The organism is Bacillus sp. Bvel1 (genome assembly GCF_014872755.1).
GTDB lineage: Bacteria > Bacillota > Bacilli > Bacillales > Bacillaceae > Bacillus > Bacillus velezensis.
This window is the reverse complement of the sequence record NZ_JAAOBZ010000008.1, coordinates 1-57308: the sequence shown is the minus strand read 5'-3', so window position 1 is coordinate 57308 and position 57308 is coordinate 1. Positions and strand designations below refer to the sequence as shown.

The window sequence follows — 57308 nt, the reverse complement described above, 5'->3', positions numbered from 1 at the left end:
AGGCTTGCCAGTTCATCTTGATCCGTATGTGCGACATCAAGTGTTGTAATGCCTTTTCCTTTCCGGATGATGGTGACACGGTCGCAGACTTCCATAATCTCTTTTAATTTGTGGGTGATGAGGATAATTGATTTTCCTTCATTGACAAGATTTTTCATAATCTGAATCAGTTCTTGAATTTCGTGCGGAGTCAGCACCGCGGTCGGCTCGTCAAAAATGAGAATGTCGGCGCCCCGGTAGAGGGTCTTTAATATTTCCGCCCGCTGCTGCATACCGACGGAGATATCGGCAACTTTGGCTTCAGGATCAATGTGCAGGCCGTAACGGTCGGAAATATCACGCACGTCCCGGTCGGCGCGCTGTCTGTCAATTCGGCCGAAAGTTTTCGGCTCTTTTCCGAGAATGATATTTTCTGAGACGGTGAAGGTATCCACAAGCATAAAATGCTGGTGCACCATCCCGATGCCGAGATCGTTGGCTTTGTTCGGACTGTTGATGTGAACGCGTTCGCCACGCACCCGGATCTCGCCTTTTTCCGGCTGATACAGGCCGAATAAAACGTTCATGAGTGTCGATTTTCCGGCGCCGTTTTCACCGAGAAGGGCGTGTATTTCGCCTTTTTTCACTTGAAGCGTGACGTCATCATTGGCGACGATTCCGGGAAATTCCTTGCGTATATTAAGCATTTCAATGATATAATCCACCGATTTGTCGCTCCTTTTCAGAGATACTTTGATGAGAAAGAGCTTGGCAAAAGAAAAGCTGCAAGAGATGCAGCTTTTCCTTCACCGCTCTTTTCAAAAAAGAGAGGGGATAAGCACGAAAGTCTCCTTATCCCCTGGTTCTTACTCAGCCTTGAAGGATTTCAATTCTTTTTCAGTTGAAGGGATCACGAGTCCGTCCGCGATTTTCTTCTTCCAATCGTCTGTTGCTTTGATGACATCGTCAGAAAGGTTCTCCTTGTGATCCGAGATGCCGACTGCATCTTGCGCCAAACCGTATGTTAATGTTTTGCCGCCCGGGAATTTACCGTCACTCGCTTTTTTCGTTAAGTCCTCCACGGCAGTATCCACTTTTTTGACCATTGATGTGAGAGTGACATTGTCTTTTGTTCCTTTGACTTGGCCTTCCGCATACTGGTCTTTATCGACACCGATAACCCATACGTTCCGCTTCGGATCTTCTTTTTTCAGATTTTTCGCTTCTGTGAAGACGCCCGTTCCCGTTGCGCCGGCCGCGTGATAAATGACGTCAACGCCTGATTTGTACATGCTTTCAGCCGTCGCCTTGCCGACATCGGCTTTGTCAAACCCGCCCGCATATTTCACTTCGACGGTCGCTTTCGGATTTGCGGCTTGTACACCCGCGCGGAAGCCGATTTCAAATTTTTTGATCAATTCGGACTCCATTCCGCCCACGAATCCGACTTTTCCCGTTTTGCTCGATAGCGCAGCGGCCGCTCCCACGAGGAATGAACCTTCCTGTTCCTTAAATGTAAGGCTCGCCACGTTGTCTTTTTTGACAACGGCGTCAATGATCGCAAAATGTGTGTCTTTGCGCTGATCGGCGATTTCGCTGATGGAATCCTGCATCAGATACCCGACGCCGTAAATCAGGTCAAAGTGTTCCCGCGCTAATTTATTTAAGTTCGTTGTATAATCTGCATCTGATTTTGATTGAAGATAGTCAAAACCGCTTTTGCCTTTTTTAAGCCCGTTGTCTTTTCCGAATGCCTGGATGCCTTCCCAGGCGGACTGGTTAAATGATTTGTCATCAACACCGCCGATATCCGTTACCATGCCGACGGTAAAGTTTTTGCTGCCGGAGCCGTTTGCTTTGTCACTTGAACCGCATGCGCTTAATATGGTTCCGGCCGCTGCGATGAGCGCCATCGCCATTCCGATTTTGCGTTTTTTCAAAGATATAACCCCCCTGTAAAATATGGCTGTGCCGTTCAATTCAGACTTGAGTCCCCGTGCCGGATGCAGAATCGAAAAAACTTTCTGATAATAATGATGAGACGTCTCTCTTTTTCCCGCCTTGAGCGGCTGTCTCTTCCGGGTTCGGGACTTATGACTTATCTGAAAAGATCTGCTAACCAATCATAATTTATCATTTTACCCGCCATAAATAAATAGAAATTTGCTTATTTTTTAAAAAATATCAATTTTATGAATCGGCTTCCTCATCTGGTTAAAACAGAGGAGGATCAGCCGGGTCATTATCCTTATATAGCATATCAAAAAGGAATCTCAAGCCTTTTGTCACGGGATATGACAGTAAAAAAGCACCGTTCACAGCGAAACGGCGCTTTTTGACATTATAAATATTGTTTGATGCTGCTGACATTGCCGGTGTTGATATGATATTGAAAGACGGGTCTGCCGATCGTGCCGTACGCCATCTCTACATTCAGCACTTGTATGTCTTCCAGAAATTTAAGGTATTTCCGGATGGAGACTTGCGAGATTTCAGTATGCTTGGCGAGATCTTCCGTGGTAAAAGAGCCGTCGCCGAAAGACTCAATGCTCGCCCAGATGAGTTTAAGCGTGCTCTTTGTCAATCCCTTCGGAAGGTGAACCTTTTCCGCCGCTTCTTTCTTTTGAAAAAGCTCGGCATCCAATTCTTTCTGTGTCATGCTTCTGTGTGATTGATAAACTTTCTGCTTGCGTCTGTAGTCGGAAAGAGCGGTTTGAAAGCGGTCAAATTCAAATGGTTTGATTAAATAATCGACGGCGCCGTACCGAAGCGTTTTTTTAATGACGTCCAGCTCGCTTGCGGCCGAAATGACGATGACATCAACCGATTCATTCTGCTTGCGGATTTCCGTTAAAAGCTCAAGCCCGTTTTTTCCCGGCATGTAAATGTCAAGAAGGATGAGATCGATATGATGCTCGCTCAGCACGTGCAGCGCGCTTTGAAAGGATGATGCGATCCCTTTCAGCTGAAATCCTTCAATCTGACTGAGATAGCGCTTATTTAATTCACCCACCATGGGGTCGTCTTCAACTATGAGTACATTAATCATCATTTTCCTCCTTCGGTTCATACGGAATGCGAAGACTGAAAGTCGTTCCTTCATTCTTTTCACTTGTCACAATCATATGGCCTTTTAAATTTTCTGTTGCCTGCTGGGTGAAATAGAGGCCGAACCCCCGGTTTGTCCCTTTCGTGGAATAACCTTGTTCAAAAATACGGGCTTGGTCTGCCGCAGACATTCCGGCTCCCGTATCCGTAATCTCTATGTCAAGCTGGCGATCCTGAAACCGCATCGAGCACGTGATGTTTTTTTTCGGCATCTGCGCCACCGCGTCGAGCGCGTTGTTTAACAGGTTTCCGATAATCGTAATGAGCTCATGGATGACGGCCGGATCCGCCGCATTCGGAATCAGGCTGCCGAGCTGAATGTCCAGATCAGCGCCCTGCTCGCGTATGTAGCTTTGTTTTCCCAGAAGAAACCCTGCGAGAACCGGACTTTTGACATCACTTATAATCTCGCTTGTTTCCGTCTTCTGCTGAATGGCAATGTCTTTAATGTAAGTGCCGAGATCATCGTATTCTTTTAACTGGACAAGCCCTAAAATGACATGAAGCTTATTCATGAATTCGTGAGACTGGGCTCTTAATGCGTTTGCATACATTTTAACACCGGACAGCTGTTCTGCTAAATGTTTGACCTCCGTTTTGTCCCTGAACGTGGCGATCGCTCCGACGGTTTGTCCTTTCAGATGAATCGGAACTTCATTAAAGACCAGCTCAAGTCCGTTAATGCGGATATCTCTGTCCTGAAGCGGTTTTTTCGTTTCAATCACCTGTTTCAGCCGGCTTTTCGGGAGAATATCGTTCACATCTTGATCGACCGGATTAGTCGGAATACCCATTTTAATAAAAAGCCGTTTCGCTTCCGCATTGGCAAGCTTTATTTTTCCCCGCGCGTCAACCGCCAGGATGCCTTCCTTCGTTGATTCGAGCATGGCGCTCCGCTCTTCCAGGAGGGTGGCGATTTCATAAGGCTCAAGACCGTACATAATGTTTTTGACGGTGCGGGCGACAATGACGGCTCCGATGACGCCGACAAAAATACTTACGCAGATAATGAAATAAAGCGGTCTCAAACTGTGGCTGACGACATCCTGTATTTTGTTAAGCGAAATTCCGACCGAAACGACGCCGACTTGTTTTTTATCTTTTCCATAGATCGGTACGAAGGCTCTCATGGATTTTCCGAGAGTTCCCGCTGATGTGCTCGTTTTGATATGGCCGTGCAACGCCGGCTGTTCGTCTCCGCCGGTGAATTTCTTCCCGATTTTATTTGCGTCGGGGTGGGTGAGGCGGATGCTGTTCATATCCATCACCACGACAAATTCGGTTCCTGTCGTATGCTGGACATCCAGTGTATAATTTCGGAGCTCTTTCAGCCCTTTTCTTGTTTGCAATGCCTGCGCGACACTCGGTGTTTCCGCGACCAGCTTTGCGGTGCGCAGCGCGGTTGTCCGTTCTTCTTCTTTCACGCGGTCCGCGGTCTGGACGCTGATCGTGAAAAAGGTGATACAAAGTGCGATAAGGACGACAATACAGACGAATATCGTTAACCGGGTTTGCAATTTTAATGTTTTTTTCATAACAGCCTTCCTTACGTTTATCATTCCCGCGTTCTACTTTACTCCGAAAAAGCCGGTTTGTGAAGATCAGGCCCTTATTTCGTAAAAGTGAGGAAAAATGGAATTTTTTATCTTGTCAATGTGTTTTAAGTCCTCCATAATAAGTGAGGTAGATTACAGAAAGGGACTTTTTATATGAAAAATACTTATTGGACGGGTTATTTTCCGCTCGTTGCGATTCTGCTTTTTAGTTCGTCATTATCCATTTCTACCTCGCTTTATGTCATGAAGATACTTCAGACGCTCGGCATGTATCAGGGGATGCTGGATTATTTCTCTGAGAAAGGGATCAGACTGGCGCTTTTTGCAGCGTTCGCCCTTGTGTATTTTATGCTTTTTTCGGCTTTGAAGCTGATTGCAAACACAGTGACAGAGCTGTCTCTTTTGTTTTTCACAAATGACCCTGAGGGGGACAATCTGAAAAAAATCAGATTAGGCTCTTTAATTTATGTAGGCGGAGGAATTCTTTCCTTTGCGCTCGTGCAGAATGGTTTTTGGATTGCGGCGTTATTTGCCGTTGTTACGCTCATTTATTTGATTTTCATGGTGTACAGAATCTATTCGACACTCTCGATCGTTTCGCTGATCGGTTTTATATTGCTTGAGATTCTGTTTTGGTTTACTTTTGTTATCGGTATTTTGTACATCTTTATCAAGCTTTATAATAGCATAATGGCTAGCTTACCTGTGTAAGCTAGCCATTTTTGTTAAGACAGAAATCTGTTTTTGATCTCAGGGGAGGGGAGCATGCATGCTTCCCTTTTTCCGAACCATTTGTAACGGCGCCGGGCGATGAAAGAATAGGCTCTGTCCCTGAGGGGGCGGGGCACTGCGAAAAAAACCGCTGACAGCCGCCAGGCTCCGCGGAGATGACGCGAAACCTTTAACACGGCTGCGGATTTTTTGTATATCCGCCCGTTTTCGATAAAAATCATGCTGTCAAATTGTTCTGTCGGAAGTCCTTCTGATGCCAAAAGCTCCCGGGCGGTATCTGATTGCAATGAAGCAAATGAGATTTTGCCGGCCGGATCGCGTTTAATGATGAATTGAACGGCGCCGCTGCATAAGTTGCAGACGCCGTCAAACAAAAGCACGCGGTCCGGAAGCTGAGCTGGTTTCAAAGCGGATCCCCTCCGTTATCTTTAATAAGCTGCCTGCAGCGTGTTTTTCCAGATCGAAAGCTGAGGGCTTGCGTCATGAAGGTATTCGACGCTTGACGGTGTATCCTTGCCGACCCATACCCCCATCGTATAAGCGTCCGTCAGGCCGACAAACCACATATCGTGATAGTCATTTGACGTTCCTGATTTTCCGCCGACGTACGGAGCTTTAAAGTTCGCTTTTTTTCCTGTTCCGCTTTTGACGACGGCTTTCATCATTTCTTTGATCTGCATGTTGGTCCGCACGCTGAATACCTGCGCCGGCTCATCTTTCCATTTTAATATCGTTTTTCCTTTTAAATCAGTCACTTTTGTAATCGCGTGACTCGGCGTATAAACGCCGTTGTTGCCGAACGTGGTATACGCATTGGTCATTTCAAGCGGCGTCATGCCGTTTGTAAAACCGCCCAGCGCTGCAGGCAGACGGTAATCCGCGCTGACCAGCTTCGCGAAATGAAACGGTTCAAGGTAGCTGAACGCCTTATTGACGCCGACGCGGTCCATGATTCTGATGGCCGGTGTGTTGTACGAGTATTTAAACGCCGTTTCCAGCGTAACCGTGCCGTATGTGCGGTTATTATAGTTCTGCGGGCAGTAATCCGCACTGCAGAATTTGCTTGCGTCAATTTTGCTGTGTGGCGTTGCGCCGGTCTTTTCAATGTAAGGTCCGTAATCAAGCAGCGGCTTAATGGATGAACCGGGCTGTCTGTATGCTTGATAGGCGCGGTTGAAATCATATTTATGATAATCTTTCCCGCCTGAAAGCGCGATAATCTGATGTGTCTGATGATTAATCACGGCCGCTCCGCCCTGGACGCCTGCATACGGCAGATTTTGATTCACTTGGGCGACGACCTGGTTTTGCATATACGGATTCAGCGCCGTATAAATCTTCACACCGTCTTTTAACAATGTGCTGACTCTGTCGGAAAGCTCACCCTGTATTTTTTGTTTCGCCTTTCCGGAAGCTTTTTCAAGACGTTTGTCATAGCCTTCGGATGAGGAAACAAGCTGTGTGAATTCATCATTTACATAGGAAACATAGTCAGGATATTTATTTGTTTTTTCGTTTATATCAAGCTTGATCTTTTCCTTTTCGGCTTTTTTCAGCTGTTTCCCGGATATAACGCCTGCTTTTTTCAATCCGTTAAGCAATCTGACTTGTCGTTTTTTCGTATAATCAAAATGCTTGAGAGGATCATATAATGTAGGGTTATTAGGGATGGCGCAGATAAAGGCCATCTCTCCCAAAGTGAGAGATTTCAGCGGCTTGCTGAAATAAAATTGTGCCGCCGAACCGACACCGTATACACCGTTATTAAAATAAATCGTATTTAAGTAGCCTTCTAAAATCTCATCTTTGCTGTATTTTTTCTCAAGCTGATAGGAATAGGCCAGCTCCGTCAGTTTTCGGCTGAAGGTGCGTTCATGGCTTAAATACACATTCCTTGCCAGCTGCTGGGTGATGGTGCTGGCGCCCTGGTCAATTTTATGATCTTTGAAATTGGAGGCGGCCGCCCTGACCATCCCCATAAAGTCAAACCCTTTATGCTCATAAAAATGACGGTCTTCAGAGGTTAAAAACAGCTGTTTTACCTCATTCGGTATTTTATTAAAGGGCACGATCACGCGGTTCTCATGATCGCTGACAATCTCAGAAACAAGGCTTCCGTCCCTGTCATACATGTAACTGTTTTGAACCAGGTTGATCGCTTTTAAATCAATATGTTTATCGAGCACCTGATCAAAAGGCTTGATTTGTTTTACCTCTTTGCCGGAAGCAATAACTGTAAATGCACACAACGGGATAATGCCGAGCAGCAAAATCCATCCGATTATTTTACGTACCATGGTCACTCTCTTTTCTCCTGATTTCTAGCCATATCGTATCATTCTTTTAAGAATACGAGAAGGTTAAATTTAGAAGAAATCGTGATCGCTGCCGGTCAGCCCGCATTTGACGCTGTATCCTTTTGCAGATGTCCCGCCATCCATAAAAGCCCCGCGCCTATAAAAAAGAGAAAGGCGGTGACGTAGAAAGCAGCCGAAATAGAAAAACCGCTTGAGACCGCACCTCCGAGCAGAGGGCCGAGCACGTTTCCGAGAAAACGAAAGCTGACGTTATAGCCGAGCACCTCTCCCTGGATGCTGCCCGGAGCCCTGACGCGGATCGCGGCCGTAATGCAGGGGAGCGTGCCGCCCATGACCATGCCGAACAGAAATCTGAAGACTAACAGAATGGAGAGGGAGGAGGCGAGCGCCTGCGGAATAAAAAACACCGCTGATGCAATCAAAAGCACGATTAAGATCCGGCTGTGGCCGAAGCGGTCGCCGAAGTCCCCCCATTTCCGGGCAAGCAATAAGCTTCCGAGTCCGGTCGCTGAAAACGCCATTCCGGAGAAAAAGGCTAAATTAACAGGTCCGTGCAGCTCATTGACATATAAAGCGAGCAGCGGCTGGATGCTGAAATTGCCGGTCTGCACGATCATGGTAAGCACCATCATCGCCCAAAGCGCGGGCTGGTGAAAAATATAAGAGAGCACCTGTTTTCTGGAATAGGTTTTCCGCTTGTTTTGTTTCTCGCCGAGCGGCTGCTCATTCACCTGAAATAAAACGAGAAGCACAGATGCGAAAATAACAAAAGACGTAATAAAAAATGTGTACGTAAACCCGAAGCTGTCAGCGAGCAGCCCGCCCAGCATCGGTCCGAATAAAGTGCCTGACACCTGACCCATCTGCAGCGTGCCGAGCGTTTTCCCGGCAGTCTCTTTCGGCGTCTGCGCCGAAATCATGGCAAGCGAAGTCGGAACAAAGCCTGTTACAAGACCCATAAGCAGCCGGAGGACAAACAGCTGATAAACGGATGTCACAAACCCCATCAATAAAATGCTGACGGCAATGCCGGTGCCTGTGATCAAGAGAATTTTTTTGTAGCCGCGCTTATCGCCGAATCTGCCCCAAAACGGGGAAATCACAAACGCCATTAAAAACGTGACGCCGAACACATACCCGCTCCATCTCTGCACATACCCGCCCGAATGGGGGCTGATCGTTTCGATATATAACGAAAGAAACGGAACAATCATGGTCATGCTGGCGGAAATAAAGAAATTTGTAATCCAAATGACGACGAAGTTCTTCTTACGGACAGAAATAACATCACCTTCTTTAATTTTCGTGTGTCTAATCATTAGTATATAGGAATGAATCCGGTATTTGTATTTTCGATGCGGATATAGGAAAATTCATTATTTTTAGAAAATGAAGAAAGTTTCAGAGGGGAAACTGATATACTATCATAAAATATCATTTTTGATCGGAGGAAAGGCAGGTGTAAAAAAGTGGATCAGCGCAGTCTGCTCATTATTGATTTTGAATTTACGATGCCTGACGGAAAATACAGCCCGCAAAATTTCTTTCCCGAGATTATTGAAGCGGGGATTGTCAAGACGGTGAATGATGAAGTGACTGAAACGTTTTCGAGTTATATCAAACCGAAAAAATTTCCAAAGCTGACGAAACGATGCAAAACCTTTCTGAACATCACCCAAAAAGACGTGGACGGCGGAATCACGTTTAATGAATTCATCCGCAAATTAAATGAGCTTGATCCTGATAAAAACTGCACGATCGTCACCTGGGGCAATATGGATATGAAAGTGTTAAAGCAAAATTGCATGTTTAACCACATCCCTTTTCCGTTCAAAGGAGAACTTCGGGATCTGTCCCTAGAATATAAAAACTTCTTTGGCGACAGAACATTGACCGGCCTTTGGAAAGCGGCGGAAGAGTATGGCGATAAAGGGACGGGCACGCATCATAAAGCGCTGGATGATGCGCGGACGACATACAAATTATTCAAGCTTGTCGAGCGGGATAAACAATATCTTGAAAAACCGAAACCTCCGACGATCGGTGATCGCGTCGATCTGACAGAACTGTTTCGCCGGGCCACATAAAAAAACCCAATCATGCCGACTGGGTCAAGTTCTTTTAAAATAGTCACGCTCTAACGCGGCCAAGTTGGCGAGCGAACGTTCCGCCCATTCTGAGCCGTCCGCTGTAAGCTGATCTTTCAGCCGGGCAGACGCCGCTTGTAAGGAAGCCGTATAATCAGGAACTTCGCCATCAAACGGTTTGACCATCTGATGCGGTATGTTTGTCTGTTCCCCGAATGCAAGCGCTCTTCTTTCATGAAAGAACGGAACATCCGCCTGCTTCGGATGATGAAGATCTCCTTGAGCGGGATGCGTCAGAACGGCTTTAATTTTCACTAAATAGTGATTGGGCCTGACGTCTGTCACTTCCCCTATGTATGCTCCTGTTTTATAAAACCCTTTTACGATTGTGCCGATTTCAAACGAATTCATAGCGTTCACCTCTCTCTAGTTATTCTATAAAAGATCAACGCGATTGGCTAGTGAACAGCTGCCGGAAGCCTGACTGAAGCCGTTGTGCCCGAGTGCTCGCCGCTGGTGAAATAGACGGAGCCTTCATGATGCTGAATAATCGAGAATGTCACGGTAAGCCCGAGCCCGGTGCCATTCGTTTTCAGCGTATAATACGGTTTGCCGAGTTTCTGCAGTTCTTCATCGGACATGCCGATTCCGTTATCCGTAATCTGAATGAGAATCATCTCTTCCTGTTTTTGGACGGAGACCTCGATTCGGCCGTTTTCAGAGGGCACGGCTTCAATACTGTTTTTAATCAGATTAATGAAGGCCTGTTTCAGTTTTTTTACATCGCCGAACACATATAAATCAGGCTCGCTTTGAACAGTCACGGTCACCGATTTAAAATTGGCATAAGACTCCATTAAGGAACCTGTTTCCTTTACGAGCAGTGAAATATCAAACTTTTCTTTTTCATAGTCATCCTGCTTCGCCATATCGAGATAATTCGTAATGATCGTCTGAGCCCGGTCGAGTTCGGACAGCACAAGTTTCTGATATCCGGAGTGGGATTTGTCCTGAAGCTGCTCGCCGCTGAACAGCAGCTGCACAAAACCTCTGACGACCGTAAGCGGATTGCGGACTTCATGGGCGACGCTTGCCGCAAGCTCGCTGACGACGGCCATTTTTTCTGAGTGAATCAGTCTTGCCCGCATGGACGCATTCTCATCAATGATCTCAATCAAATAAATGCACAGCAAAAGGGCGCTGACTTGAAAAAAAACGGATACTGCCGCCTCATAATAAACGGAAGATAGATTTTGAAAATTGAAAATATTGGTCGCGGAATAGATGAAGACAGATGCGGTTAATAAGGCGGTTTCAGTGCAGCCGATGAGAAGAGCGAAAAGCAGTTTCTTCCGCTTTGAGAAAAAAGGCCATTTCGTTTGGAGCTGGATAGGGATGATGATTAAAAAAGGAATTAAGGATAAGAAAAAAAGAGCGGAAGGTTCAAACCATATGAGCTGAAAAAAAACGGATGCCGCCCCTGCGGCAAGTCCTGCTGCGGTACCGGAATAAAGCAGGCAGACGATAATGGGAATCAGCTGCAAACCGTAACGGACGGAATGAAGCTCCTGGATGGGAAAAGCCGTACATAATAAGGAAGATGACGCTGCAAATACGGCGACCAGCAGGCGGTTCGCTCTCGGCACAAGCAAATCGGGCTTGCTGAGCCAGAAGACTTGATAGAGAAAAATAGGGAATAAAATAAAAGAGAAGTGAAGCAGGTAATCCTTTACAATCTCCATTTATGCGAAATCCTTTCCTATGTAAATATGAATCTATTATAACATCTTTACCGGCAAAAAAAGTATTTATTTCTCTAAAGCGAACGCCCTTATCTCATCTGATAAAGGCGTTCTTTCCGCTGCTAAGCGAGCGCCGCTTTCATTCTCTTAAGCCCTTCTTTTACGGCGGCGGCTGAACAGCCGACATTAAGTCTCATAAATCCTTCGCCGCCCGGTCCGTATTTCGTTCCCGGCTCTAATATGATTTTCCCTTTTTTGAGCATTCTTTCTTTGAGCTCGGCATCCGAAAATCCGTATCCGCTGAAATCCATCCAGATCAAATAGGAAGCGTCAGGTTTCATCATGCGGACTTTCGGCAATTCTTTTCTTAAAAAGTCCTCAGCCAATTTCATATTCCCTTCAATGTAAGGAATCAGTGCGTCAAGCCCAGGGCCTCCCTTTGTATAAGCCGCTTCGATTGCTGCAACCGCAAATGTGTTGAGGCTGGAAATCCCGTTCTGATGCAATGCGGCGGAGAATTTCGCCCGCTTATAACGGTCGGGAATGATAATGGCGGATGCCTGAATGCCGGCAATATTAAACGTCTTGCTCGGCGCGACACAAGTAATGGAAATCCGCGCAAACTCCTCAGACAGAGAAGCAAAAGGCGTATGCGGCTTTCCGTACAGCATCAAGTCGGAATGTATCTCGTCAGAAACGACGGTGACGTTATGGGCGGCGCACAGCGATCCGAGCTGCATGAGCTCATCCCGGCTCCACGCTCTGCCGGACGGATTGTGGGGATTACAAAGAATCATCAGCTTGACCTCAGAATCGCTCAGCTTTTTCTCAAGATCCTCAAAATCCATGCAGTAGACGCCGTTTTCTTCCCGTAATGGGTTATGTAAAACCTGCCGTTTGTTTTCCTTGATCATCTGATAAAAAGGCGTATACACCGGTGATTGAATCAACACCGGATCGCCCGGTTCGGTAAAGGCTTGTACTGCCATGCTGATTGCCGTGACAACCCCGGGACTGAACGTGATGCTTGCGGGATCGGGCCGGTAGCCGTGCCGTGTCTCAAGCCATGAAGCGACGGCTTCTCTTGTGTTTTCGTCAGGAGACGTATAACCGAATATGCCGTGGTCAAGGCGGGCTTTTAAGGCGTCAGTGACCGCTTCGGGAGCGCGGAAATCCATATCGGCAACCCACATCGGAAGTGCATCCGATACGCCGAATAACGCTTCCGCCTTGTCCCATTTCACCGATTGTGTGCCAAGACGGTTTTCTCGAAGATCAAAGTTCATGTATGTCACTCCTGTAGTATCATTATTTTGCACAGCGTATCTATGATAAAATAGATTTGCAAACTTTATTATAAGCGGTGATGAAAATGGAAGAAAGCCAAGCGGTCATGGAAATGATGAAAATCATTGCCAAGTGGGACCCATTTAAATATGGAGAAGATTTTTATGAGACAGAAGCCGTCGATATCGTTCAGGCCGTCTACAGTGAAGACCGTGCCGACAAGCTGGCAGCAGCCATTCAGGATATCTTTGAAGCTTCATTTGAGCAAAAGCTACCGATCGAAGGCTGCCAAAAGGCCGCCGAGCAGCTTCTGTTCATAAAAGAAAGCAGCTCCTGCACCCCTTAAAAACCGGCGGTTCCGCCGGTTTTTTTTATTGAATAAATTCAAAAATCCGTTCCGAAACAAACTCCGGGCGCTCTTCGGGTACGAGGTGTCCCGTATCCTTGAGTGAATACAGAATGGAATCCGGCAGGTCGTCATGAAGCCGTTTTCCGACTGAGACCGGAACGACCCGGTCTTCTTCTCCCCATATTAAAAGAGCGGGGTTTTGCACTTTCTTCAAATCCTCGGGCTCTAAATCGCCCTCCCTGTGTCTGATGAACCTTGTCATCGCTTTGAAAATCTGGCGGTCTGTAAATGGTTTTTCGTAACCGTCAATCATTTCCTGATCGATAAGCGTCCGGTCGTGAACGACATTTAACAGGTTTTTCAGCACACCGTCTTTTGAAAGCCAATACTTAAGATACAGGTCAAAACAAGGGAGGTGCGTCCCGAATATAATCGACGGGTGCGAGCGCTTTAAATACCCCGAGCTGCACAGCAGGACGATTTTAGAAAAAAGCTCGGGTCTGAGAAGAGACGCGGATAAGGAAATCTGGCCGCCCATCGAATGGCCGATGAGTGCGGCCCGGCTGATACCGAGCTTTTCCAGAAGTCCGATCAGAAGCTTGGCGAGGTTTGCGTAAGTATATACGAAAGTCCGTGACTTTTCCGATTGCCCGAAAGGAGGCAGGTCAACGGCGATAATATCATAATGGTTTCTGAGCAGCGGGATCAGTTTTCTGAAGCTGAATGCCGAAGATAAAAAACCGTGTACGCAGACGAGTGTCTGTCTGCCGGGATTTTCATAATGCTCGTAATACAGTTCAACTCCGTCTATCGCGGCCCGTTTAATCGGTGAAACAGCTTCCATGAGAGCCTTCGCCGTCCTTTCTTTGTTGTAATGTAAAGGCTTTTTTGATTGTCAGATTTTAGTTCTGGTTTCTTTCGGGTTTTTCTTAGCATTTGTCGAAAATCGTGATATAATGTCATGAAGATTTTTGATAATGCAAAGGTGTGAAACGTATGAAGCTGACGGAAAAAGAAACAGAAATATTAGAAATTTTAGACGAAAACAGCCGCGTTGATGCGGAAACGATCGCGAAAATGGCGAACATTCCCGCCGAAGAAGTCAAAAGCATCATTGAAAAGCTTGAAAAGGAAAAAGTCATCATTGATTATGCGGCGATGATCGACTGGCGCAAAGTCGACGGTTTGGAAGGCGTCACGGCGATGATTGACGTAAAAGTCACTCCGAAACGAAATGTCGGCTTTGATGAAGTCGCTGAACGGATATACAGATTCCAGGAAGTTGAATCAGTGTACCTGATGTCAGGGGTGTATGACTTATCTGTCGTTATTCGCGGCAACACGATGTCAGACGTGGCAAGCTTCGTGTCTGAAAAATTGTCCACCCTTGAGTCCGTCGTTTCCACGACGACGCACTTTATCCTGAAAAAATATAAGCATGACGGCAAAGTCTTTGAAAGCGGAGACGATGACAAAAGAATCGTGGTGTCTCCGTAAATGGAAACGAAGACTTCTTATTTATCTGACTACGTGCAGCAGATTAAACCGTCAGGCATCCGCAAATTCTTTGATCTGGCTGCTACGATGGAAGGCGTCATTTCACTGGGAGTGGGAGAGCCTGACTTTGTGACGGCCTGGAACGTGAGGGAAGCGAGTATTCTTTCTTTAGAACAGGGTTATACGGCTTATACGGCAAATGCGGGTCTTTATGAACTGAGAGAAGAAATCAGCCGCTATTTAGATCAGCGGTTCGGCCTGAGTTATTCGCCTGACAGTGAACTGATCGTTACGGTAGGGGCAAGCCAGGCGCTTGATCTCGCTGTCCGCGCCATTATGAATCCCGGAGAGGAAATGTTAATTCCCGAACCGTGTTTTGTCGCATATGAATCACTCGTGACCCTGACGGGGGCGAAGCCGGTGCCGATTCAGACTGTAGCTGCAAAAGGTTTCAAAGCATCAGCAGCCGATTTTGAAGCGGCCCTGACGGACAAAACAAAAGCGCTGCTTCTATGCTCGCCGTCAAATCCGACTGGTTCCGTCTATTCGAAAGAAGAGCTTGAATCCATCGCTTCCTTCGCTGAAAAACATGACTTGATCGTGCTTGCCGATGAAATTTATGCCGAGCTGACGTATGATGAGCCATTCACGAGCATGGGAGCCATCCGCGGCATGAAGGAACGCACGATTTTGATTTCAGGTTTCTCCAAAGCGTTTGCCATGACGGGGTGGAGACTCGGGTTTACGGCGGCGCCTCCCGTGATCAGGGATGCCATGCTCAAAATTCATCAGCACGCGATGATGTGCGCGCCTTCCATGGCTCAGTACGCGGCGCTTGAAGGGCTGAAAAACGGTCAGGAAGACGTCGAAAGAATGAAAAAAAGCTACCGGAGGCGCCGAAACCTGATTGTGGAAACATTGAACGAAATCGGACTCGGCTGCCACCACCCCGGCGGAGCGTTTTACGCCTTTCCTTCCATTCAGTCGACCGGCATGAGTTCAGAAGAATTCGCGGAACAGCTGCTCATTGAAGAAAAAGTAGCCGTCGTTCCGGGGAATGTATTCGGCCCGAGCGGCGAAGGCTACATCAGATGTTCCTATGCGACATCCATTGAGCAGATTCAGGAAGCGCTCGTCAGAATCAAACGGTTTGTTGAAAAAAGGGCATAAAAAAAGATACGAACCCGGTTCGCATCCAAATAAAAGGGGGGGAATACTAGAAAGCCTTCGTAATCATAGTATACCCCCTTTATCTGCGCTTAAACATGATGATGTAAAAAAGTTCTCTTTGCGAAAAACAAACTTGTATGATATAATTTTAAATTGCGTATAATCTGTATTTAATTTAACTTAGGAGTTGTTATGAATGGCAGCAAAATTTGAAGTGGGCAGTGTTTACACTGGTAAAGTAACAGGATTACAAGCGTATGGTGCGTTTGTTGCATTAGATGAAGAAACTCAAGGACTTGTTCACATTTCTGAAGTCACTCACGGTTTCGTAAAAGACATTAATGAACACCTTTCTATCGGTGACGAAGTACAAGTAAAAGTACTTGCGGTTGACGAAGAAAAAGGCAAAATCAGCCTTTCTATCCGTGCGACTCAAGCGGCGCCTGAAAGAAAAGAAAGCAAACCAAGAAAACCGAAAGCGGCACAAGTTTCTGAAGAAACATCTGCTCCGCAAGGTTTCAACACATTGAAAGATAAGCTTGAAGAGTGGATCGAACAGTCCAACCGCAAAGACCTTATCAAAAAATAACCATCAAAAAAAGCACCGGATATGTATGTTCGGTGCTTTTTTTATGTTTATCTGACTTCCGGATTTGCCGCTTCCTCGCGGGATGTTTCTTCGTTCGGCTTAAACAGCAGGCCGAGATTGATCAGACCGGCGATGCCGACAAGACCGTAAATAATCCGCGACAGAGCTGATCCTTGGCCGCCGAAGATGGCTGCTACTAAATCAAATTGGAAAAATCCGATCAGTCCCCAGTTAATAGCGCCGATAATCGTTAATACGAGACAGATACGCTGAATAACACTCATGTAAACAACCTCCTCTATAAATTCGTGAAACAGTTATAGATTGTGACAAAGCAAAGAATCTATGCATACTACATTCTCCGCCGTGTAAATCACACACTGTCTCAAGCTGTACAAGTGCCTTTCCCGGGAAACCGCTGTCTGTAAACCGTGTGATGTGCCGTCAAAAAAGCGGATTGCTTTACATTGAACGTCAACTTTCTGCATAATATAAATCCAAAGGAGGAGATGTCATGCAAAACTTTACATATTGGAATCCGACCAAATTGATTTTCGGAAAGGGAGAGGTCGAAAAACTTCCTGAAGAAATCAAGCCGTACGGAAAGAACGTACTGCTCGTATACGGAGGCGGCAGCATTAAGCGCAGCGGTCTTTATAATCAAGTAACCGACCTGCTGAAAAAAGCAGGAGTTACCGTACATGAATTGGCAGGCGTAGAGCCGAATCCGCGTGTCTCAACGGTGAACAAAGGTGTTGCGATCTGTAAAGAAAACAGCATCGATTTCTTATTGGCCGTCGGCGGCGGAAGTGTCATTGACTGCACGAAAGCCATCGCGGCGGGCGCTAAATATGACGGCGACGCGTGGGATATCGTCACGAAAAAACACCAGCCGAAAGAAGCGCTGCCGTTCGGAACAGTGCTGACACTTGCGGCGACCGGTTCAGAGATGAACTCCGGATCAGTCATCACAAACTGGGAGACACAAGAGAAATACGGATGGGGGAGCCCGCTCGTTTACCCTAAATTCTCTATTCTCGATCCGGTAAACACATTTACCGTTCCGAAAGACCACACCATTTACGGCATGGTCGATATGATGAGCCATGTGTTTGAACAATATTTCCACCACACGTCAAACACGCCGTATCAGGACCGGATGTGTGAATCGCTTCTGCGCACGGTGATTGAAACAGCGCCGAAGCTGATCAACGATCTGGAGAACTACGAGTTTCGTGAGACGATTTTATATACAGGCACGATCGCATTAAACGGAATGCTGTCAATGGGCGCAAGAGGGGATTGGGCCACACACAACATCGAGCATGCGGTATCAGCGGTATACGATATACCGCACGCCGGAGGTTTAGCGATTCTGTTCCCGAACTGGATGAGACATGTGCTCAAAGAAAATCCCGCCCGCTTTAAACAGCTTGCCGTCCGTGTTTTCGATATTGACGAGACAGGCAAATCAGATGAAGAGATCGCACTTGAAGGAATCAGCAGGCTGTCTGAATTCTGGACGAGCCTCGGCGCTCCGAACAGACTCGCTGATTACGATATTTCTGATGAGAAGCTGGATACGATTGCAGATAAAGCGATGGCAAACGGAGCATTCGGACAGTTCAAGTCACTGCAGAAAGAAGATGTGCTTGCGATACTGAAAGCATCATTGTAATAACATAAAGGGGGGCGGCCGGATTGGCAGCTCCTTTTTTTCTGTGTTATAGTAATTCCCTTACGATTTTTTTGGAGGTCATGATAAATGGAGAACTTTACGTACTGCAATCCGACGAAACTGATTTTCGGAAAAGGTCAAATCGACCAATTGAAAAAAGAGCTGAAGCAATACGGGAAAAACGTGCTGCTTGTTTACGGAGGCGGCAGCATTAAGCGAAACGGCCTGTATGACCAAGTAACAGGCATTTTAAAAGAAGAAGGCGCATCCGTTCATGAACTTGCGGGCGTTGAACCGAACCCGCGTCTGGAAACGGTAAATAAAGGAATTGAGCTGTGCAGACAGCATGAGATTGATTTCCTTCTCGCAGTCGGCGGCGGAAGTGTCATCGACTGTACAAAAGCGATTGCGGCCGGTGCGAAATATGATGGCGACGCATGGGACATTTACAGCAAAAAAGTAACGGCGCAGGACGCGCTTCCGTTCGGCACGGTGCTGACGCTTGCGGCGACAGGCTCTGAAATGAACCCTGATTCCGTTATCACAAATTGGGAAACAAACGAAAAATTCGTATGGGGCAGCAATGTCACTCATCCGCGTTTCTCCATTTTAGATCCCGAGAATACTTTCAGCGTTCCGGAAAACCAAACCGTATACGGCATGGTGGATATGATGAGCCACGTATTTGAACAATACTTCCATAATGTTGAAAACACGCCGCTTCAGGACAGAATGTGTTTTGCGGTCCTTCAGACGGTAATTGAAACAGCGCCGAAACTTTTGGAAGACCTTGAGAACTATAAGCACCGCGAAACGATTTTATACGCGGGTACGATCGCATTAAACGGCACGCTGCAAATGGGCTATTTCGGCGATTGGGCTTCCCATACGATGGAGCACGCCGTATCAGCGGTTTATGACATCCCTCACGCGGGAGGACTTGCGATTCTGTTCCCGAACTGGATGAGATACACGCTTGATACAAATGTAGACCGTTTTAAAAACCTCATGCTTAATATGTTTGACATTGATACTGAAGGCAAAACGGATAAAGAAATTGCGCTTGAAGGGATCGATAAATTGTCCGCGTTCTGGACAAGCCTCGGCGCACCGTCCCGCCTTGCGGATTATGACATCGGCGAAGACAAGCTTGAGCTGATCGCAGACATCGCCGCAAAAGAAATGGAATACGGCGGATTCGGCAATTTCCAAAAACTGAACAAAGATGACGTACTTGCCATCTTAAAGGCGTCACTGTAAGATACATTCCCGGCCGGAGTGATTTTCAAGCTGCAGATGTAACCGTTTTGGGAGTCCCTCTTTCCGGATTTTCTATTAGTTCATTAGGAACAAGTGAAACACCCTTTTCCATGAGACAACTATGGAAATCGTTTCATCCGTAAAGGAACAATTAACTTTGCGATTACCTGTCATCTATTTACACGAAATCTAAATCACGAAGATGAAGAGCCGCGAATTTAAAAAAGGGGCGCTGATTCAATCAGCGCTCCTTTTTATGCATTTTGTGTACTAAGGTCCCGCTGCGCCCCCATATAGCTTCCCATTAAGTTTTGATAACCGGGAAGATGACTGGAGATTAATGCGCCAAAACCTTCAACATCGTTGCGCCAATCACGCTGAAGCTCGCATGCTGTGCTGAACCAGTTCATAAGCTGCGCGCCGCCATGAGCCATACGGGTTAATGATGCATCTGCTACTTGCTTATTAAACGTCCCCGAAGCATCTGTCACAACAAACACTTCGTAGCCTGCTTTAATGGCAGAAAGCGCAGGAAAAGCAACGCAGACGTCTGTTACCACCCCCGCGATAATCAGCTGTTTTTTGCCGGTCGCTTCAATGGCTTTAACAAAGTCTTCATTGTCCCATGCATTAATTTGTCCCGGACGGGCTATTTTTGGCGCATCAGGAAAGAGATCAACGAGTTCTTGCATGAGCGGTCCGTTGGGTCCATTTTCAAAGCTGGTTGTTAAAATAACCGGTAAATCAAAGAATTTAGCCGTATCACCGAGAGCCAATACATTGTTTTTAAATTCATCAACGCCATAGTCACGCACGAGACCGGAAATAAGGCCGGTTTGATGGTCAACTAAAAGCACGGCAGCATCATCTTTTGAAAGACGGGAATAAAGATCAGACATTTTATCATCCTCCTTGAATTAAGGCAAGTCAGTTTGTCAATGGAAAACGGTAAATCTATTCATATACTGTATAGGTAGAAAGTTATTTCTGAAGTGACTTTTCGTGAAGGTGATGATCTTTCAATTAATCCGGAACGGGAACCGGAGCATGATCAATCCAATGGATGAACTGTTGTAAATAGCGTTGAAGATAACGTTTTGTTTGTTCATCCGTAAGTATGTGTTGAGCGGAATCAATTTTCTCATGGACTTGCGAAATCAGCATTTTTTGAAAGGGCAGAACATTGACTTGCATAGCTTCGAGTACTTCTCTCATTTGCATTTGACCAAAAGAGGTGCCGAACCCTCCGGGGGTTGCTCCGATTAAGCCAACCGGTTTTCTGTTTAAAACGGAAGAGGTCCGCGGTCTCGATGCCCAGTCCAATGCATTTTTTAATACCCCCGGGATTCCGGAATTGTACTCTGGACTTACAATGATGACGCCGTCAACGTCTCGTATATCAGCTCTAAAGGATGTTACGGAGTCTGGTGCTCCGGCGATTTCTAAATCTTCGTTAAAAAAAGGAAGACTGTCTATTTCAACCCAGCGAAATTGAGCCGCATTATCGAAGTCAATCAATGATTGAGCAATCACTCGATTATACGATTTTTTTCGTAAACTTCCACAAATAAGACCAATGGTTTTAGTCATAAAATCACCTCCCGGTTTAAAATTATTTTCATCTTAACATGATAACCCAAATATAGACACTATTTTTAAAAATGGACATTTATACCTTAATATGACTGATTGGCAGCCTCTCAAGAGGAGTACTATATAAAAAGAACCGTCCCATGGGTATTGGCGATGGATGTCATCCTGCTTCAAAGTAAATGTGATACGTTCCTGGATCACCAACATTCACGGTCTGTTACGGAACCCTAACACACCCGCATAGAAATCGGACATGTTCTTGGATGTCTGCAATTGCAAGTCATTCGATTCGTTATCCCTCTCACCGTTAATACAAATATAACCATCTCGAATATTGTATAAAAAATGAACGCATATTTAGCGCAAATCCCGTATTCATCATGCCTTCTTCATGACTTGATTTAGCGGGTGAGTTCATATAAAGTGAAAGAGAAAACAATTCACCGTGATGGAGGGACAAGCAAATGACGCATGTACGCTTTGATTACTCAAGAGCGTTACCTTTTTTCAATGAACATGAACTTACATACGCACGTGATTTCGTAAAAACGGCACACCATAATATCCATGAAAAAACAGGCGCCGGAAGCGACTTTTTAGGCTGGGTGGACCTCCCTGAAAACTATGATAAAGAAGAATTCGCGCGCATTAAAAAAAGCGCTGAAAAAATCAAATCAGATTCTGACGTGCTTCTCGTCGTGGGTATCGGCGGTTCATACTTAGGCGCCCGCGCGGCGATTGAAGCGCTCAATCATTCTTTCTATAATGTTCTGCCGAAAGATAAGCGCAAAAACCCTCAAGTTATCTTTATCGGCAATAATATCAGCTCAACTTATATGAAAGATGTTATGGATCTTTTGGAAGACGCTGATTTCTCTATCAATGTCATTTCTAAGTCAGGCACGACGACGGAACCTGCAATCGCTTTCCGGATTTTCCGCAAACTTCTTGAAGAAAAATACGGAAAAGAAGAAGCGAAAGCGCGGATTTACGCGACAACAGATAAAGAACGCGGCGCTTTAAAAACGCTTTCTAATGAAGAAGGCTTCGAATCATTCGTTATTCCTGATGATGTCGGCGGACGTTTCTCCGTTCTGACTGCGGTAGGCCTTCTGCCGATTGCGGTAAGCGGGGCTGATATCGATGAAATGATGAAAGGCGCTCTTGATGCAAGCAAAGACTTTTCCAGCTCGGAATTAGAAGAGAACGCGGCTTACCAATACGCCGTCGTCCGCAACGTTCTGTATAATAAAGGCAGAACCATTGAAATGCTCATCAACTATGAGCCTGCGCTGCAATACTTTGCTGAATGGTGGAAGCAGCTCTTCGGCGAAAGTGAAGGAAAAGATGAAAAAGGCATCTATCCTTCTTCCGCTAACTTCTCAACAGACCTTCACTCTCTCGGTCAATACGTGCAGGAAGGCAGACGCGATCTGTTTGAAACCGTATTAAACGTTGAAAAACCGAAGCATGAGCTGACAATTGAAGAAGCGGAAAATGATCTCGACGGCTTAAATTACTTAGCCGGCAAAACGGTCGATTTCGTCAACAAAAAAGCGTTCGAAGGCACGATGCTTGCCCATACAGACGGAAAAGTGCCTAACTTAATTGTCAATGTTCCGGAGCTTAACGCATATACATTTGGATATCTCGTTTATTTCTTTGAAAAAGCGGTGGCGATGAGCGGTTATCTGCTCGGAGTCAACCCGTTTGATCAGCCGGGTGTTGAAGCCTATAAGGTGAATATGTTCGCGCTTCTCGGCAAACCGGGCTTTGAAGAGAAAAAAGCAGAGCTTGAAAAACGCCTTGAAAAATAAAAAGAAGGGCTGGCCCTCAGCATGACGGGTCAGCCTTTTTTAAACCGTGAAAGGTGTGATGATGAATTGATGCGGCTTTTATGTAAGCATGTCTTCATTTCCGTCTGTTCCGCCGCTATCGTCTATTCGGCACTAAAACTGTCTCCCGAATCCCTCTTGCAAACCATCCTGTTTTTCGCTTTCCCTCTCGGCTTGTTTACGGACATGGTCCGGCTGAAACTGAAGATTGGCCGGATGCATACGCTGATCACGAAGTGCTGTCTCTATGCCGCCGTTTTCTATATTTCAACGGAAGCCGCTCTCTCCGCAATTGTGACGTATGTTCTGATTGAATGCGCCGTCACCTCTTTTCAGCGTCTGTCTGCCGCTCCCGATTCTTCCCGGACGCCGTATGAAGATACCGCAGAGCGGGGACGCTAAAGACAAAAAGGAGCATATGCACATGATCAGCATACCATCTTCACTTGAAGGGCAATCGTTTTTACTCCGCGAACTGGAACAGGTGATGAAACCGATCGGTTATACCATCGGAGGCGGCTGGGAGTATGACCGCGGGTTCTTTGATTACAAAATTTCCGATCAGGACGGCTATTTATTTCTCCGTATCCCTGTTGAAGCAAATAAGGGACACCTGGATGAACGGGGGGCCGCCGTTACAATCGGCACACCCTTTTTGCTGAGGCACGTTTATCAGCAGGAAACGGATGATGCAGCAGGCGGCGGTGTTTTTGAGTCATTATTCAACCAATTCTCCGAGCCGAAACGGCGGGATGCGGCAATTGACCGCTCATATACAGATATCGGCATCTCGCTTGTGAAAGAGCTGGAAGACGTCCTGCTGCATTAAAGAGCCAAAAACAGATCAGTATCGAGCACCTGGTATGACAGGGGAGGGGTCAGCATCGGCCCCTCTTCTTTTTGTATGCCGATGATCGTGGTATTCCGTCTGAGATAATAGAGCGCGCAGTCATGATAAGATGAGCCCTTTAGTTCCTCGGGGACGGGAATGATGCGAACCTTTTTCTCCAGCGTCAGATCTGACAGCGTTTGCGGTTTGGCAAGCTGCAGCTTGACCCGGTAATGCTCAAACATCACCCGGCTCGACAGGCGTGATGTGCACAGAATCTTATTGGCTCCTGCGCGCTCGGCGTTTTTGACATACCGTTCCGTTAAAATTTCTACGATACAATAAACAGACGGATGCAGCCCTTTGATGGCGAGAAGCGTTAATACCGACAGCATATCAGCTTCGGATTCATTTTTCTGCTGGTCCGCTGTCAGAATGACGGTATCAGCTTCCGTAATATTCGCCTTATTGAGCGTGCTGTCATCAGCGGCATGTCCGCGGATGAAATGGACGTTTTCAATAAGCGGACCTTCCCTTAATGAATCATCAATCAGGACGACAGTTTTTGACGGTGCGATGTGCTGCAGCTCTTTCAGCAGCATATGCGATTTTTCGTTCCATCCGATAAGAATGACGTGCCCCTTGCCTTTAAAGGCGACCTTCCCTTCGACATAGCGGTGCTGTTTGCTGAACACGGCTGAAGAAAGCGTGGCGAAATAGGCGGTCACAAAACTCGCTCCGCTTAATACAAGCACCATGCCGGCAATCTGCCCGAGCGGCGTCTGCGGAACGTAATCGCCGTAGCCGACTGTGGCCACCGTAATGACCGCCCACCAAACCCCTTCAAACACAGACGTGAATTGCTTCGGTTCGAGCATGTAAATGAGTTGGCCGAACAATAAAATCAAGGCGATAATGATCAGCCCGATCCGAACATATAACGGCCATCTCAGCCAGGAAATAAAAATACGGTTTGATTTCATTCGTCCGGCTCTTCTTTCGACAGAGAGATGGATAAAATCTGCTTAATAATGGTGTTTAGTTTTTCGTCCAGCTGTTCCTGGCCGTATGAGTCACGCGCATGTCTGATTAAATCGGCCGTCTCATCTTCAAACTGAATGAGAGGTTCGTCGTTTTCCGATTCATTATAGAGCTGGATGAAGGCGTCAAGCCCTTCGTTCATTCTGTCTATCGCATTGCTCAGCTGTTCTTTCTCGCCATTTGTCACTTTCATGTCGATCACACCTGTATCTTTTTTTATACAGTATGTCCCAGTTCATTTGATGTCTTTCAAAAATCGCCGAAAACATATTCACCCTTATTTTTTCATATGATAAAGAAAGCGGACCGAAAAAGGGTGAGTCAAATGACAGTCATTCAAAAACTGCTGGCGGCGCTGGCCGGAGCGCAGCTGCTCGCTTCGGCGGCCGTATTGCTTATTTTCGATTTGAATGGATACAATCATATGTCCGGCGGATTTTCATGGCTTGTTTTTGCAAAAGAGACCGCAGGCACGTTTCCGTTTTACATCGGAATGGCCGGGTGTATCCTCATCATGCTCGGAGGGTTGATTCCTGTCAGAAAAAAGAAGCGGATTTCTGTACAGGAAAGCGGGCAATCATTAAAATAATATATAAGCAGATCGTACGATATAAGAGAAAAAGGAAGAGGATAATATGCTGTTTATCTTTTTAACAATTGCTGCATTGGGTTTGTCGTTTTGGGCACAATTTAAAGTGAAAAGCAATTTTCAGAAATACTCAGACGTGGAAGCCTCCAGTCAGCGGACGGGGGCGGAAACGGCAAGACGGATTCTTGATATTAACGGTTTATATGATGTGCCGGTAGAACCGGTAAGAGGCACTTTAACAGACCATTACGACCCGACGGAGCGGGTGGTGCGTTTATCTGAGCCGGTATATTACGGCCGCTCCATTTCCGCCATTTCCGTCGCTTCCCATGAAGTCGGACATGCTTTGCAGCATCAGGAATCATACGGCGCGCTTGTGCTGAGGCACAAAATTTTTCCGGTCGTCAATTTTGCCTCCGGGGTTGCCCCTCTGCTTTTCTTGGGCGGGATGCTCCTGGGCAGCTTGAACTTAATCGGACTCGGCATTATTTTGTTTTCGGCCGCTGTTTTTTTCCAGCTTGTCACACTGCCTGTCGAGTTTAATGCCAGCGCGAGGGCGAAGCGGATTATCGTGTCGGAAGGATTCATTCGCAACAGTGAAGAACACGGCGTGAATAAAGTGCTGAACGCCGCCGCGCTGACGTATGTGGCTGCGGCGCTCGTTTCATTATTCGAGCTGCTTCGTTTTGTGATGATTTTCTTAAATGGTCGTGATGAGAATTAACACGAAGGAGGTGGCCCCTTACCGTTTGCGGTAGGGGTTTTTTTGCTTATATTAAAACTGATTCTCATTATGCTGTTAATCGGATTAACGGCCATCTTTGTCGCTGCGGAATTTGCGATTGTCAAAATCCGCGGTTCAAAAATCGCGGAGCTGGTTGAAACCGGAGACAGCCGGGCGCTCGCGGCGCACAGGGTGATTTCAAATCTCGATGAATATTTATCAGCGTGCCAGCTCGGCATTACGATTACGGCGCTCGGACTCGGCTGGCTCGGTGAACCGACGATTCAGCGGCTTCTTCATCCTGTTTTCAGCCTGATCGGAATGCCGTCATCTATTACGCACGTCGTCACGTTTATTGCGGCGTTTATCGCCGTCACGTATCTGCACGTCGTCATCGGAGAGCTTGCGCCGAAAACGATATCCATTCAAAAAGCCGAAGCTGTCAGTCTGTGGACGGCGAAACCGCTCATTCTGTTTTATAAAGTGATGTATCCGTTTATTAAGCTGTTAAACGGCTCAGCCGGATTTTTGGTCAAGCTGTTCGGTTTTCATTCGGTGAAAGAACATGAGGTCGTGGTCAGTGAAGAAGAATTGCGGCTGATTTTGTCCGAAAGCTATAAAAAAGGTCAAATCAATCAATCTGAATTCCGTTACGTCAATAAAATATTTGAATTCGATAACCGGGTCGCCAGAGAAATCATGGTGCCGCGCACCGAAATCGCCGTCATCTCGCTTGAACAGTCAGTTGATGAAGCCATACATTTGATCATCAACGAACGGTATACGCGATATCCGGTTATTAAGGAAGACAAAGATCACATTCTCGGCATTATTAACAATAAGGATTTATTTAAAGCGTATTTTCTCGGCCGCTCCATTGAATTAAAAGAAATGATGCGTCCGGTCATCAGAGTCATTGAAAGCATCCCCGTTCAGGAGCTTTTGATCCGCATGCAGAAGGAGCGGATTCATATGGCGATTCTCGTTGACGAATACGGCGGCACGGCGGGACTTGTGACCGTCGAAGACATATTGGAGGAAATCGTCGGGGAAATCCGTGATGAATATGACCAGGATGAAATGCCCCACATCGTCAAAAAAGGCGAACACCATTATGTGATGGACGGCAAGGCGCTCATAGAAGAGGTGAATGATCTCCTTGATATCGCCATCGAAAATGAAGACATTGACACGATTGCCGGCTGGCTCTTAACACAAAAAATGGAGCTGAAAAATGGTGATGTGTTTCATGCCGAAGGGTGTGAATTTAAGGTGCTGGAAGCGGAAGACCATCATATCCGCTTCGTTGAGATTAAAAAAACTGATTTCTGAGCCTCCTGCTTTTGCAATGAGGCTTTTTTTATGGAAAAAATGCTTCTTCGTCCCGCTCCTTCATATGCTGTAAAGAAAGGAGTGTCGGTATGAAAACGGATTGGTGGAAAACGGCGGCCGTCTATCAAATTTATCCCCGAAGCTTTATGGATTCGAACGGGGACGGAATCGGCGATATTAACGGCATCAGAGCAAAGCTTCATTACATAAAAGAGTTGGGGGCGGATGTGATCTGGCTTTGTCCCGTTTTTGACTCGCCGGGCGCGGACAACGGCTACGATATTCGGAATTATAAACAAATTGCCGGCGAATTCGGGACGATGGAGGATTTTGACCGGCTCCTTGCGGATGTCCATGCGCTCGGCATGAAGCTGATTATAGACCTCGTCATCAACCATACAAGCGATGAGCACCCTTGGTTTATCGAATCACGCTCAGCGAAAGATTCCGAAAAACGGGACTGGTACATCTGGAGAGACGGAAAAAACGGCAAAGAGCCGAATAATTGGGAAAGCATTTTCGGCGGATCGGCGTGGGAATATGATCAAGAGACCGGCCAGTATTACCTGCACCTGTTTGACAAAAAACAGCCTGATTTAAATTGGGAAAACGAAGCGATGAGGCAGTCCGTTTATGAGATGGTTCGCTGGTGGCTTGATAAAGGCATAGACGGCTTCCGGGTGGATGCCATTTCTCACATTAAGAAAAAAGAAGGACTCCCTGACATGCCGAACCCGGACGGTCTCCCGTACGTCCCGTCTTTCCCGTATCATATGAATGGGGAAGGCATAATGGATCACTTAAAAGAGCTGAAGCGGGAAACATTTTCGCGCTATCCGATCATGACGGTCGGCGAGGCGAACGGAGTGGCGGCTTGGGAGGCGGCTGATTGGGCCGGTGAAGAAAACGGCGTCTTTCAAATGATTTTTCAATTTGAACATCTCGGCCTCTGGGATACGGAAGATGATCAAAGCATTTCCATTCCGGCGCTTAAGCGCGTCTTGTCCGGCTGGCAGTACAGCCTTGAAGGAAAGGGCTGGAATGCGTTATTTATGGAAAATCACGACCAGCCCCGATCCGTTTCGGTATGGGGTGACGAACGGTTTTTGACAGAAAGCGCCAAGGCACTCGCCGTGATGTATATGCTGATGAAAGGCACGCCGTTTATTTACCAGGGACAGGAGCTCGGCATGACCAATGTTTCGTTCCCATCCATTGAAGATTATGATGACGCCGCAATTAAATATCTGTATGAAAAAGAGACGTCCCGCGGCGTTCCGCATGAACAAGTGATGAAGATCATCTGGAAGAAGGGCCGGGATAATTCACGGACACCGATGCAATGGAGCGGTGAGGCGAACGGCGGGTTTTCTGATGCTTCTCCGTGGCTCGGAGTGAATTCGAATCACACATGGCTGAACGCTGCATCACAATTGCAGGATGAAACATCCGTATACCATTTCTACAAACGGCTGCTCGCCCTCAGAAAAGAACACGGCGTATTGATCAGCGGCACATATGAATTGCTGCTTCCGAATGACCGGCAGATTTATGCCTATCTAAGAAAAAACGGAACAAAATCCGCCCTGATCATCACAAATCTGTCCCGAACCCCCGCTTTATACAGGCATCCCGGTTATCCGCTTGACTCCGATTCTCTCGTGCTTGCAAACGCGGAAACAGAAGCGCACCGCCATGTGACATCCTTCCTCTTAAAGCCTTATGAGGCCCGCGTATATATATGGTGAAAAACTTCAGTCCCGAGGCTGAAGTTTTTTGTGATCTGCGTTTATCATCGCGATCCGACAGGAAAAGACAAATACAGAAACGAATATGGGAAAGGAAGAGAAAAAGAAAGGAGGCATTCATATGCTGAAAAAATTGCAGATTCAAACAAACAAAAGGGATGAAATGATCGACATCACACATGAAGCCGAATTGTTTCTCCGCGAAACAGGCGTAAAAAACGGTTTGGCGCTCATATACTGTCCCCATACCACCGCCGGCATTACCATCAATGAAAAAGCCGACCCGGATGTGAAGAGGGATATGCTCAGAAGGTTTGATGAAATATATCCGTGGGAGCACGAACTGGACCGGCATATGGAGGGAAATACGGCGGCACATATGAAAGCGAGTACAACCGGCGCCTCTCAGCATGTCATCATAGAAGACGGGCGCCTGATACTCGGAACATGGCAGGGCGTTTATTTTTGCGAATTTGACGGTCCGCGAAACAGAACATGTTATATCAAAATACTGGCTGAAACGGAGGAAAACAAATGAGTGAGTGGATGAGTCCGTTATCATTAACAAAGCCCGTCATTCAGGCCCCGATGGCCGGCGGGCTGGTCACGCCGCGTCTGGCTTCGGCGGTATCAAATGAAGGGGCGCTCGGAAGCCTCGCTTCAGGATACGTCAGCCCGCAAGCGCTTGAAAAACAGCTTATCGAGATGAAAGAGCTGACGGACCGCTCCTTTCAAGTAAATCTTTTCGTCCCGGAAGAAAGACAGATGCCTGAGGCGGAACTTGTTGAAAAATGGAAAGCCCGCATTCCGAGGGCAAAAGACGCCAAGCCGTTCTCTGATCTGAAAGAAGAATGGAATGATTTCGAGGAAAAAGCGGAGCTTCTGATCCGTTACGGAGTCAAAGCGTGTTCATTCACCTTCGGCCTGCCGCCGGAAAAAACGGCGGAAAAGCTGAAGGAAAGCGGTTGTTTCCTTTTCGGCACGGCGACAACGCCGGAGGAAGCGAAGGCTTTTGAAGAACGGGGAATGGACGCCGTTATCCTTCAGGGAATAGAAGCCGGCGGGCATCGCGGGTCGTTTCTGCCGGTTAAAGGAGAACCGGCTCTCGGCCTTATGGCGCTGATTCCGCAGGCTAAAGACACGCTGAATATCCCGGTGATTGCGGCAGGCGGCATTTTTGACCGCCGCGGGGTGCAGGCGGCCCGATGTTTGGGTGCGGACGGCGTTCAAGTAGGAACACCGTTTCTCCTTTGTGAAGAAAGCAGCGCCTCACCGGCATATCAAAAAGCCATTGCCGAATCAAAAGGAGCCGATACGCGGCTGACCACCCTGTTTTCAGGAAAACAGGCGCGGGGAATCGTGAATCAGTTCATGAAAACATATGAAGCTGACGAGGGAAAAACGCTGCCTTATCCGCTGCATAATACGCTGACAAAGCCGATGCGCGGGCACGCGGCTCAATCAGGAGACGCGGAGCATATGTCTTTATGGGCCGGCCAGTCCGCCGCGAAACTTGAGGGGCCGACAGACGTGAAAACCGTTTTGGACAGATTGTGCGAATCATAATCCAGAAATCGTGAGGTGATGGATGATGAAGATTCTTCAAATGTCCTATAAAAAAAGAGGGACTATTGAGTTTGTCTTTGAAGATTTTCCGCATTCCAAAGTCACCATGGCGCCGATTAAAGGGTATTACTTTGTCCGCGCCATTAAATGGAGCAGACGGGACAGAGCCGTCACCCGCCATGATTTAGAGAAGTTTGAATGGGCTGCAAACCAAGCGCTCGGCACGACGGCTTTTTACCGGAAAAGAAAAGCATTTCACATCCCATCGTCACAATGACAGACGATGGGATTGTTTTAATGCATGATCTGATAAAGCGCGGGTGCATCAAGCCTTGTTGCCTGGTTAAGCAGATAAGCCGGCTGCACGGCATTTTTTTTTCTTAAAGAATTCAATCTCTGGATGATTTGTTCAGCGGTCAGAATCCCGAGACCGTGGGCGAAATATTGATCATTCCCCATCACAATGACATTTTCTCCCCGCCACTGAGCCTTTGCAGGGTTAAAATCAGGATTTTTAAAATATAAACAGTCTCCCCGTAAAAAGTGGCTGCCGGTTTCCGTGTAGATCGGCAGATGCTCATAGTGCCAGTCATACAAAGTGATATCCCGGAAGCGCCGGTTAAACCGTTCTTCACCGATTGTCTTTAAGACGGCCAGATAATAAATCACAACAATGGCGGTAGCGCATTCAAATGCGTAAAACGCCCCGTTTTCAATAATATCCCGAATCGCTTTTGAAGCGGGAATCCTGTACTTCAGCTCCAGGGCTCCTTCCGGCGTCAGTCTCCAATAAGCCGTATTTCCGTATGTTTTGGCGAAAGTTGCAAATTTCACACCTGATCCGTGCAGTTCTCTTGCGGCTTCCACAATATGGCGGCGCAGCCGCACCTCGAACATCAGTTCAGCAATCGACCCGTAATCGAATTGTACGGGAGAATTGAGCAGTTCATTTATATACGGAACAAGGCTTTCTTCCGTCTGCCAGTTCGCGATGTCCTGAGGCCGAAGCACTTGGCCGGATATGATAATCATCTGCGCGCCCCCTATCTTTTTTTATAAGGTATGCAGGAAGCTTGGGCAATGAAAATCAAGTGATAAAAAAGGAGGAAATGTTAACAAAATGTGAAGACTGAGCCGATATATAAGGTATCACACTTGAGGGAGCAGCTTAATATGAAAAAATTCATTAATTGGTGCACAAAGGCATCGATTTCACGGAAATTAATCATTTCATTTATCGTGATCTTAATCATACCGATTCTCGTGTTAGAATTCAGTTCATACCATACGGCGAGCAATTCGCTGGATGATCAGATTTCAGGCAACGCGAAAAATAACATCGAATCTTTTAACACAACGATTACAAATGATATCGGCGCAAAAGCAAAGGCGATTGAATTTTTCAGTGAAACGTTAAAAGGATCATCCTTCTCAAAGAAAAACATGTCTGCTCTTGAAGAAAAGTTCGGGCAATACACGTCTATTCATAAGGACGTAGCCCGCATTTACGGAGGTACGGAAGACGGCAGCTACGCACAGGCGCCGAAAGAAAATACTCCGGCTGATTACGATCCGAGAACACGCACTTGGTATAAAGACGCTGTGAAGGCCGGCGGCACGCTCGTTGTCACCGACCCTTACACCGCGGCAAGCGACGGCAGCATGGTCATTACCGTGGCAAAGCAGATGCAGGACGGAACAGGCGTAGTGGCCATGGATATTACGATTGACCAGCTGCTGAAGCAGATGCAGGGAATCAAAATCGGGCAAAAAGGATTCGTGTTTATCACGTCCAAAAATAAAACCTATGTCGCGCATAAAGACCACAAACCGGGCGATAAAGTTTCAACCCCGTGGCTGAATGAGGTATACAGCAAAGACAGCGGCATTATTTCATACAAGCTCGATGATCAAAATAAAAAAATGGCATTTACGACAAATAAACTGACCGGGTGGAAAATAGAGGGGAGCATGGAGCTCAACGAAATTAAAGACGCCTCACAACCGGTGCTGACGATGGGGATGATTGTCCTTGCAGCATCCATTATCATCGGGGGAATTTTAATTCTGTTGATTGTCAGATCCATTACGTCACCGCTGAAACGGCTTGTCCGCTCTTCTAAACAAATCAGCGGCGGAGACTTGACTGAAACCATTGATATCCGCTCGAAAGATGAATTGGGCGAACTCGGCGCGAGCTTTAATGAAATGGGAGAATCTCTGCGCGGACTGATCAGCGCGATCCAAAACTCTGTCGATAACGTGGCCGCGTCATCGGAAGAGCTGACCGCTTCAGCTTCTCAGACAAGCAAAGCGACGGAACATATTACAATGGCGATTGAGCAGTTTTCAAACGGGAACGAAGAGCAAAGCGAAAAAGTCGATTCAAGCTCAGCCAAGCTGAATCATATAAATGACGGACTCGCCGCCGTTTCCCGCACATCATCATCCATTACGGAGGCATCTAAACAATCGAAGGAAGCTGCCGGCACCGGGGAAGAATATGTGCAGCAAACCGTCGGGCAGATGAATCTCATCAATCAATCGGTCCAGCAGGCGGAAGCGGTTGTAAAAGGCCTTGAGGCCAAATCAAAAGACATTACTCATATTTTAAGAGTCATCAACGGTATTGCCGATCAGACAAACCTGCTTGCATTAAATGCAGCCATTGAAGCGGCAAGAGCCGGTGAATACGGGCGGGGCTTCTCAGTAGTAGCCGAAGAAGTGAGAAAGCTTGCCGTCCAATCCGCCGGTTCTGCCAAAGAGATTGAAAAACTCATTCAGGAAATCACGGCTGAAATTAATACTTCGCTTCACATGTTTACATCCGTTAATGAAGAAGTGCAATCAGGACTTGCCGTAACGGATCGCACGAAAGAAAGCTTCCAGAATATCTTCGGCATGACGAACGACATCGCCGAAAAACTGCAATCAATGAACGGCACGGTTGAACAGCTGTCAGACAGCTCTCAGCACGTTTCAGCCGCAGTGACCGATATTGCGGACGTATCACGGGAAAGCGCAGCAAGCATTCAGGATATTGCCGCATCCGCAGAAGAACAGCTTGCATCAATGGAAGAAATCAGCACATCCGCCGATACTTTGGCGCAAATGGCCGAAGAACTGCGGGAATTAACGAAACAATTTAAAATCAACTAGTAAAAAAGGACGCTTTCCAGGTGGAAGGCGTCCTTTTTTATAGTGACAGCCGGATAATTAAATAAAAAGTCTTGCATACAAAGGGAGTACATAGAACTATTTTTCATTTATGACTTAATTTTCAATGTAATAAAAAGGGAGTCGGCCGATATAAACAGTAAATGATTGAAAGAGGTTTACAAAATTGAAAAAAACAGCAAAAAAAATCGCCAGAAAATCAATAGCCAAAAAACTTATCATTTCATTTTTACTGATCTTAATTATTCCGGTAGCAGTATTGGCCGCCGGCGCCTACCGTTCGGCGGCTTCATCCGTTGAAAAGCAAATGATGGAAAGCGCCGAAGGAAATGTGCAAATCTTAAACAATATGATTGATGACCGGATCGGAATGTTTACAAAAAGCTCTGCATATTTCAGCGAATGGGCGACAAGCGCTAAATTTAAAGAAAAAAACCAAACGGAAATGCAAGAAAGGTTCAAACAGTTTATTGAAAGCAATGATAAAGCGTCCGCCATATTTTCAAGCAGCAAGGAAGGAACGTTTACCCGTTATCCGCATGCCGATATGCCGGCCGATTTCAATCCGCTTGAAAGAAGCTGGTATCAGGAAGCCATGGAGAATAAAGGCCAAACCATCATCACGGACCCTTATGAGTCCATCTCAAACAAAAAGATGGTCGTCACCATGGCCCGCGCGGCGCAAGACGGATCAGGCGTCGTCGCCATTGATATAAAAATCGACGATCTCATCACGATGACAAAAGAAGTGAACATCGGAAAAGAAGGATACGCCTTTATCCTCAGCAAAAATAAAAAAGCCGTTGCCTACAGTGATGAAAAAGCCGGCGCGGCGGTATCGGGAAAATGGGTTGATACATTATACAGCGGGCAAAAAGGCGACTATGAATATACGCTGAACGGGAAAGCGAAAAAAATGGCGTACGTGACCAATGAAGCGACGGGCTGGAAGATCAGCGGAACCATGTCCGTGGATGAAATCAAGGATGCGGCAAGACCGGTTCTGACTCTGGCCGTTATCATATTGGCGATAGCCGTTGCCGCAGGGATGATTTTCATTTATTTTGTCATCCGCTCAATTACCAAACCGTTAAAACGTCTCGTAGCTTCAGCGGAAAAAATCAGCAGCGGAGATCTGACTGAAACCATTGATGTCAGCTCTCAAGATGAGCTCGGCGTGCTCGGTAAAAGTTTTAATCATATGACAGATTCACTCCGTTCGCTTATTCAGGGAATTCAGGACTCTGTTGAACATGTCGCTTCTTCCTCAGAGGAGCTGACGGCTTCGGCTGAGCAGACGAGCAAAGCAACGGAACATATCACCCTTGCGATTGAACAGTTTTCTAATGGAACGGAAGACCAAAGTGAGAGTATTGATAAAGCGACAGCACAAGTGAATGAGATGAAAGACGGGCTCAGCGATCTGGCGGAAGCGGCAGCCGTTGTGACGGAAACTTCAATTGAATCGGCGGAGATATCCGGCGCCGGTGAGCGGCTTGTCAAGAAAACAGCCGGCCAGATGGGCGCCATTGACCAATCCGTAAGTAAAGCGGAGCAAGTCGTACAAGGGCTTGAACTCAAATCGCAGGACATCACCAGCATTTTGCGCGTCATTAACGGCATTGCCGATCAAACGAATCTCCTTGCTTTAAATGCAGCCATTGAAGCGGCAAGAGCGGGAGAATACGGACGCGGTTTTTCAGTTGTTGCCGAAGAAGTGAGAAAGCTTGCCGTCCAATCCGCCGATTCAGCGAAAGAAATCGAATCCTTAATTCATGAAATCGTCAAAGAAATTCATACTTCGCTCGGAATGCTGGAATCCGTCAATCACGAGGTGAAAAGCGGACTTCAGTTAACGGACGAAACGGAAAAAAGCTTCCGGGACATTTCCGCCAAAACAAATCAGATTGCCGGTGAACTGCAAAATATGAATGCAACCGTGGAACAGCTTTCTGCCGGATCTCAGGAAGTATCAAACGCTTCAGAGGATATCGCGGCAGTCTCCAGACAAAGCGCGGCCGGCATTCAGGACATCGCGGCTTCAGCTGAAGAGCAGCTTGCGTCCATGGAGGAGATCAGTTCCTCAGCCGTCACGCTGGAAAAAATGGCGGAAGAATTACGCGAACTGACAAGGCGTTTTAAGATAAACTCTTAATTAAGTCTAAAAGACTAATTTTATAGTAGGTAAAAAGTATGTTTCGTTATATTTCTTCTTTTTGGATGTGTATATTTACCCATAATTGCCGATATGAAGGGTAAACACGCAAGAGGAGATATAGCAGATGAAAAAAATTGTGCAAATCATCAAGCAGAGATCGCTTACAAGAAAACTGCTCATTTCTTTTTTGGCCATTCTCATTCTTCCTATTTCAACGCTGGCTTTTATCGCCTATCAATCGGCGGTAAGCACGCTTGACAGGCAGATGATGGGAAGCGCACTAGATAATGTGCAGCAGATTAACGATATGATCAACACAAGCATCAGCCAAAAGGAAGACGGAACGGCATATTTCAGCGACTGGCTCACAAAGGATCGGTACAAGCCGAAAAACCAATCGCAAATTACCGATAAATTCACAGAGTACATGAAGATTAATAAAGACGTGGAATCCATCTATACGAGTGACACGGAAGGACATTTCACACGGTATCCGGATCTGCAGATGCCTAAAGGATATAATCCGCTTGAAAGAGACTGGTATAAAAAGGCCGTGGAAAATAAGGGGAAAGTTGTTGTAACAGATCCTTACCGCACGGCTTCCACCAATACGATGGTCGTGACGGTCGTTCAGCAGACGAAAGACGGCTCAGGGGTCGTCGCCATCAATATGAAAATCGATGAGCTTCTGAAAACGACAAAGAAAGTGAACATCGGAAAATCAGGCTACGCTTTTATCCTGACGAAAGACAAAAAAGTGGTCGCCCACCCGAACCGTGCGTCAGGCACAGTATTAAACGGGGAGTGGGCTGAACAGCTGTTCACCAGCAAAAAAGGTGATTTTCAATACAAATACGACGGCCAGGAAAAGAAAATGGCTTATGATACGAACGGGCTGACAGGCTGGAAGATTACCGGAACGATGTATCTGGACGAAATTCATGAAGCGGCCCTGCCGATCCTTCATCTGTCCCTGCTCGTTCTCGTATTAGCGATTGTCATCGGAACCATCGTCATGGTGCTGATTATCCGTTCAATCACAAAACCGCTCAAGCAGCTTGTGACATCATCGAAACAGATCAGTGAAGGCGACTTAACAGAAACGATCGAAATTCAGTCAAAAGATGAATTAGGCGAGCTGGGCAAAAGCTTTAACAATATGGCCGCTTCACTCAGGTCTCTCATCCATGCCATTCAGGATTCCGTGAATAACGTCGCATCTTCCTCAGAAGAGCTGACGGCTTCAGCGGAGCAGACAAGCAAGGCAACGGAACATATCACACTGGCGATCGAACAATTTTCTAACGGAAATGAAAGCCAAAGTGAAAATATCGAAAGCGCGGCGGAACATATTTATCAAATGAACAGCGGGCTTAAAGATATGGCGAAAGCATCTGCCGTCATTACCGAATCCTCCGCCACATCAGCGGAAGTCGCCAATTCAGGCGGAAAGCTCGTCCACCAGACGGTCGGCCAAATGAACGTCATTGACCGGTCAGTGAAAGAAGCTGAACAAGTGGTGCGCGGACTTGAAACAAAATCAAAAGACATTACAAACATTCTCGGTGTCATTAACGGAATCGCTGATCAGACAAACCTTCTTGCGCTGAACGCGGCAATTGAAGCCGCGCGTGCGGGTGAATACGGCCGGGGCTTCTCAGTCGTCGCCGAAGAGGTCAGAAAACTTGCGGTCCAGTCTGCCGATTCAGCGAAAGAAATCGAAAGCTTAATTATAGAAATCGTCAACGAAATCAATACATCTCTCGGCATGTTCCAATCCGTCAACAAAGAGGTGGAGAGCGGACTGGATATTACGAATCAGACCGAAACGAGCTTCAAACGGATTTCTGAAATGACGAACCAGATCGCCGGAGAAATTCAGAATATGAATGCGACGGTAGAACAGCTGACAGCAGGATCACAGCAGATTTCAGGAGCTTCTGAGCAAATCGCGTCCATCGCAAAAGAAAGCTCCGCCAGCATTCAGGATATCGCGGCCTCTGCCGAAGAACAGCTGGCTTCAATGGAAGAAATCAGTTCGTCTTCGGAAACGTTATCCCAAATGGCGGAAGAATTACGTGATATGACGAAACGATTTAAAATAGATTAATAGATCATAGAACACCCAAATGTGCTGTTTGGGTGTTTTTTTTAGTTTTTTTAATAAATCTTTTGTCCTATCTGACGATATTAGATTTAGCTTTTCAAAGAAGGAGACTGAAAAAATGAAACAACTGATACATTGGATCAAACAGCCATCCATCAGCAAGCCGCTGATCGCGGCATTTTTAGCCGTATTGGTGCTTCCGGTCGGCATACTCGCCTACTTCAGCTACCAAACGGCGGGGAGTACATTAGAAAGCGAACTGACCCACAGCGCCCAGGGAAATGTCAGTGAACTGAACAGCGTGCTGGAAAACATGCTTGAGGGTAAGCTGAAAGCGATTGACTACTACAGCGAATCAATCACAAAGGAAAAACTGAACACGAAAAATAAATCGGTACTGCTCGACAATATGAAGCAGTATGTCACCGTAAATGGCGATGTCGCGTCAATTTACGCCGCGTCTCGCGACAAAGCGTTCGTGAAATATCCGTCCGCTGACATGCCGTCCGATTATAATCCGCTCACGCGCGAGTGGTATACAAAGGCGGTTGAAAAAAGCGGACAGCCGGTGTTTACCGAGCCTTATAAAGACGCTGCAACCGGACAGACGGTCGTTACGATTGCCCAGCAGACAAAAGACGGATCAGGCGTTGTGGCGCTTGATATTAATCTGGGCGACCTGCTGAACGCTTCCGAACGCGTCCAGATCGGTCATAAAGGATTTGCCTTCATTACAACGGGGGATAAAAAATACATCGCCCATCCGACTATAAAAGCGGGAACGGAAGGCTCCGGAGAGTGGACGAAAGAAGTATTTTCCAAATCAAGCGGATCGTTTGAATACATGTTTGAAGGACAGCAGAAGAAAATGGCCTTCACGACAAACAAACTGACGGGCTGGAAAATCGCCGGCACATTTTTTGTCAGTGAGATCCATGACGCAGCCTCGCCTGTCATGAAAATGGCGCTGATCATCCTGGCGGTTTCTCTTATCGTCGGCGGTATTTTAATCTTCTTTATCATTCGCTCGATTGCAAAACCGCTCAAAAAACTTGTCTCGACATCAGCTAAAATCAGTGACGGCGATTTAACGGAAGTCATTGACATCAAGTCAAAAAATGAATTCGGGCAGCTCAGCCAAAGCTTCAATGAGATGTCGGCATCACTCCGGTCTGTCATCGGCGTCATCCAATCATCCGTCGAACATGTCGCTTCTTCATCCGAAGAGCTGACGGCATCCGCCGGACAGACAAGCAAGGCGACAGAGCATATTACTCTGGCGATTGAACAATTCTCAAACGGAAACGAATCACAAAGCGAGAAATTGGAAGAAAGTGCCGATCACCTTTCCCAAATGAATGCCGGCATTGCCGAGACGGCGAATGTATCGGCGGAAATCACTGAATCCGCCATCCAAACCTCTGAAACGGCCGGAAGCGGAGAAGAATTAGTGGCGAAAACGGTCGGCCAGATGAAAACAATTGATCGTTCCGTACAGCAGGCGGAAGCCGTCGTAAAAGGGCTGGAAACGAAGTCGCACGACATTAAGAGCATTCTGAACGTTATTAACGGCATTGCCGATCAAACAAATCTGCTTGCCTTAAACGCGGCCATTGAAGCGGCAAGAGCAGGCGAATACGGGCGGGGCTTCTCCGTCGTTGCGGAAGAAGTGAGGAAGCTTGCCGTACAATCAGCCGGCTCCGCAAAGGAAATCGAAACGCTGATTCAGGAAATCGTCAAAGAAATCGCCACATCGCTTTCCGTATTCCAAGCGGTGAATCAAGATGTGAAGGAAGGCCTCGATATTACGGATCAAACGGCCGAAAGCTTCAAAAAAATCTCAGAAATGACGACTCAGATTTCAGGCGCCTTGCAGCATATGAACGGAACGCTTGAGCAGCTTGCAGCCGGGTCGCAAAATGTGACAAACGCAGTGGAGGACATTACCTCAGTCGCCAAAGAAGGGTCCGCCGGCATTCAAGACATCGCCGCCTCAGCTGAAGAGCAGCTGGCCTCCATGGAAGAAATCAGTTCATCCGCCGAAACGCTTGCGCATATGGCTGAAGAACTGCAGCAGGTCACACGGAAATTTACGATTCAGTCTGAAGACGAAGAACAGCTGTAACGAGCTGTTTCTTTTCCTCATCTGAAAAAAGCGATACACTAATATAAAAGAAGGGAGTGGCAGTGATGAGATTAGAAGGCAAAAAAGTTATAGCGCTTGTCAGTGATGATTTTGAAGACTTAGAGCTTTGGTATCCCGTCTATCGGCTGAGAGAGGAAGGCGCGATCGTTCATTTAATAGGAGAAGAAGCGGGCCGTTCATACAAAGGAAAATACGGCGTGCCCGCGACGGCGGATTACGATTTTAAGAGCCTGATTATTCAGGAGTATGATGCCGTGCTCGTGCCTGGCGGCTGGGCTCCTGACAAACTGCGAAGATATCCCGAAGTTTTGGACATCATCCGTACGATGAACGAGCAGAAAAAGCCGATCGGCCAGATCTGCCATGCGGGCTGGGTGCTTATATCTGCCGGAATTCTCGCAGGAAAAAAAGTAACGAGCACGCCCGGCATCAAAGACGACATGACAAATGCAGGGGCACAGTGGCTGGATGAAGCTGTCGTAACTGACGGCCACATTGTATCAAGCCGCCGCCCGCCCGACCTTCCGCAGTATGCAAAAGCGTTTGCTGACCTGTTAGCGTCCAAATAAAAAACATCCGCCCGAATCCGGGCGGATGTTTTTAGTTTTGATCGGCGGGAAAGACGATTCCGATTTGTTTTCTCGCTTCTTCCATAATGCTTGCCGTAATGAAAGAGCGTTCAAATGTATTTTCGGAAGACTCCCGCTGTCCGTTTCGAAGAAGATTGATGAATTCAGCCGTTTCGTAGTACATCGACGGTTTCAGATCAGGGACTGAAATGTCTTCCGTCCGTCCGTCACGATAGCGGATTTCCGCCCGTTCCGGTCCGTGAATGCTGTCCAGAACGATCGTGCCGTCTTCCCCCTGAATTTCCGCCGGGGCAAACGAATTTGAGATTTTCGAATGCATCAGCACCGCTTCAAATCCGTCGTATGACAGAATGACCGTGCCTTCGCCGTCAACGCCGGATGCTAGTTTATGACCGGTCGCAATGACGTTTTTCGGTTTGCCGAACAGGACGACGGCCGGATAAATGCAGTACACGCCGATGTCCATTAACGAACCGTTCGATAATTCAGGCTTAAACGCGTTAAGCACCGTACCGTTTTTATATGCATCATATCGTGATGAATATTGGCAGTAGCTTGCCGTGAATCTCCTGACGGGTCCGATTTTATGTAAGTGGTTTTGAAGCATGCTGAAGTTCGGCAGGAACGTCGTTTTCATGGCTTCCATCAAGAGAACGCCGTTCGTTTTGGCTGCGTGAATCATTTCATCCGTTTCCCTTGCGTTAGACGCAAACGGTTTTTCGCATAGTACATGCTTGCCGTGTTCCATAAAAAGGACCGCCTGCTCTTTGTGAAATGCATTCGGGCTGGCGAGATACACCGCGTCATAGGCTTTGCTTTCCGCCATTTCTTTCAGGCTGGTGAAATAATGAGCAGCGCCGTGTTTGCCGGCGAATTCCGCCGCACGTTCCTCAGTTCTGGAATAAACCGCCGTTAATTGAAAATCATCAATAGCAGAAGCCGCCTCCAGAAATCGTTCTGTAATCCAATTCGTTCCGACTGTTGCAAATCGAATCATTGCTATCGCTCCTTCTATGTATTGGCTTACATTATAGCTTTTTTTCAAAGAAACATAAATGGAAAAAAGGCTGCCAGCTAAACGGATAGGAAAAATTCCCATAGAGACCGGTTATTATTTTTCATTACAGGAACGATAGTGTACAATTTAAGTAAAATACATATGATGGAGGAACAATAGTGGAAACATTGCAAACATGGGGCGGCAGATTTAAACAGTTTTTCTTAGACAATAAATTTGTCTTGTTTTTGCTTGTATTGCTGCTCATCGGTCTCAATATCCTTGTCTTTATGAAGACATCATTTATTTTCACACCCATTATCGTCCTGCTCAAAACGATTGCGCTCCCCGTCATTTTGACAGGAATTGTTTATTATCTGCTTAATCCGATCGTAGATATATTGGAAAAAATAAGAGTGAAAAGAGTCTATTCCATCCTGCTCCTTTACCTCATTATTATAGGGCTGATTTCGATTACGGTCGTTTCAATTATTCCGTTTTTAAAGGAACAGATCATGAGCCTGATCGACAACCTGCCGAAATATGTGGACATCGTTGAAGATCAGACGAAAAGCCTGATCGGAAGCGATTTTGTAAATCAGGCGCAAAAGACGATGAATATCAACATTTCCGATCTTGCCAATAAAGTATCGGCGCAGGCGGCGACAATTGCAAACAGCACATTTACCGGGGTCGGGAATTTTATCGGCGCGCTGACTGAAGTGATTATTTCAATAGTGACCGTGCCGTTTATTCTGTTCTATTTGCTGAAAGACGGCAAAAAACTGCCGATCTATATCTTAAAGTTTGTGCCCACCCGTCTGAAAGAACAAACGTATACGATGCTGAGTGAAATGAACCACAGATTAAGCTCCTATATCAGAGGACAGGTCATCGTCAGCTTCTGCATCGGGTTTTTATTATTTATCGGCTATCTGATTATCGGACTTGATTATGCTTCCCTGCTTGCGGTCATTGCCGCTTGTACGAGCGTTGTTCCGTATTTAGGGCCGACCATTGCCATCACGCCGGCGATTATTATCGCGTTGGTCACTTCGCCTCTTATGCTGCTGAAACTTGCGATTGTCTGGACCATTGTCCAGCTCGTGGAAGGGAAATTAATTTCGCCGCAGATCATGGGGAAAAATCTTCACATTCACCCGATTACCATCATCTTTGTTCTTTTAACCGCCGGAAAGCTGTTCGGGGTTGTCGGCATTATTTTAGCCATCCCGGGGTATGCGGTCATCAAAGTGGTCACGACCCATCTGTTTGATTGGTTCAAAATGCGTTCGCATTTATATGAAGAAGAAAAAAATGATGCTGTATCGAAGTCATAAAATCGGAACGGACATGATATTTATTATAAGACAGGCTTTCCTTCAAAGGAGAGCTTCTCTTTTGTAAATGATGAATGAAGGGAAGAATGGGATGACACTATGGGAGATGTTCACAGCAGCCGTTTTGGGAATCGTGGAAGGGCTGACGGAATACGCGCCGGTTTCTTCCACGGGACATATGATCATAGCGGATGACATCTGGCTGAAATCCGGAAGCCTGATGAATCCGGAAGCCGCCAATTCCTTCAAAGTGGTGATTCAGCTCGGTTCGATTCTGGCGGTGGCCATTGTGTTTAAGGATCGGATATTACATTTACTCGGCCTCAAAAAAAACGTCACGCGCGATCAGCAGAAGGGATACAGGCTGACCATCGCGCAAATCGCCGTCGGTCTTGTTCCGGCAGCGGTGCTCGGCTTTTTATTTGAGGATTTCATTGACCGCTATTTATTCTCTGTCAGAACGGTCGCTTACGGATTAATTGCCGGAGCCGTGCTTATGCTTATAGCGGACTGGATCAATAAAAGGAAAGAAACGATCGATACGGTGGACAGAATCACCTACAAACAGGCTTTCTGTGTCGGATTATTCCAGTGTCTCGCCTTATGGCCCGGATTTTCCCGATCAGGCTCAACGATTGCCGGAGGTGTTATTGTCGGCTTGAATCACCGGGCAGCCGCAGACTTCACATTTATTATGGCGATTCCGATTATGGCGGGCGCAAGCCTTCTGAAGCTGGTGAAATACTGGAGCAGTCTTTCTTATGACATGATTCCGTTTTTTCTTGTCGGCTTTATCTGCGCCTTTGTCGTCGCCCTCTTAGTCGTCAAGTTTTTTCTTCGGCTCATTAACCGGATTAAGCTTGTCCCGTTCGCCATTTACCGTGTCATCCTCGGCATCATTTTAATCATGCTCGTGCGATAAACGAAGAGGCCCCCCGGAGGGTCTTCTTTTTATGTTCGAAAAACGTCTCAGGAAAATATGAGCAAACTGAATTTTCTGCTTGAAATTCATAGAAGAGTCATCTATAATAAAACATGACGTTACAGCACGGGGCCATAGCTCAGCTGGGAGAGCGCTACGCTGGCAGCGTAGAGGTCAGGGGTTCGAGCCCCCTTGGCTCCATACCTTTAAACCCTTATTCTATAAATAAGGGTTTTTTTGTTTTTTCATCTTCTGCAGCAGCCTCTGTGTTCCGCTTCATTTCTAACAACTCAAAAAAAAGGAAAGAGAGAAAATGAAAAAGAAAATCTATCTTATATTATCTCTGTCAGCTGCACTGGCACTTCTTTTAACAGCGCTCCCGGCTCTTTCTCCTGTCATCTTCACGTCTGCTTCAGAAAAAGGAGCTATCAGGCATGACATTTATAAAAAAGGATATCCGTATCAAAGCTACTTTGCGATTCTTCAAAAAGAAGAAGGAGGCGGAGAGGCCGGGAACCTTTATTATGTAAATTGGTTCAATTGGAAAGATGAAACCGGACAGACGCCGCACGTATGTTATTCAAAAAAATCGTCCGAAGGCGAGTACAAAGTAAGCTGCGGAACCGGACCGTAATGATCAAGAGCCCCTCTGCAATGAGGGGCTCTTTCTGTCGATGCGGATCCGCTTAATACCCCCTATAGAACGGCTGAACATAATGCCGATACGGATAATTGGGATAATGCGTATTTGGCTGATAAGGCTTATTCATATCATGAATACCCGTGTTTTCAGACTGTCCGCAGTATTTATCGGGACCTATCACAGTTGATTGCCGGATCGGTGAAACGGCTTTTTCCCACTCGTGCTCATTCAGACAGTACGTATGCGCCATGATCTCAGGCGGCGTCAGACGGAGAATATCCGAGCCGTATATCACTTCAGGCGAAGGGGCGTCAAATATGGCCAAAAGGTGGGTTTTGTCTGAAGTGGCGACTTCATAATGCCACCACCCCTGCGGAACATTCGCCACTTGTCCTGGAGAGATCGGATAATTCCGTATTTTCTGGGTGAACGGATTCAGCATCGATACCACCGCGGAACCCGAAATACAGTACACCAATTCAGCGGCGTTTTGATGGGTATGCGGTTCAATCACATTTGTTTTACTCAGAAAGATATCTAATAATGAAATATTTTCAAGCGTGTTTAACTGTTTAATCCCCAATACATTGATAAAGTTCCGAGCATCTTTCGTAAAAAAACGGCTCTCATTTACATCATAAGTGAACTGTGTATTCGGAGACGTGTAATCGATATCGGAAACCATGCAATCCCCCGCTTTCATCTTTAAACGTATATTCCCAAATATATGTGTCCCTGTTTCACCGGGTGATAAAAAAGGAGGTGAAATCCATAAATTCCAAATCCAACACAATATTGTGACGACTTTTTAAAGATTCATTTTAGATATATCTTTTATTCGAAATATCTCTTACTATAAAGATATATTAAAAATACATCTTTAGGAGGGTTGAGGATGAACATGCTGGATGAGAGAACAATAGACATCATCAAAAGCACAGTACCCGTATTAAAAACACATGGAGAAAACATCACCGGACGCTTTTATAACCTGATGTTTCAAGATCATCCCGAACTGTTAAATATGTTTAACCAAACGAACCAAAAGAAACAGACTCAGCGCGCAGCATTGGCAAATGCAGTCATTGCGGCTGCGGCGAATATTGATCAATTAGAACAAATCATTCCGGCGGTCAGACAGATCGGCCATAAACACACAAGCATCGGTGTAAAACCGGAACATTATCCGATTGTCGGAAAGTATCTGCTTCTGGCGATTAAGGATGTGCTGCAGGATGCCGCAACTCCTGAAATTATGCAGGCATGGGAAAAAGCTTACGGTGTTATTGCGGAGGCTTTTATCGGCATTGAAAAAGACATGTACAATGAAGCCGGATGGCAGGGGTATAAAGAATTTACGGTTATACAGAAAACAAAAGAAAGCAAAGATATCACATCATTTTATATCAAACCGAGTGACGGCTCTTCGCTTCCTGGATTTGAAGCGGGACAATATATCAGCATTAAAGTGAGGATTGCGGATTCTCCTTATACGCACATTCGCCAGTACAGCCTGTCTGATGCTTCTCGAAAAGGCGCATATCGGATTTCTGTGAAAAAGGACGGAGCGGTTTCTTCTCATCTCCACAATGAAGTTCAAGAGGGAGATAAACTTGAAGTCAGCGCACCCGCCGGGGATTTCAAGCTGTCTTCTTCCGAAAAACCGGTTGTTCTTATCAGTGCCGGTTCCGGAATCACGCCGATGATGAGCATGCTGAAAACAGCCGCCGAAAAACAGCCGGAGCGTTCCGTTACTTTTATTCATGCCGCGAAAAACGGAGAGTACGCCGCGTTCGGCAAAGAGGCTGAACAAGCTGCGGAGAATCATCCGAATATTAACGTCATTTATGTATACAGTGAACCGGCAGAACAAGACCGCTCAGGAGACAAGCCTTTTTACAGCGGCCGGATTGATCAAACCTTCTTGGAGCAGCTTCATCTGAATCAAGATGCTGAATGTTACTTGTGCGGATCAGCGCAGTTTATGACGCAAATGAAAGATATGATTCTTGCACTCGGGTTTGACTCTGATTCTGTTCAATATGAATTGTTCGGCCCTCAGCTGAGCATGGCATAACAAAAAAAGACTCCTCAAAGAGGAGTCTTTTTTATTTGCACGATGTGTTCTTTCTCCGTCTTTTTCCCTATTTTATTGAAATTTTCATCAATGACCAGTAAAATTATAAATCTAGTGATTCCGGAATTAAAGGAAGGTTGATATGAAAAAGAAAGCAAAGACCAAAAGGGTGCTTGGGTGCCTTTTTGCTGTATCTCTTATATTCGGATTATTTCTGGTATCAATGGTATTTTCGAAATTCATAGTGACGGAAGAAAAACCGCCTGAAGAGGTGGACGAGCAGCAGGTCTTTATTGACAGCCTTTCCGGGCATGCTCAAATTTTATATGAGAAATATCATGTCCTTCCGAGCATCACCCTCGCACAGGCCATTCTCGAATCGGACTGGGGGAACAGTGAGCTTGCGGGGAAAGCGCGCAACCTGTTCGGTGTAAAAGGTGATTATAAAGGAAAACACGTCACGATGAAAACGGATGAATTTGAAAAAGGAAAACGAAAAACGATTCGGGCAAAATTCCGTAAATACAGCACGTTTTTTGAATCAATGGATGACCATGCCAAATTATTTGTCAACGGAACGTCTTGGAATAAAAAGAAGTACAAGCCCGTCATTGAAGCGGACAATTATAAAACAGCGGCGGCTGCCCTTCAAAAATCCGGCTACGCCACAGACCCCGGCTATGCTGAAAAAATTAAAGATGTCATAGAAACCTATAACCTGAATGAATATGACAAAATCAATGCCTCTCTTAAAGCAGTTGATAAGAAAGGCGCAATCAAAGACCACGCCATTGAAGACGTGTGGTCCAAGCCGTCGAAAGAGCGGCATTCTATTAAATTGGCATCGGCGCAAAAGTTTACCGGCCAGCATATTAAAGTCGTATCTGAAAAACAAAACGGAGAATCCGTCTGGTACCAAATTCAAGTGAAAGATAAGCTGATCGGCTGGGTTGACCAAACCGCCGTCCAGTTAAGTGAAGAAACATAAGCATCAAAAAAAGCCGGCAGCTTGCCGGCTTTTTTTACATTCCTTCAGTTTCAAACCTTTTAATATCACGTTTATGCCCCATCAGCACAAGGCAGTCACATTCATGAATGACAGTCTCCGGAGAAGGGGACAGCTGAATGTCTCCATTATGTTTCACGGCGAGAATGGTGCAGCCGAATCTGGCGCGGGCGCCGAGATCAAGAATGGATTTTAAATGCAGCTTTTTAGTGGCTGAAAGCTCCACAATGCTGTATTCATCTGACAAATCGATGTAATTTAAGACGTTTTCATCTGAAAGGCTTTGCGCAATCCGCACGCCCATATCCTTTTCAGGATGGATAATACGATCAGCACCGATCTTTTCAAGCACTTTGTGATGATAATAGTTTTGCGCTTTCACCCAAATATTAGGGATGTTCAGCTCCTTCAATAACAGCGTCGTCAGCGTGCTTGCCTGTATATTGGCTCCGATTGCTACGATGACATATTCAAAATTTCTGATGCCGAGCGACTGAAGCTCGCTTTCTTCCGTTGAATTTGCCCGCACGGCATGCGTGGCATAAGAGGAGTATGCGTTGACCCGCTCTTCGCTGATATCGATCGCAAGCACCTCATGCCCCATTTTAAAAAGCTCTTTACAGATGCTTCCGCCGAAACGGCCGAGTCCGATGACGGCAAATTGTTTATTTTTGATTTTTCCCAATCCTCATAACTCCTTAAGAAACTGTTTTCGTCACTCCAAATACAACAAACAAGAATGTACTCCTGTTTTAGGGGTTTGTCAATGCGAGGGCCGGAAGAAAGAAAACAGCACAAAAAAAGACCGGCTGACAAGCGATGAGCTTGTGCCGGTCCGTTTTTCGCAATTATTTGCAGTTGCATGGCTGTGTCGGCGGTGTGCTGCGTTTTTGAACAACAATTGTGTCCTCAGCATAGAATTTAGAGCCGATGCTTAATGATTTATTTTCTGCACGGAACTTATATGTACCTGCAGCAGGCAATGTTTTATTATTAAGAGAAAGCTTAAATTCCGCTGCGCCGAGCAAATCAATGTTTAACGGAAGTCTGACTGTTTTGCCGTTATTCAGAATCTGTCTTTCGCGCAAAGCGTGTCCGTTGACTGTATCTTTTGTTGTAGCCGCAAATCCGCTAGGAAGGGTAAATTCCATAACGCCTAAGCTCAGGATCGTGTTCGGACGGTACGTCAATTCGATATCAGAAAATGACCATTCCTGCTGGCTGGCACCTGTATATTTTGCAAATAAGGTAGCAGTCGCTTTCGTGGACATTTCCGGCTCGTGAACGGTTGAGCCTGACTCAGCGGCGAATGACGCTGTCGGCAGAGAAAGAAGCAAAACCAGGCCGAATAAACTTGCCATGACAGTTGAGAAAAACTTGTGTTTCATTTTTATAAATCCCCCTAAAAAAAATTTGCTGATTGTTCTTAAAAAAGAACGACCATACCTATAAAAATTTACCATCAATTTTAATGGAAGTAAATGGGGTTATGTTCCTATATTTTCTCAAAAATAATCAAATCACGACAAAAAACGCCTGAATCAAAATCAGGCGTTTTTTTCGTCCGTTTCTATCGGAATAAATTTAAAAATCTCCCCGCTCTGAACCGAGTCGGCGAGCCGCTTCAGCCAATGATAATAAGCTTTCGAGCTTTCAAGCTGATCATATAACTGCCGCGCTTCTTCCTGTAATTCCGCGCTGCCTTCCTCGGCCAGCAAAACGGACTGCAAATCCGCCTGGGCCTGTACGATGGCGGACAAATTCACCTGAACTTCACGGTCCCATTTCGGCGGAAAGAAATTCGTGAAAAACGTAAAGAAATCCTTTTCCGCTACAAATGTATGCTTCCGTGTGCCGCGGTGAAAGGTTTTTTTGACCACATTTAAATCCTGCAGCTTTTTAACGCCCGTGCTCATACTCGGTTTGCTCATCTGCAGTTCCTCACGCATTTCGTCAAGCGTCATTTCATCCCTCATATACATTGTTCCGTATAAAATCCCGACACTCCGTGTGATTCCGTAAAGATCCATCGTCTCTGCAATGGAATCAATGACAAGATCCCTGGCTTGTTCTATAGCTGCGAATTCTGGATTCTCATCCATAATGTCCCTCTTTTCCTCTTGAAGTTTAAATTTGTTAAGTCATTTCTTTATGTTCTTAATCTTAACGAATCATGACAAAATGTCAAAATCTAAACGGACTGTCCGGGTTTTGACAGGCAAAAAAACATGTGTTAAATTAACATTGTTAAAAACATTAAATTTTTATTTAACAAACTTACTTCTCGGTAAGGAGGACTCTTATGAGCAAAACGCTTTATATCGGCGGCGAATGGATCAGTGCAGAAAAAAAACAGACCCGCCGCATCATTAATCCATTTAATCAAGAAGAAATTGCAACGGTATGCGAAGGAGACCGGAATGATGCGGTGAAAGCCATCGCCGCAGCCAGAAAAGCATTTGATGAAGGGGAATGGCCGGTGCTTTCCGGGCTCGAGCGCGGACAATTTGTTCTGAAAATTGCGGAATTAATCAGACGCGATCTGAACGAATTAGCTGAGCTGGAATCGCTTGATACAGGAAAAACGATTGAAGAAAGTAAAGCCGATATGGATGATATCGCAAATGTATTTCAATATTATGCCGGTTTGGCGGATAAAGACGGAGGCGAAGTCATTTCATCTCCGATTCCCGATTCAGTAAGTAAAATCGTCAGAGAGCCAATTGGCGTATGCGGACAAATTACGCCGTGGAACTATCCGCTCCTTCAGGCGAGCTGGAAAATCGCTCCCGCTCTTGCGGCCGGAAACACGATCGTTTTAAAGCCGAGCGAGATTACTCCGCTTACAACCATTAAAGTCTTTCAATTAATAGAAGAAGCCGGTATTCCGAAAGGGGCCGCCAATCTCGTGCTGGGGCCGGGCGCCTCTGTCGGCGACGAGCTGGCGAGAAACCTCGACGTCGATTTGGTCTCTTTTACGGGCGGAATTGAAACAGGCAAAAAAATCATGCAGGCGGCAAGCGGCAACGTGAAAAAGATTGCCCTGGAGCTTGGCGGCAAAAATCCGAATATCGTATTTCAAGATGCAGATCTCGAAACAGCTGCAGATCAAGCGCTGAACGCCGTGTTTTTCCATGCCGGTCAAGTTTGTTCGGCCGGGTCACGTCTTTTGGTGGACGAAGCCATTCATGATGAATTTTTAGCCGAGCTGATCAAGCGCACGAAACGCATCAAATTAGGAAACGGTTTTCATGAAGATACGGAAAGCGGTCCGCTGATTTCCGCCGAGCATCGGGCCAAAGTCGAAAAATACGTAGAAATCGGTATCGAAGAAGGGGCAAAACTGGAAACAGGCGGCAAACGTCCTGATGATCCCGCCCTTCAAAACGGTTTCTTCTATGAACCTACTATTTTCTCAAACTGCAAGTCTGATATGCGAATAGTCCAAGAGGAAATCTTCGGCCCCGTTTTAACAGTCGAGTCATTCTCTTCAGAAGAAGAAGTGATCAGACTTGCCAACGATACCATTTACGGGCTGGCCGGAGCGGTATGGTCAAAGGATATTGAAAAATGCGAACGCGTAGCCGCCAAACTGCGGATGGGAACGGTATGGATCAATGATTTCCACCCGTATTTCGCGCAAGCGCCATGGGGCGGGTACAAACAATCGGGCTTCGGCCGCGAACTCGGCAAAATCGGTCTGGAAGAATACACGGAAATCAAACATATTTACCGCAACACGAAACCTGCGGCTGTGAACTGGTTTCAAGCATAATTAGGAGGAGATACAATATGACATTAAATATGAAAGTAGAAAGCATGCATAAATTCCATACATTCGAAATCCCGACAGTCATTAAACACGGAATCGGCGCGATTCAGCACGCGGGAAGTGAAGTCAGAGCGCTTGGCGTCACAAAAGCGCTGCTCGTAACAGACCCGGGAATTTATAACGCGGGAGTGGCAAACCCGGTCATTGAATCTTTGCAGGAAGCGGGCATCGAAGTCGTCCTGTTTAACAAAGTGGAGCCGAACCCGCCTGTACGTCTTGTAAACGAAGGGTCAGAACTGTATAAAAAAGAAAACTGCAACGGTCTTGTGGCTGTCGGCGGCGGAAGCTCCATGGATACGGCGAAAGCGATCGGGGTAGAAGCGACACACGAAGGAAGCGTGCTTGATTATGAAGCCGCGGAAGGCAAAAAGCCGCTGGAAAACCGTATTCCTCCGCTGACAACGATCCCGACGACTGCGGGAACAGGTTCAGAGGTCACGCAATGGGCGGTCATTACAGATGAGGAAAGAGAATTTAAATTCAATACGGGCGGACCGCTTATCGCTGCGCATTTAACGGTCATTGACCCTGAGCTGCACACGTCCATGCCTCCGCATGTGACGGCCATGACAGGTATTGACGCACTTGCGCACGCCATCGAGTGCTATACGATGAAATTCGCGCAGCCGATCACTGATGCCGTCGCTTTAATGGCCATTGAATATGCAGCGCATTATATTAAGCGCGCGTTTGCGGACGGAGAGGATTTGGAAGCGAGATACGGTATGGCGCAGGCGGCGATGCTTGCCGGCCTTTCATACGGCAGTGAATCAGCAGGCGCGGCGCATGCGATGAGCCAGACGCTCGGCGGCATCATCCCTGTCGCTCACGGACAATGCGTCGCAGCTATGATGGGACCGGTAATGGAATACAACTGGAAAGGCTATCCGGAAAAATTCGCCCGCATCGCCAAAGCATTCGGAATCGATACAAGCAACATGACAACCGAAGAAGCGGCCAAAGCGTCCGTCAACTGGATGTATGATCTTGTAAAAGATTTAGAGGTGCCGAGTTTAGAAGAACAAGGTGTGTCTCCGGACATGATTGAACGTTTATCAAAAGAAGCCATGAAAGATCCGCAAACATTCGGAAATCCAAGAGATTTGAATGAGAAAGCATACAACTGGATTTACAAACGCTGCTTTGACTTAACGCCGAAAACGGTATAATAAATGAACCCCGCTCCTTTACAGAGCGGGGTTTTTTAAGGATAATGTCAAGAAAAAGGCGGTGGTGGCTGATGTGGAAACGCATAACAGCAAAGACGGAAGGCGTATATATAGCGGATACCGAACAATTTGTTACCAAAAAGATGGACAAGCTTCGCGCGGAATACGGCGGGTTTCCCGGTGACCTGCATTTCGGACTGACAAAAAAGGCCGGCGCGCGTGAGCCGATGTATGAAAGAGGAACAGAAATTTTTAACCGGAGACAAATTTCAATCGTGTCCATGGAGGAATGTGATGACATTGCGGAGAAGATGGGGATTTCTCATATCTTTCCCGAATGGCTCGGCGCTAACATCGCAATCAGCGGTTTTTCTGCGCTGACGCCGCTTAAAGAAGGAAGCAGAATGATATTTCCAAGCGGTGCGTCTCTGTTGTGCGAGGGAGAAAATGATCCGTGCATTCAGCCGGGAGAAGTCATTCAATCCTTTTATCCGGATCAGCCAAAACTCGCCGCGGCGTTTGTGAGGCACGCGATGGGCAGAAGAGGAATTGTCTGTATTGTTGAACGCCCGGGTGATATATGCACGGGCGATGCGGTCACCATCCATTCCTATGAACCGAAACGCGCCAAGAAAAAAATTGAGAAGGTCTGACTCAGACCTTCTCGATTTTTTGTTTGATTTCTTCTATTTGATCGATGTGACGCTTTTCATGATGGCCGATAAAATCAATCCACTGGCGGATCGTCAGTTCTTGAAAAACGGGATGCGGAAGCACACGTTCAAAATCTTCCTCGTTTAATGATGAAATAACTGCGGTCAGCTGCTGTCTTGCCGTATCTAATTCTTGTTTTGCTTCAATGACTGAGATTCGGTTTTGCTCAGGTTCGAGGTGTGACGGCGCCGGCCGTTTATTTGATCTGTCCTCTATAAACTCCATCGGTTTGTCTTCGATTTTTTTAAACGGTGCGTCTTTTGCCTGCTTTGATAAAAGGGTCTGCGCTGTTTCGTCAATTTTCTTTAAATGGTCAAGGACTTCCCGCACGCTCCACTCATCAGCCGCGGGCTTTCGGTTGAATTCCTCATCAGAGAGCCCTTTCAGTACTTCCCAGGTCTGCTGTCTGGCTTCATTAAAAATGCTCATCCTATCTCCTCCTTTAGAGTAAACATATCATATCCGGATTGGATAATCATGTAATCAGCCTTCCTTATCAGAAAATTGAAACCATTTACCTTTACATCCGTATATAAAGTAACACTCCGACACCTCAGCCGAAAGGAGGATAGAATGTGGACATATTTCATCTGCCGTTTGAAACGGTCTATCTTTACACATTGATTATTTCGGGAAGTCTCACGCTTTTGATTCTGTTTTTTCAAGATGTGTTTCACGGCCTCTCAGAAGCCATTCCTGTTTCATTTTTAAACCCTGCATTGATTCTGTCTTTTTTAACAATCTTTTCAGCCTCAGGTTATATCGGCGAAATCGCCGCTCCGCTATCAAGTCCTGTCATTGCGTTGCTTTCATTTGTTCTTTCGGTTCTTTTGGTCAGCCTGCTTCACTTCTTCGTCCTTGCCCCGCTTTCATCAGCGGAAGAATCGCTCGCATATCGGGAGACAGATTTAAAGGGCAGGGTCGGCAGGGTCATTACTTCCGTCCCGAAAGACGGCTATGGGGAAGTGATCATAGAGGGAATAGGGGGCGCCATTTCTAAATCAGCCGTCAGCTTTGATCAAGAACAGATCAGATACGGAACGGCCGTATTAGTGATTGACGTGAAAGACGGAGTGCTTTTTGTGACGCCGCATGAACCAATCTGATATCTAAGGGGGAACTGTTATGACTATGCCGATTATCATTGTTATCGGAATCGTATTCTTTTTACTCATCGCACTTATTGCTGTATTTATTACGAAGTACCGGACAGCGGGGCCGGACGAAGCCCTTATCGTGACCGGAAGTTATTTGGGAAATAAGAACGTCCACATTGATGAAGGCGGAAATCGTCTGAAAATCGTCCGGGGCGGGGGAACGTTCGTGCTCCCGGTATTCCAGCAGGCAGAACCTCTCAGTTTACTGTCAAGCAAACTTGATGTCTCTACACCTGAAGTCTATACAGAGCAAGGGGTGCCGGTAATGGCCGACGGAACCGCCATTATTAAAATCGGAGGCTCCATCGGTGAAATCGCCACAGCAGCTGAACAATTTTTGGGGAAATCCAAGGACGACCGTGAGCAGGAGGCGCGGGAAGTGCTGGAAGGCCATCTGCGCTCCATCCTCGGCTCCATGACCGTTGAAGAGATTTATAAAAACAGGGAAAAGTTTTCTCAGGAAGTCCAGCGGGTCGCGTCTCAGGATCTTGCTAAAATGGGGCTGATGATCGTTTCTTTTACGATTAAAGACGTCCGGGATAAAAACGGCTATCTTGAATCATTAGGCAAGCCGAGAATCGCCCAAGTCAAGCGGGATGCGGACATTGCCACGGCAGAAGCGGATAAAGAGACGAGGATTAAACGCGCGGCCGCTGATAAAGACGCAAAAAAATCAGAGCTGGAGCGGGCGACGGAAATAGCTGAAGCGGAAAAAATCAATCAGCTGAAAATGGCGGAATACAGAAGAGAGCAGGATACAGCAAAAGCCAATGCCGACCAGGCATATGATCTTGAAACCGCAAAAGCGCGCCAGCAGGTGACAGAGCAGGAAATGCAAATTAAAATTATTGAGCGGCAAAAGCAGATTGAATTGGAGGAAAAAGAAATTCTGCGCCGTGAGCGCCAATATGACTCTGAAGTGAAGAAAAAAGCCGATGCTGACCGTTACTCGGTGGAACAAGCGGCCGCGGCCGCAAAAGCGAAGCAGCTCGCCGAAGCCGATGCCGAGCAGTACAGCATCGAAGCGATGGCCAAGGCGGAAGCGGAACGCGTGAGAATTGACGGTCTTGCTAAAGCGGAGGCTGAAAAGGCGAGAGGAGAAACCGAAGCGGAAGTCATCCGCCTGAAAGGTCTCGCAGAAGCGGAAGCTAAAGAAAAAATCGCCGACGCATTCGAAAAATACGGGCAGGCTGCAATCCTTGATATGATTGTGAAAATGCTGCCTGAATACGCAAAACAAGTCTCAGCGCCTCTTTCAAACATTGATAAAATTACCGTCGTGGATACGGGAGGAAGCGGTGAAAACGGCGGGGCCAATAAAGTCACAGGCTACGCAACCAATTTAATGGCCGGTCTCCAGGAAAGCTTAAAAGCATCTTCGGGAATCAATGTAAAAGAGCTGATTGAGAATTTTTCAGGCAAAGGAAACATAAAACAAAGCATAAATGAACTTACAAAAGAACTGAGTGATTCTAACGAACGGCACAGCCCGGAATAAAAAACAGCAGGCGTAAACCGCCTGCTGTTTCAGTTCGTCCGCTTAGCTTCAAGAAGCCGCGGCGCAGTCATGAATAATAAGATAAGGACAATGGCCGAAAGGATAAAAGAAGGAATCATGTAAGTCGCGTTATAGACGGATGAATAAATCCAGACCGGCGTACCCTTCGGAGCATAGCTTCCGAAAAAGACAGCTCCGGAGACCACATGCGCCGCATAGCGCAGTACACTGCCGATGAAAACACCGCCTATAACATACATCGTTAAAGCGCCTCTTTTTTTATTCAATGCCGATTCTCGTACACCGGAAGCGAACAAGCCGCTGAAACCGAGAACTGCAAATGCCGCGATGTAATCAAGAAATAGCTGCACCGGGTGCTGCAAAAACAAATTGCCGATGGCGATCTGGACAATCCCTGTTAAAAAGCCTGTCGTAAGCCCGGCCTTCACTCCCCAGCGGAATGAAATCAAAAAAATTGGAATCATCATAATAGAGACCGAACCGCCTTGGGGCATCCGGAGAAACATGCCTGAGACAATGTCCAGAATGACAGCCGCCCCGGTCATAATCGCTATTTCAATTAAGCGCACAAGCTGTGTTGAATGATTCATAGTTTTCCCCCTGGTCAGACAACCGTATCAAGGATAAACAAAAAAGCAGCGCGGGGAAGGATGGGAAAAGGTCCGCGCGCTGCTTACATAAACTGCAAATCATTTGGCTTTGCCACATCCCTACGCCAGCGTTAACTAACAGGTTCAAAGGGTCAGAACAAAACGTTCACTCTCAGCTTTAATGCTCCCCTTGTGGTCATCAAGTATTTAGTTCAATCTTACTATACAAGAAAATAGGCCAAACCACAAGACAGCTTATCTTTCTATAGAAGAGAAACTGAAATAAGTATGAAAGAAAATAGCTAATGATTTTTTTAAAAAAACTATTGTCATATTTTCAAAAGGGTGTTATATTATTAAACGTCGCTGATGAACAGCAGACAACAACGAAAAGCTTCGGAAACAACTTGAAAAAAGTTGTTGACATAAAACAAGCTGAGTGGTAAGCTAATAAAGCTGCTTCAACAAGCGGTAATGATCTTTGAAAACTAAACAAGACAAAACGTACCTGTTAATTCAAAGTTTTAAATAAATCGCACAGCGATGTGCGTAGTC

The 57308-nt window shown here is 46.4% G+C and carries 57 protein-coding genes, 1 tRNA gene, 4 pseudogenes and 1 riboswitch (1 of these 63 running past the window's edge); of the genes and pseudogenes, 37 read left to right on the top strand and 25 right to left on the bottom strand.

The features are described from left to right. From HAP68_RS14595 to malK, 4 genes are all read right to left on the bottom strand, one after another. Positions 1-704 carry the 5' portion of an ABC transporter ATP-binding protein gene (locus HAP68_RS14595; RefSeq protein WP_024085738.1) on the bottom strand. It extends 829 nt beyond the left edge of the window, so the window shows 704 of its 1533 coding nt (coding positions 1-704); it begins with the start codon at positions 702-704; its stop codon lies beyond the left edge, outside the window. 141 nt (positions 705-845) lie between these two features. After that, the gene (locus HAP68_RS14590) at positions 846-1919 is read right to left on the bottom strand and encodes a BMP family lipoprotein (RefSeq protein ID WP_015387788.1); all 1074 of its coding nucleotides are present in this window, start codon (positions 1917-1919) and stop codon (positions 846-848) included. Positions 1920-2320: 401 nt separating this feature from the next. Continuing rightward, positions 2321-3028: a response regulator gene (locus HAP68_RS14585; protein WP_003152077.1), complete on the bottom strand. Its 708-nt coding sequence runs from the start codon at positions 3026-3028 to the stop codon at positions 2321-2323. Then, positions 3021-4622: a malate sensor histidine kinase MalK gene (malK, locus tag HAP68_RS14580; RefSeq protein ID WP_015387789.1), complete on the bottom strand. Its 1602-nt coding sequence runs from the start codon at positions 4620-4622 to the stop codon at positions 3021-3023. The genes HAP68_RS14585 and malK overlap by 8 nt, the downstream gene beginning before the upstream one ends. A gap of 174 nt (positions 4623-4796) precedes the next feature. Between malK and HAP68_RS14575 the strand changes: the two genes are divergently transcribed. Next, positions 4797-5354 (top strand): YufK family protein, encoded by a 558-nt coding sequence (locus HAP68_RS14575; protein WP_014305711.1) that lies wholly within the window; start codon positions 4797-4799, stop codon positions 5352-5354. A gap of 14 nt (positions 5355-5368) precedes the next feature. On the opposite strand, the gene HAP68_RS14570 is transcribed toward HAP68_RS14575, so the two are convergent. From HAP68_RS14570 to HAP68_RS14560, 3 genes are all read right to left on the bottom strand, one after another. Beyond that, positions 5369-5782, bottom strand: coding sequence for a thiol-disulfide oxidoreductase DCC family protein (locus HAP68_RS14570; RefSeq protein ID WP_014305710.1), 414 nt, complete (start codon positions 5780-5782; stop codon positions 5369-5371). Positions 5783-5803: 21 nt separating this feature from the next. Further along, positions 5804-7678, bottom strand: a complete 1875-nt coding sequence (locus HAP68_RS14565; RefSeq protein WP_021734113.1) for a transglycosylase domain-containing protein — start codon at positions 7676-7678, stop codon at positions 5804-5806. 89 nt (positions 7679-7767) lie between these two features. Further along, entirely contained in the window at positions 7768-9012 is a 1245-nt protein-coding gene (locus tag HAP68_RS14560) for a multidrug efflux MFS transporter (protein ID WP_032858200.1), read from the bottom strand. Between the two features lie 150 nt (positions 9013-9162). Here HAP68_RS14560 and kapD point away from each other — a divergent pair, with 150 nt between their 5' ends. Continuing rightward, positions 9163-9780 carry a 3'-5' exonuclease KapD gene (kapD, locus tag HAP68_RS14555; protein WP_003152084.1) on the top strand — a complete coding sequence of 206 codons (618 nt, stop codon included), beginning with the start codon at positions 9163-9165 and terminating at the stop codon, positions 9778-9780. Positions 9781-9804: 24 nt separating this feature from the next. On the opposite strand, the gene kapB is transcribed toward kapD, so the two are convergent. The 3 genes from kapB to HAP68_RS14540 all read right to left on the bottom strand — a co-directional run bounded on the left by kapB (position 9805) and on the right by HAP68_RS14540 (position 12808). Beyond that, on the bottom strand, positions 9805-10191 hold the full coding sequence (gene kapB, locus HAP68_RS14550) for a kinase-associated lipoprotein KapB (protein WP_003152087.1): 387 nt from the start codon (positions 10189-10191) through the stop codon (positions 9805-9807). Positions 10192-10238: 47 nt separating this feature from the next. Then, complete coding sequence (locus tag HAP68_RS14545) at positions 10239-11522, bottom strand: sensor histidine kinase (protein ID WP_003152088.1); 1284 nt, start codon at positions 11520-11522, stop codon at positions 10239-10241. Between the two features lie 122 nt (positions 11523-11644). Then, complete coding sequence (locus HAP68_RS14540) at positions 11645-12808, bottom strand: MalY/PatB family protein (RefSeq protein WP_184123316.1); 1164 nt, start codon at positions 12806-12808, stop codon at positions 11645-11647. An 86-nt stretch (positions 12809-12894) separates the two neighbouring features. On the opposite strand from HAP68_RS14540, the gene HAP68_RS14535 reads away from it, so the two are divergent. Next, positions 12895-13155: a DUF1871 family protein gene (locus HAP68_RS14535; protein ID WP_003152094.1), complete on the top strand. Its 261-nt coding sequence runs from the start codon at positions 12895-12897 to the stop codon at positions 13153-13155. 25 nt (positions 13156-13180) lie between these two features. On the opposite strand, the gene HAP68_RS14530 is transcribed toward HAP68_RS14535, so the two are convergent. After that, a complete protein-coding gene (locus tag HAP68_RS14530; protein ID WP_003152096.1) occupies positions 13181-14002 on the bottom strand; it encodes an alpha/beta fold hydrolase in 822 nt (273 codons plus the stop codon). Between the two features lie 152 nt (positions 14003-14154). Between HAP68_RS14530 and HAP68_RS14525 the strand changes: the two genes are divergently transcribed. The 3 genes from HAP68_RS14525 to yugI all read left to right on the top strand — a co-directional run bounded on the left by HAP68_RS14525 (position 14155) and on the right by yugI (position 16414). Beyond that, complete coding sequence (locus tag HAP68_RS14525; RefSeq protein WP_003152098.1) at positions 14155-14655, top strand: Lrp/AsnC family transcriptional regulator; 501 nt, start codon at positions 14155-14157, stop codon at positions 14653-14655. Then, positions 14656-15825 (top strand): aminotransferase, encoded by a 1170-nt coding sequence (locus HAP68_RS14520; protein ID WP_014305705.1) that lies wholly within the window; start codon positions 14656-14658, stop codon positions 15823-15825. It abuts the gene before it with no gap. A 196-nt stretch (positions 15826-16021) separates the two neighbouring features. After that, on the top strand, positions 16022-16414 hold the full coding sequence (gene yugI / locus HAP68_RS14515) for a S1 domain-containing post-transcriptional regulator GSP13 (protein ID WP_003152102.1): 393 nt from the start codon (positions 16022-16024) through the stop codon (positions 16412-16414). A gap of 47 nt (positions 16415-16461) precedes the next feature. On the opposite strand, the gene HAP68_RS14510 is transcribed toward yugI, so the two are convergent. Further along, positions 16462-16698, bottom strand: a complete 237-nt coding sequence (locus HAP68_RS14510; RefSeq protein ID WP_003152104.1) for a DUF378 domain-containing protein — start codon at positions 16696-16698, stop codon at positions 16462-16464. Between the two features lie 230 nt (positions 16699-16928). Here HAP68_RS14510 and HAP68_RS14505 point away from each other — a divergent pair, with 230 nt between their 5' ends. After that, on the top strand, positions 16929-18092 hold the full coding sequence (locus HAP68_RS14505; RefSeq protein WP_024085735.1) for an iron-containing alcohol dehydrogenase: 1164 nt from the start codon (positions 16929-16931) through the stop codon (positions 18090-18092). 87 nt (positions 18093-18179) lie between these two features. Beyond that, a complete protein-coding gene (locus HAP68_RS14500; protein ID WP_024085734.1) occupies positions 18180-19352 on the top strand; it encodes an iron-containing alcohol dehydrogenase in 1173 nt (390 codons plus the stop codon). A 254-nt stretch (positions 19353-19606) separates the two neighbouring features. Here the strand turns inward: HAP68_RS14500 and ycaC are convergent, their stop codons facing one another. The 3 genes and pseudogenes from ycaC to HAP68_RS19860 form a co-directional block, all read right to left on the bottom strand. After that, the gene (gene ycaC / locus HAP68_RS14495) at positions 19607-20251 is read right to left on the bottom strand and encodes an isochorismate family cysteine hydrolase YcaC (protein ID WP_014305702.1); all 645 of its coding nucleotides are present in this window, start codon (positions 20249-20251) and stop codon (positions 19607-19609) included. A 124-nt stretch (positions 20252-20375) separates the two neighbouring features. Continuing rightward, a complete protein-coding gene (locus HAP68_RS14490; protein ID WP_024085733.1) occupies positions 20376-20942 on the bottom strand; it encodes an NADPH-dependent FMN reductase in 567 nt (188 codons plus the stop codon). A 175-nt stretch (positions 20943-21117) separates the two neighbouring features. Further along, a pseudogene (locus HAP68_RS19860) lies at positions 21118-21197 on the bottom strand (VOC family protein); the annotation flags it as partial. A 212-nt stretch (positions 21198-21409) separates the two neighbouring features. Between HAP68_RS19860 and HAP68_RS14485 the strand changes: the two are divergent. From HAP68_RS14485 to HAP68_RS14475, 3 genes are read left to right on the top strand one after another with little or no spacing between them, the layout of a single operon-like run. Continuing rightward, positions 21410-22762 (top strand): glucose-6-phosphate isomerase, encoded by a 1353-nt coding sequence (locus HAP68_RS14485; protein ID WP_024085732.1) that lies wholly within the window; start codon positions 21410-21412, stop codon positions 22760-22762. A 21-nt stretch (positions 22763-22783) separates the two neighbouring features. After that, positions 22784-23182, top strand: coding sequence for a hypothetical protein (locus tag HAP68_RS14480; RefSeq protein WP_015387795.1), 399 nt, complete (start codon positions 22784-22786; stop codon positions 23180-23182). Between the two features lie 22 nt (positions 23183-23204). Further along, positions 23205-23609, top strand: coding sequence for a YugN-like family protein (locus HAP68_RS14475; protein WP_003152121.1), 405 nt, complete (start codon positions 23205-23207; stop codon positions 23607-23609). On the opposite strand, the gene HAP68_RS14470 is transcribed toward HAP68_RS14475, so the two are convergent. Together HAP68_RS14470 and HAP68_RS14465 are read right to left on the bottom strand one after the other, a co-directional pair. Next, a complete protein-coding gene (locus HAP68_RS14470) occupies positions 23606-24592 on the bottom strand; it encodes a potassium channel family protein (RefSeq protein WP_024085731.1) in 987 nt (328 codons plus the stop codon). The genes HAP68_RS14475 and HAP68_RS14470 overlap by 4 nt on opposite strands. Next, positions 24589-24843: a protein mistic gene (locus tag HAP68_RS14465; RefSeq protein ID WP_003152123.1), complete on the bottom strand. Its 255-nt coding sequence runs from the start codon at positions 24841-24843 to the stop codon at positions 24589-24591. Before HAP68_RS14465 ends, HAP68_RS14470 begins: the two co-directional genes overlap by 4 nt. 132 nt (positions 24844-24975) lie before the next feature. Here HAP68_RS14465 and HAP68_RS14460 point away from each other — a divergent pair, with 132 nt between their 5' ends. From HAP68_RS14460 to HAP68_RS14430, 7 genes are all read left to right on the top strand, one after another. Beyond that, complete coding sequence (locus tag HAP68_RS14460) at positions 24976-25239, top strand: YuzI family membrane protein (protein ID WP_014305698.1); 264 nt, start codon at positions 24976-24978, stop codon at positions 25237-25239. A gap of 46 nt (positions 25240-25285) precedes the next feature. Next, positions 25286-25963 carry a zinc metallopeptidase gene (locus HAP68_RS14455; RefSeq protein WP_003152125.1) on the top strand — a complete coding sequence of 226 codons (678 nt, stop codon included), beginning with the start codon at positions 25286-25288 and terminating at the stop codon, positions 25961-25963. Positions 25964-26005: 42 nt separating this feature from the next. After that, on the top strand, positions 26006-27295 hold the full coding sequence (locus HAP68_RS14450) for a hemolysin family protein (protein ID WP_014305697.1): 1290 nt from the start codon (positions 26006-26008) through the stop codon (positions 27293-27295). A gap of 89 nt (positions 27296-27384) precedes the next feature. Further along, positions 27385-29043 (top strand): glycoside hydrolase family 13 protein, encoded by a 1659-nt coding sequence (locus tag HAP68_RS14445; RefSeq protein WP_024085730.1) that lies wholly within the window; start codon positions 27385-27387, stop codon positions 29041-29043. Between the two features lie 121 nt (positions 29044-29164). Further along, entirely contained in the window at positions 29165-29581 is a 417-nt protein-coding gene (locus HAP68_RS14440; protein ID WP_024085729.1) for a secondary thiamine-phosphate synthase enzyme YjbQ, read from the top strand. Further along, positions 29578-30609: an NAD(P)H-dependent flavin oxidoreductase gene (locus tag HAP68_RS14435; RefSeq protein ID WP_024085728.1), complete on the top strand. Its 1032-nt coding sequence runs from the start codon at positions 29578-29580 to the stop codon at positions 30607-30609. The genes HAP68_RS14440 and HAP68_RS14435 overlap by 4 nt, the downstream gene beginning before the upstream one ends. A 25-nt stretch (positions 30610-30634) precedes the next feature. Beyond that, positions 30635-30886: a hypothetical protein gene (locus tag HAP68_RS14430; RefSeq protein WP_014305693.1), complete on the top strand. Its 252-nt coding sequence runs from the start codon at positions 30635-30637 to the stop codon at positions 30884-30886. Between the two features lie 17 nt (positions 30887-30903). Here the strand turns inward: HAP68_RS14430 and HAP68_RS14425 are convergent, their stop codons facing one another. Continuing rightward, positions 30904-31641 (bottom strand): protein-glutamine gamma-glutamyltransferase, encoded by a 738-nt coding sequence (locus HAP68_RS14425; RefSeq protein WP_003152133.1) that lies wholly within the window; start codon positions 31639-31641, stop codon positions 30904-30906. 141 nt (positions 31642-31782) lie between these two features. Between HAP68_RS14425 and HAP68_RS14420 the strand changes: the two genes are divergently transcribed. The 8 genes and pseudogenes from HAP68_RS14420 to HAP68_RS14400 all read left to right on the top strand — a co-directional run bounded on the left by HAP68_RS14420 (position 31783) and on the right by HAP68_RS14400 (position 40766). Beyond that, positions 31783-33768 carry a methyl-accepting chemotaxis protein gene (locus HAP68_RS14420; protein WP_003152135.1) on the top strand — a complete coding sequence of 662 codons (1986 nt, stop codon included), beginning with the start codon at positions 31783-31785 and terminating at the stop codon, positions 33766-33768. A gap of 184 nt (positions 33769-33952) precedes the next feature. Further along, positions 33953-34993 (top strand): annotated as a pseudogene (locus HAP68_RS19855) (cache domain-containing protein); the annotation flags it as partial. After that, positions 34988-35941 (top strand): methyl-accepting chemotaxis protein, encoded by a 954-nt coding sequence (locus HAP68_RS19850; RefSeq protein ID WP_371861498.1) that lies wholly within the window; start codon positions 34988-34990, stop codon positions 35939-35941. The pseudogene HAP68_RS19855 and the gene HAP68_RS19850, both read left to right, overlap by 6 nt. Before the next feature lie 127 nt (positions 35942-36068). After that, positions 36069-37109: pseudogene (locus HAP68_RS19845) on the top strand (cache domain-containing protein); the annotation flags it as partial. Next, on the top strand, positions 37104-38054 hold the full coding sequence (locus HAP68_RS19840) for a methyl-accepting chemotaxis protein (protein ID WP_409363010.1): 951 nt from the start codon (positions 37104-37106) through the stop codon (positions 38052-38054). The pseudogene HAP68_RS19845 and the gene HAP68_RS19840, both read left to right, overlap by 6 nt. 19 nt (positions 38055-38073) lie before the next feature. Further along, positions 38074-39210 (top strand): annotated as a pseudogene (locus tag HAP68_RS19835) (HAMP domain-containing protein); the annotation flags it as partial. Next, positions 39205-40176: a methyl-accepting chemotaxis protein gene (locus tag HAP68_RS19830; RefSeq protein ID WP_369719118.1), complete on the top strand. Its 972-nt coding sequence runs from the start codon at positions 39205-39207 to the stop codon at positions 40174-40176. The pseudogene HAP68_RS19835 and the gene HAP68_RS19830, both read left to right, overlap by 6 nt. A 65-nt stretch (positions 40177-40241) precedes the next feature. Beyond that, positions 40242-40766, top strand: a complete 525-nt coding sequence (locus HAP68_RS14400; protein WP_003152143.1) for a type 1 glutamine amidotransferase domain-containing protein — start codon at positions 40242-40244, stop codon at positions 40764-40766. A gap of 31 nt (positions 40767-40797) precedes the next feature. Here the strand turns inward: HAP68_RS14400 and HAP68_RS14395 are convergent, their stop codons facing one another. Then, positions 40798-41784, bottom strand: a complete 987-nt coding sequence (locus HAP68_RS14395; protein ID WP_015240454.1) for a Gfo/Idh/MocA family protein — start codon at positions 41782-41784, stop codon at positions 40798-40800. Between the two features lie 179 nt (positions 41785-41963). On the opposite strand from HAP68_RS14395, the gene HAP68_RS14390 reads away from it, so the two are divergent. From HAP68_RS14390 to HAP68_RS14375, 4 genes are all read left to right on the top strand, one after another. After that, on the top strand, positions 41964-43124 hold the full coding sequence (locus HAP68_RS14390; RefSeq protein WP_024085726.1) for an AI-2E family transporter: 1161 nt from the start codon (positions 41964-41966) through the stop codon (positions 43122-43124). 91 nt (positions 43125-43215) lie between these two features. Continuing rightward, positions 43216-44046, top strand: a complete 831-nt coding sequence (locus HAP68_RS14385) for an undecaprenyl-diphosphate phosphatase (protein ID WP_007613337.1) — start codon at positions 43216-43218, stop codon at positions 44044-44046. A gap of 128 nt (positions 44047-44174) precedes the next feature. Beyond that, positions 44175-44247, top strand: a tRNA-Ala gene (locus HAP68_RS14380). A gap of 112 nt (positions 44248-44359) precedes the next feature. After that, a complete protein-coding gene (locus HAP68_RS14375) occupies positions 44360-44680 on the top strand; it encodes a hypothetical protein (RefSeq protein WP_014305649.1) in 321 nt (106 codons plus the stop codon). Between the two features lie 52 nt (positions 44681-44732). Here the strand turns inward: HAP68_RS14375 and HAP68_RS14370 are convergent, their stop codons facing one another. After that, positions 44733-45374, bottom strand: a complete 642-nt coding sequence (locus tag HAP68_RS14370; protein WP_024085725.1) for a cupin domain-containing protein — start codon at positions 45372-45374, stop codon at positions 44733-44735. Positions 45375-45590: 216 nt separating this feature from the next. On the opposite strand from HAP68_RS14370, the gene hmpA reads away from it, so the two are divergent. After that, a complete protein-coding gene (hmpA, locus tag HAP68_RS14365) occupies positions 45591-46766 on the top strand; it encodes an NO-inducible flavohemoprotein (protein WP_024085724.1) in 1176 nt (391 codons plus the stop codon). A 142-nt stretch (positions 46767-46908) separates the two neighbouring features. Next, on the top strand, positions 46909-47754 hold the full coding sequence (locus tag HAP68_RS14360) for a glucosaminidase domain-containing protein (protein ID WP_024085723.1): 846 nt from the start codon (positions 46909-46911) through the stop codon (positions 47752-47754). 34 nt (positions 47755-47788) lie between these two features. Here the strand turns inward: HAP68_RS14360 and ktrA are convergent, their stop codons facing one another. The 3 genes from ktrA to cudC form a co-directional block, all read right to left on the bottom strand. Further along, positions 47789-48457 carry a potassium uptake protein KtrA gene (gene ktrA / locus HAP68_RS14355; protein ID WP_014305646.1) on the bottom strand — a complete coding sequence of 223 codons (669 nt, stop codon included), beginning with the start codon at positions 48455-48457 and terminating at the stop codon, positions 47789-47791. A gap of 163 nt (positions 48458-48620) precedes the next feature. Next, the gene (gene bslA / locus HAP68_RS14350; protein ID WP_003152178.1) at positions 48621-49160 is read right to left on the bottom strand and encodes a biofilm surface layer hydrophobin BslA; all 540 of its coding nucleotides are present in this window, start codon (positions 49158-49160) and stop codon (positions 48621-48623) included. A 159-nt stretch (positions 49161-49319) separates the two neighbouring features. Next, a complete protein-coding gene (gene cudC, locus HAP68_RS14345; RefSeq protein WP_003152179.1) occupies positions 49320-49874 on the bottom strand; it encodes a choline uptake/conversion transcriptional regulator CudC in 555 nt (184 codons plus the stop codon). Between the two features lie 200 nt (positions 49875-50074). Between cudC and betB the strand changes: the two genes are divergently transcribed. The 3 genes from betB (at position 50075) to HAP68_RS14330 (ending at position 53426) form a co-directional block, all read left to right on the top strand. Next, positions 50075-51547: a betaine-aldehyde dehydrogenase gene (gene betB / locus HAP68_RS14340; protein ID WP_014305644.1), complete on the top strand. Its 1473-nt coding sequence runs from the start codon at positions 50075-50077 to the stop codon at positions 51545-51547. A 17-nt stretch (positions 51548-51564) separates the two neighbouring features. Continuing rightward, positions 51565-52773, top strand: a complete 1209-nt coding sequence (gene gbsB, locus HAP68_RS14335) for a choline dehydrogenase (protein WP_003152181.1) — start codon at positions 51565-51567, stop codon at positions 52771-52773. Positions 52774-52844: 71 nt separating this feature from the next. Further along, complete coding sequence (locus tag HAP68_RS14330) at positions 52845-53426, top strand: MOSC domain-containing protein (protein WP_003152182.1); 582 nt, start codon at positions 52845-52847, stop codon at positions 53424-53426. 1 nt (position 53427) lies between these two features. On the opposite strand, the gene HAP68_RS14325 is transcribed toward HAP68_RS14330, so the two are convergent. After that, the gene (locus tag HAP68_RS14325) at positions 53428-53916 is read right to left on the bottom strand and encodes a DinB family protein (RefSeq protein WP_024085722.1); all 489 of its coding nucleotides are present in this window, start codon (positions 53914-53916) and stop codon (positions 53428-53430) included. 146 nt (positions 53917-54062) lie between these two features. On the opposite strand from HAP68_RS14325, the gene HAP68_RS14320 reads away from it, so the two are divergent. Both HAP68_RS14320 and HAP68_RS14315 read left to right on the top strand, forming a co-directional pair. Next, the gene (locus HAP68_RS14320; protein WP_024085721.1) at positions 54063-54593 is read left to right on the top strand and encodes an NfeD family protein; all 531 of its coding nucleotides are present in this window, start codon (positions 54063-54065) and stop codon (positions 54591-54593) included. A 19-nt stretch (positions 54594-54612) separates the two neighbouring features. Further along, on the top strand, positions 54613-56142 hold the full coding sequence (locus HAP68_RS14315) for a flotillin family protein (RefSeq protein WP_024085720.1): 1530 nt from the start codon (positions 54613-54615) through the stop codon (positions 56140-56142). A gap of 29 nt (positions 56143-56171) precedes the next feature. Here the strand turns inward: HAP68_RS14315 and thiT are convergent, their stop codons facing one another. Further along, the gene (thiT, locus tag HAP68_RS14310; protein WP_007410163.1) at positions 56172-56753 is read right to left on the bottom strand and encodes an energy-coupled thiamine transporter ThiT; all 582 of its coding nucleotides are present in this window, start codon (positions 56751-56753) and stop codon (positions 56172-56174) included. 100 nt (positions 56754-56853) lie between these two features. Beyond that, a riboswitch (TPP riboswitch) is annotated at positions 56854-56954 on the bottom strand. Positions 56955-57308 lie beyond the last annotated feature (354 nt).

Coding starts and splice junctions, on each gene's coding strand:
- HAP68_RS14465 (WP_003152123.1), bottom strand. CDS start 24,843: ATGAAAGTGACAAATGGCGAGAAAGAACAGCTGAGCAATGCGATAGAC.
- bslA (WP_003152178.1), bottom strand. CDS start 49,160: ATGAAACACAAGTTTTTCTCAACTGTCATGGCAAGTTTATTCGGCCTG.
- HAP68_RS14535 (WP_003152094.1), top strand. CDS start 12,895: ATGGAAGAAAGCCAAGCGGTCATGGAAATGATGAAAATCATTGCCAAG.
- HAP68_RS14455 (WP_003152125.1), top strand. CDS start 25,286: ATGCTGTTTATCTTTTTAACAATTGCTGCATTGGGTTTGTCGTTTTGG.
- HAP68_RS14575 (WP_014305711.1), top strand. CDS start 4,797: ATGAAAAATACTTATTGGACGGGTTATTTTCCGCTCGTTGCGATTCTG.
- HAP68_RS14520 (WP_014305705.1), top strand. CDS start 14,656: ATGGAAACGAAGACTTCTTATTTATCTGACTACGTGCAGCAGATTAAA.
- thiT (WP_007410163.1), bottom strand. CDS start 56,753: ATGAATCATTCAACACAGCTTGTGCGCTTAATTGAAATAGCGATTATG.
- HAP68_RS14560 (WP_032858200.1), bottom strand. CDS start 9,012: ATGATTAGACACACGAAAATTAAAGAAGGTGATGTTATTTCTGTCCGT.
- HAP68_RS14475 (WP_003152121.1), top strand. CDS start 23,205: ATGATCAGCATACCATCTTCACTTGAAGGGCAATCGTTTTTACTCCGC.
- HAP68_RS14545 (WP_003152088.1), bottom strand. CDS start 11,522: ATGGAGATTGTAAAGGATTACCTGCTTCACTTCTCTTTTATTTTATTC.
- HAP68_RS14375 (WP_014305649.1), top strand. CDS start 44,360: ATGAAAAAGAAAATCTATCTTATATTATCTCTGTCAGCTGCACTGGCA.
- HAP68_RS14360 (WP_024085723.1), top strand. CDS start 46,909: ATGAAAAAGAAAGCAAAGACCAAAAGGGTGCTTGGGTGCCTTTTTGCT.
- HAP68_RS14430 (WP_014305693.1), top strand. CDS start 30,635: ATGAAGATTCTTCAAATGTCCTATAAAAAAAGAGGGACTATTGAGTTT.
- yugI (WP_003152102.1), top strand. CDS start 16,022: ATGGCAGCAAAATTTGAAGTGGGCAGTGTTTACACTGGTAAAGTAACA.
- kapB (WP_003152087.1), bottom strand. CDS start 10,191: ATGAATTCGTTTGAAATCGGCACAATCGTAAAAGGGTTTTATAAAACA.
- HAP68_RS14540 (WP_184123316.1), bottom strand. CDS start 12,808: ATGAACTTTGATCTTCGAGAAAACCGTCTTGGCACACAATCGGTGAAA.
- HAP68_RS14500 (WP_024085734.1), top strand. CDS start 18,180: ATGGAGAACTTTACGTACTGCAATCCGACGAAACTGATTTTCGGAAAA.
- cudC (WP_003152179.1), bottom strand. CDS start 49,874: ATGGATGAGAATCCAGAATTCGCAGCTATAGAACAAGCCAGGGATCTT.
- hmpA (WP_024085724.1), top strand. CDS start 45,591: ATGCTGGATGAGAGAACAATAGACATCATCAAAAGCACAGTACCCGTA.
- HAP68_RS19830 (WP_369719118.1), top strand. CDS start 39,205: ATGTCGGCATCACTCCGGTCTGTCATCGGCGTCATCCAATCATCCGTC.
- malK (WP_015387789.1), bottom strand. CDS start 4,622: ATGAAAAAAACATTAAAATTGCAAACCCGGTTAACGATATTCGTCTGT.
- HAP68_RS19850 (WP_371861498.1), top strand. CDS start 34,988: ATGACAGATTCACTCCGTTCGCTTATTCAGGGAATTCAGGACTCTGTT.
- HAP68_RS14385 (WP_007613337.1), top strand. CDS start 43,216: ATGACACTATGGGAGATGTTCACAGCAGCCGTTTTGGGAATCGTGGAA.
- HAP68_RS14485 (WP_024085732.1), top strand. CDS start 21,410: ATGACGCATGTACGCTTTGATTACTCAAGAGCGTTACCTTTTTTCAAT.
- HAP68_RS14400 (WP_003152143.1), top strand. CDS start 40,242: ATGAGATTAGAAGGCAAAAAAGTTATAGCGCTTGTCAGTGATGATTTT.
- HAP68_RS14530 (WP_003152096.1), bottom strand. CDS start 14,002: ATGGAAGCTGTTTCACCGATTAAACGGGCCGCGATAGACGGAGTTGAA.
- HAP68_RS14510 (WP_003152104.1), bottom strand. CDS start 16,698: ATGAGTGTTATTCAGCGTATCTGTCTCGTATTAACGATTATCGGCGCT.
- HAP68_RS14480 (WP_015387795.1), top strand. CDS start 22,784: ATGACGGGTCAGCCTTTTTTAAACCGTGAAAGGTGTGATGATGAATTG.
- HAP68_RS14440 (WP_024085729.1), top strand. CDS start 29,165: ATGCTGAAAAAATTGCAGATTCAAACAAACAAAAGGGATGAAATGATC.
- HAP68_RS14420 (WP_003152135.1), top strand. CDS start 31,783: ATGAAAAAATTCATTAATTGGTGCACAAAGGCATCGATTTCACGGAAA.
- ycaC (WP_014305702.1), bottom strand. CDS start 20,251: ATGTCTGATCTTTATTCCCGTCTTTCAAAAGATGATGCTGCCGTGCTT.
- HAP68_RS14585 (WP_003152077.1), bottom strand. CDS start 3,028: ATGATTAATGTACTCATAGTTGAAGACGACCCCATGGTGGGTGAATTA.
- HAP68_RS14325 (WP_024085722.1), bottom strand. CDS start 53,916: ATGAGCATTTTTAATGAAGCCAGACAGCAGACCTGGGAAGTACTGAAA.
- HAP68_RS14505 (WP_024085735.1), top strand. CDS start 16,929: ATGCAAAACTTTACATATTGGAATCCGACCAAATTGATTTTCGGAAAG.
- HAP68_RS14460 (WP_014305698.1), top strand. CDS start 24,976: ATGACAGTCATTCAAAAACTGCTGGCGGCGCTGGCCGGAGCGCAGCTG.
- HAP68_RS14470 (WP_024085731.1), bottom strand. CDS start 24,592: ATGAAATCAAACCGTATTTTTATTTCCTGGCTGAGATGGCCGTTATAT.
- HAP68_RS19840 (WP_409363010.1), top strand. CDS start 37,104: ATGGCCGCTTCACTCAGGTCTCTCATCCATGCCATTCAGGATTCCGTG.
- HAP68_RS14315 (WP_024085720.1), top strand. CDS start 54,613: ATGACTATGCCGATTATCATTGTTATCGGAATCGTATTCTTTTTACTC.
- HAP68_RS14525 (WP_003152098.1), top strand. CDS start 14,155: ATGAAGCTGACGGAAAAAGAAACAGAAATATTAGAAATTTTAGACGAA.
- betB (WP_014305644.1), top strand. CDS start 50,075: ATGAGCAAAACGCTTTATATCGGCGGCGAATGGATCAGTGCAGAAAAA.
- HAP68_RS14425 (WP_003152133.1), bottom strand. CDS start 31,641: ATGATTATCATATCCGGCCAAGTGCTTCGGCCTCAGGACATCGCGAAC.
- HAP68_RS14445 (WP_024085730.1), top strand. CDS start 27,385: ATGAAAACGGATTGGTGGAAAACGGCGGCCGTCTATCAAATTTATCCC.
- HAP68_RS14370 (WP_024085725.1), bottom strand. CDS start 45,374: ATGGTTTCCGATATCGATTACACGTCTCCGAATACACAGTTCACTTAT.
- gbsB (WP_003152181.1), top strand. CDS start 51,565: ATGACATTAAATATGAAAGTAGAAAGCATGCATAAATTCCATACATTC.
- HAP68_RS14490 (WP_024085733.1), bottom strand. CDS start 20,942: ATGACTAAAACCATTGGTCTTATTTGTGGAAGTTTACGAAAAAAATCG.
- HAP68_RS14395 (WP_015240454.1), bottom strand. CDS start 41,784: ATGATTCGATTTGCAACAGTCGGAACGAATTGGATTACAGAACGATTT.
- HAP68_RS14330 (WP_003152182.1), top strand. CDS start 52,845: ATGTGGAAACGCATAACAGCAAAGACGGAAGGCGTATATATAGCGGAT.
- HAP68_RS14435 (WP_024085728.1), top strand. CDS start 29,578: ATGAGTGAGTGGATGAGTCCGTTATCATTAACAAAGCCCGTCATTCAG.